The organism is Actinomadura sp. NBRC 104412 (assembly GCF_030269515.1).
Taxonomy (GTDB): Bacteria; Actinomycetota; Actinomycetes; order Streptosporangiales; family Streptosporangiaceae; genus Spirillospora.
In genome coordinates, this window is sequence record NZ_BSTM01000008.1 from 229,256 (window position 1) to 284,585 (window position 55,330).

55 protein-coding genes (2 of these 55 cut by a window edge) are annotated in these 55,330 nt (G+C 73.3%); 31 read left to right on the forward strand and 24 right to left on the reverse strand.

What is annotated here, in order from left to right; all coding sequences use genetic code 11:
• The 8 genes in view from QSK21_RS13170 to QSK21_RS13205 are tightly spaced (at most 4 nt apart) and all read right to left on the reverse strand, a layout consistent with a single transcriptional unit that may run on beyond the window.
• On the reverse strand, positions 1 to 511 hold the 5' portion of the coding sequence (locus tag QSK21_RS13170) for an SDR family oxidoreductase (protein ID WP_285695917.1). It extends 188 nt beyond the left edge of the window; only the first 511 of its 699 coding nucleotides appear in the window; it begins with the start codon at positions 509 to 511; the stop codon falls past the left edge of the window.
• Positions 508 to 1,965 carry a PfkB family carbohydrate kinase gene (locus QSK21_RS13175; RefSeq protein ID WP_285695918.1) on the reverse strand — a complete coding sequence of 486 codons (1,458 nt, stop codon included), beginning with the start codon at positions 1,963 to 1,965 and terminating at the stop codon, positions 508 to 510. The genes QSK21_RS13170 and QSK21_RS13175 overlap by 4 nt, the downstream gene beginning before the upstream one ends.
• Positions 1,952 to 2,593 (reverse strand): D-sedoheptulose-7-phosphate isomerase, encoded by a 642-nt coding sequence (locus QSK21_RS13180; protein WP_285695919.1) that lies wholly within the window; start codon positions 2,591 to 2,593, stop codon positions 1,952 to 1,954. The genes QSK21_RS13175 and QSK21_RS13180 overlap by 14 nt, the downstream gene beginning before the upstream one ends.
• Positions 2,590 to 3,840, reverse strand: coding sequence for a glycosyltransferase (locus QSK21_RS13185; RefSeq protein ID WP_285695920.1), 1,251 nt, complete (start codon positions 3,838 to 3,840; stop codon positions 2,590 to 2,592). The genes QSK21_RS13180 and QSK21_RS13185 overlap by 4 nt, the downstream gene beginning before the upstream one ends.
• A 4-nt stretch (positions 3,841 to 3,844) precedes the next feature.
• The gene (locus QSK21_RS13190; protein ID WP_285695922.1) at positions 3,845 to 4,843 is read right to left on the reverse strand and encodes a glycosyltransferase; all 999 of its coding nucleotides are present in this window, start codon (positions 4,841 to 4,843) and stop codon (positions 3,845 to 3,847) included.
• On the reverse strand, positions 4,840 to 5,850 hold the full coding sequence (locus QSK21_RS13195; protein ID WP_285695923.1) for a glycosyltransferase family 9 protein: 1,011 nt from the start codon (positions 5,848 to 5,850) through the stop codon (positions 4,840 to 4,842). The genes QSK21_RS13190 and QSK21_RS13195 overlap by 4 nt, the downstream gene beginning before the upstream one ends.
• Entirely contained in the window at positions 5,847 to 7,499 is a 1,653-nt protein-coding gene (locus QSK21_RS13200; RefSeq protein ID WP_285695924.1) for an HAD-IIIA family hydrolase, read from the reverse strand. Before QSK21_RS13200 ends, QSK21_RS13195 begins: the two co-directional genes overlap by 4 nt.
• Positions 7,496 to 9,151, reverse strand: a complete 1,656-nt coding sequence (locus QSK21_RS13205; RefSeq protein WP_285695925.1) for a carbamoyltransferase family protein — start codon at positions 9,149 to 9,151, stop codon at positions 7,496 to 7,498. Before QSK21_RS13205 ends, QSK21_RS13200 begins: the two co-directional genes overlap by 4 nt.
• A 406-nt stretch (positions 9,152 to 9,557) precedes the next feature.
• Between QSK21_RS13205 and QSK21_RS13210 the strand changes: the two genes are divergently transcribed.
• Entirely contained in the window at positions 9,558 to 10,445 is an 888-nt protein-coding gene (locus QSK21_RS13210) for a glycosyltransferase family 2 protein (RefSeq protein ID WP_285695926.1), read from the forward strand.
• 42 nt (positions 10,446 to 10,487) lie between these two features.
• Positions 10,488 to 11,336 (forward strand): glycosyltransferase family 2 protein, encoded by an 849-nt coding sequence (locus QSK21_RS13215; protein ID WP_285695927.1) that lies wholly within the window; start codon positions 10,488 to 10,490, stop codon positions 11,334 to 11,336.
• Here the strand turns inward: QSK21_RS13215 and QSK21_RS13220 are convergent, their stop codons facing one another.
• The 3 genes from QSK21_RS13220 to QSK21_RS13230 form a co-directional block, all read right to left on the reverse strand.
• Positions 11,337 to 11,852 (reverse strand): NUDIX hydrolase, encoded by a 516-nt coding sequence (locus QSK21_RS13220; protein WP_285695928.1) that lies wholly within the window; start codon positions 11,850 to 11,852, stop codon positions 11,337 to 11,339.
• The gene (locus QSK21_RS13225) at positions 11,849 to 12,289 is read right to left on the reverse strand and encodes an SRPBCC family protein (RefSeq protein ID WP_285695929.1); all 441 of its coding nucleotides are present in this window, start codon (positions 12,287 to 12,289) and stop codon (positions 11,849 to 11,851) included. Before QSK21_RS13225 ends, QSK21_RS13220 begins: the two co-directional genes overlap by 4 nt.
• 75 nt (positions 12,290 to 12,364) lie before the next feature.
• Complete coding sequence (locus tag QSK21_RS13230) at positions 12,365 to 15,007, reverse strand: M14 family zinc carboxypeptidase (RefSeq protein WP_285695930.1); 2,643 nt, start codon at positions 15,005 to 15,007, stop codon at positions 12,365 to 12,367.
• Positions 15,008 to 15,231: 224 nt separating this feature from the next.
• Here QSK21_RS13230 and QSK21_RS13235 point away from each other — a divergent pair, with 224 nt between their 5' ends.
• The 12 genes from QSK21_RS13235 to QSK21_RS13290 all read left to right on the forward strand — a co-directional run bounded on the left by QSK21_RS13235 (position 15,232) and on the right by QSK21_RS13290 (position 26,603).
• On the forward strand, positions 15,232 to 15,612 hold the full coding sequence (locus tag QSK21_RS13235) for a hypothetical protein (RefSeq protein WP_285695931.1): 381 nt from the start codon (positions 15,232 to 15,234) through the stop codon (positions 15,610 to 15,612).
• A gap of 96 nt (positions 15,613 to 15,708) precedes the next feature.
• Positions 15,709 to 16,383 (forward strand): DUF6766 family protein, encoded by a 675-nt coding sequence (locus tag QSK21_RS13240; RefSeq protein ID WP_285695932.1) that lies wholly within the window; start codon positions 15,709 to 15,711, stop codon positions 16,381 to 16,383.
• Positions 16,384 to 16,454: 71 nt separating this feature from the next.
• On the forward strand, positions 16,455 to 17,297 hold the full coding sequence (locus QSK21_RS13245) for an SAM-dependent methyltransferase (protein WP_285695933.1): 843 nt from the start codon (positions 16,455 to 16,457) through the stop codon (positions 17,295 to 17,297).
• 153 nt (positions 17,298 to 17,450) lie between these two features.
• Positions 17,451 to 18,185, forward strand: a complete 735-nt coding sequence (locus tag QSK21_RS13250; RefSeq protein WP_285695935.1) for a DUF5753 domain-containing protein — start codon at positions 17,451 to 17,453, stop codon at positions 18,183 to 18,185.
• 80 nt (positions 18,186 to 18,265) lie between these two features.
• Positions 18,266 to 19,678: a cytochrome P450 family protein gene (locus QSK21_RS13255; RefSeq protein ID WP_285695937.1), complete on the forward strand. Its 1,413-nt coding sequence runs from the start codon at positions 18,266 to 18,268 to the stop codon at positions 19,676 to 19,678.
• A 61-nt stretch (positions 19,679 to 19,739) separates the two neighbouring features.
• Positions 19,740 to 20,231, forward strand: coding sequence for a VOC family protein (locus QSK21_RS13260; RefSeq protein ID WP_285695939.1), 492 nt, complete (start codon positions 19,740 to 19,742; stop codon positions 20,229 to 20,231).
• A 113-nt stretch (positions 20,232 to 20,344) separates the two neighbouring features.
• Complete coding sequence (gene fusA / locus QSK21_RS13265; RefSeq protein ID WP_285695940.1) at positions 20,345 to 22,492, forward strand: elongation factor G; 2,148 nt, start codon at positions 20,345 to 20,347, stop codon at positions 22,490 to 22,492.
• A 236-nt stretch (positions 22,493 to 22,728) separates the two neighbouring features.
• Positions 22,729 to 23,919: an ATP-binding protein gene (locus QSK21_RS13270; protein WP_285695942.1), complete on the forward strand. Its 1,191-nt coding sequence runs from the start codon at positions 22,729 to 22,731 to the stop codon at positions 23,917 to 23,919.
• On the forward strand, positions 23,916 to 24,353 hold the full coding sequence (locus QSK21_RS13275) for a roadblock/LC7 domain-containing protein (RefSeq protein WP_285695943.1): 438 nt from the start codon (positions 23,916 to 23,918) through the stop codon (positions 24,351 to 24,353). The genes QSK21_RS13270 and QSK21_RS13275 overlap by 4 nt, the downstream gene beginning before the upstream one ends.
• Positions 24,350 to 24,691, forward strand: coding sequence for a DUF742 domain-containing protein (locus tag QSK21_RS13280; RefSeq protein WP_285695944.1), 342 nt, complete (start codon positions 24,350 to 24,352; stop codon positions 24,689 to 24,691). The genes QSK21_RS13275 and QSK21_RS13280 overlap by 4 nt, the downstream gene beginning before the upstream one ends.
• Positions 24,669 to 25,295 (forward strand): GTP-binding protein, encoded by a 627-nt coding sequence (locus tag QSK21_RS13285; protein ID WP_285695945.1) that lies wholly within the window; start codon positions 24,669 to 24,671, stop codon positions 25,293 to 25,295. Before QSK21_RS13280 ends, QSK21_RS13285 begins: the two co-directional genes overlap by 23 nt.
• Positions 25,296 to 25,349: 54 nt before the next feature.
• Positions 25,350 to 26,603, forward strand: coding sequence for a styrene monooxygenase/indole monooxygenase family protein (locus tag QSK21_RS13290; protein WP_285695946.1), 1,254 nt, complete (start codon positions 25,350 to 25,352; stop codon positions 26,601 to 26,603).
• Positions 26,604 to 26,607: 4 nt separating this feature from the next.
• Here the strand turns inward: QSK21_RS13290 and QSK21_RS13295 are convergent, their stop codons facing one another.
• Positions 26,608 to 27,297 carry a sulfotransferase family protein gene (locus QSK21_RS13295; RefSeq protein WP_285695947.1) on the reverse strand — a complete coding sequence of 230 codons (690 nt, stop codon included), beginning with the start codon at positions 27,295 to 27,297 and terminating at the stop codon, positions 26,608 to 26,610.
• Positions 27,298 to 27,440: 143 nt separating this feature from the next.
• On the opposite strand from QSK21_RS13295, the gene QSK21_RS13300 reads away from it, so the two are divergent.
• The 8 genes from QSK21_RS13300 (at position 27,441) to QSK21_RS13335 (ending at position 36,298) form a co-directional block, all read left to right on the forward strand.
• Positions 27,441 to 29,048: a class I adenylate-forming enzyme family protein gene (locus QSK21_RS13300; protein WP_285695948.1), complete on the forward strand. Its 1,608-nt coding sequence runs from the start codon at positions 27,441 to 27,443 to the stop codon at positions 29,046 to 29,048.
• Between the two features lie 68 nt (positions 29,049 to 29,116).
• Entirely contained in the window at positions 29,117 to 30,700 is a 1,584-nt protein-coding gene (locus QSK21_RS13305) for an NAD(P)-binding domain-containing protein (protein ID WP_285695950.1), read from the forward strand.
• On the forward strand, positions 30,700 to 31,776 hold the full coding sequence (locus QSK21_RS13310; protein ID WP_285695951.1) for an alpha-hydroxy acid oxidase: 1,077 nt from the start codon (positions 30,700 to 30,702) through the stop codon (positions 31,774 to 31,776). The genes QSK21_RS13305 and QSK21_RS13310 overlap by 1 nt, the downstream gene beginning before the upstream one ends.
• Positions 31,770 to 33,128 carry a cytochrome P450 gene (locus tag QSK21_RS13315; RefSeq protein WP_285695952.1) on the forward strand — a complete coding sequence of 453 codons (1,359 nt, stop codon included), beginning with the start codon at positions 31,770 to 31,772 and terminating at the stop codon, positions 33,126 to 33,128. Before QSK21_RS13310 ends, QSK21_RS13315 begins: the two co-directional genes overlap by 7 nt.
• A gap of 18 nt (positions 33,129 to 33,146) precedes the next feature.
• Entirely contained in the window at positions 33,147 to 33,506 is a 360-nt protein-coding gene (locus QSK21_RS13320; protein WP_285695953.1) for a cation:proton antiporter domain-containing protein, read from the forward strand.
• A 16-nt stretch (positions 33,507 to 33,522) separates the two neighbouring features.
• Positions 33,523 to 34,506 carry a cation:proton antiporter gene (locus QSK21_RS13325; protein ID WP_285695954.1) on the forward strand — a complete coding sequence of 328 codons (984 nt, stop codon included), beginning with the start codon at positions 33,523 to 33,525 and terminating at the stop codon, positions 34,504 to 34,506.
• 105 nt (positions 34,507 to 34,611) lie between these two features.
• Positions 34,612 to 35,301 carry a response regulator transcription factor gene (locus tag QSK21_RS13330; RefSeq protein WP_285695955.1) on the forward strand — a complete coding sequence of 230 codons (690 nt, stop codon included), beginning with the start codon at positions 34,612 to 34,614 and terminating at the stop codon, positions 35,299 to 35,301.
• 34 nt (positions 35,302 to 35,335) lie between these two features.
• Positions 35,336 to 36,298 carry a sensor histidine kinase gene (locus tag QSK21_RS13335; protein ID WP_285695956.1) on the forward strand — a complete coding sequence of 321 codons (963 nt, stop codon included), beginning with the start codon at positions 35,336 to 35,338 and terminating at the stop codon, positions 36,296 to 36,298.
• A 194-nt stretch (positions 36,299 to 36,492) separates the two neighbouring features.
• On the opposite strand, the gene QSK21_RS13340 is transcribed toward QSK21_RS13335, so the two are convergent.
• The 4 genes from QSK21_RS13340 to QSK21_RS13355 form a co-directional block, all read right to left on the reverse strand.
• Entirely contained in the window at positions 36,493 to 37,455 is a 963-nt protein-coding gene (locus QSK21_RS13340; RefSeq protein WP_285695957.1) for an NAD(P)-dependent alcohol dehydrogenase, read from the reverse strand.
• The gene (locus QSK21_RS13345) at positions 37,452 to 37,685 is read right to left on the reverse strand and encodes a helix-turn-helix transcriptional regulator (RefSeq protein ID WP_502871556.1); all 234 of its coding nucleotides are present in this window, start codon (positions 37,683 to 37,685) and stop codon (positions 37,452 to 37,454) included. The genes QSK21_RS13340 and QSK21_RS13345 overlap by 4 nt, the downstream gene beginning before the upstream one ends.
• Entirely contained in the window at positions 37,679 to 38,107 is a 429-nt protein-coding gene (locus QSK21_RS13350; protein WP_285695958.1) for a hypothetical protein, read from the reverse strand. Before QSK21_RS13350 ends, QSK21_RS13345 begins: the two co-directional genes overlap by 7 nt.
• 122 nt (positions 38,108 to 38,229) lie before the next feature.
• The gene (locus QSK21_RS13355; RefSeq protein WP_285695959.1) at positions 38,230 to 39,387 is read right to left on the reverse strand and encodes an epoxide hydrolase family protein; all 1,158 of its coding nucleotides are present in this window, start codon (positions 39,385 to 39,387) and stop codon (positions 38,230 to 38,232) included.
• A 62-nt stretch (positions 39,388 to 39,449) separates the two neighbouring features.
• On the opposite strand from QSK21_RS13355, the gene QSK21_RS13360 reads away from it, so the two are divergent.
• A complete protein-coding gene (locus QSK21_RS13360; protein ID WP_285695960.1) occupies positions 39,450 to 40,445 on the forward strand; it encodes a helix-turn-helix transcriptional regulator in 996 nt (331 codons plus the stop codon).
• Here the strand turns inward: QSK21_RS13360 and QSK21_RS13365 are convergent.
• Entirely contained in the window at positions 40,406 to 41,071 is a 666-nt protein-coding gene (locus QSK21_RS13365; protein WP_285695961.1) for a response regulator, read from the reverse strand. The two genes, QSK21_RS13360 and QSK21_RS13365, sit on opposite strands and share 40 nt — an antisense overlap.
• Entirely contained in the window at positions 41,068 to 42,270 is a 1,203-nt protein-coding gene (locus tag QSK21_RS13370; protein WP_285695963.1) for a sensor histidine kinase, read from the reverse strand. The genes QSK21_RS13365 and QSK21_RS13370 overlap by 4 nt, the downstream gene beginning before the upstream one ends.
• A 144-nt stretch (positions 42,271 to 42,414) precedes the next feature.
• Between QSK21_RS13370 and QSK21_RS13375 the strand changes: the two genes are divergently transcribed.
• From QSK21_RS13375 to QSK21_RS13395, 5 genes are all read left to right on the forward strand, one after another.
• On the forward strand, positions 42,415 to 43,356 hold the full coding sequence (locus QSK21_RS13375; RefSeq protein WP_285695964.1) for an ABC transporter ATP-binding protein: 942 nt from the start codon (positions 42,415 to 42,417) through the stop codon (positions 43,354 to 43,356).
• Positions 43,353 to 44,807 (forward strand): ABC transporter permease subunit, encoded by a 1,455-nt coding sequence (locus tag QSK21_RS13380; protein ID WP_285695965.1) that lies wholly within the window; start codon positions 43,353 to 43,355, stop codon positions 44,805 to 44,807. Before QSK21_RS13375 ends, QSK21_RS13380 begins: the two co-directional genes overlap by 4 nt.
• Positions 44,808 to 44,815: 8 nt before the next feature.
• Complete coding sequence (locus tag QSK21_RS13385) at positions 44,816 to 45,607, forward strand: ABC transporter permease (protein ID WP_285695966.1); 792 nt, start codon at positions 44,816 to 44,818, stop codon at positions 45,605 to 45,607.
• A 74-nt stretch (positions 45,608 to 45,681) separates the two neighbouring features.
• A complete protein-coding gene (locus tag QSK21_RS13390) occupies positions 45,682 to 48,537 on the forward strand; it encodes an AfsR/SARP family transcriptional regulator (RefSeq protein ID WP_285695968.1) in 2,856 nt (951 codons plus the stop codon).
• A 39-nt stretch (positions 48,538 to 48,576) separates the two neighbouring features.
• Positions 48,577 to 49,677 carry an FAD-dependent monooxygenase gene (locus QSK21_RS13395; protein ID WP_285695969.1) on the forward strand — a complete coding sequence of 367 codons (1,101 nt, stop codon included), beginning with the start codon at positions 48,577 to 48,579 and terminating at the stop codon, positions 49,675 to 49,677.
• Here the strand turns inward: QSK21_RS13395 and QSK21_RS13400 are convergent.
• Both QSK21_RS13400 and QSK21_RS13405 read right to left on the reverse strand, forming a co-directional pair.
• A complete protein-coding gene (locus QSK21_RS13400; protein WP_285695970.1) occupies positions 49,674 to 49,973 on the reverse strand; it encodes a hypothetical protein in 300 nt (99 codons plus the stop codon). The two genes, QSK21_RS13395 and QSK21_RS13400, sit on opposite strands and share 4 nt — an antisense overlap.
• Positions 49,974 to 49,977: 4 nt before the next feature.
• A complete protein-coding gene (locus tag QSK21_RS13405; protein WP_285695972.1) occupies positions 49,978 to 50,181 on the reverse strand; it encodes a hypothetical protein in 204 nt (67 codons plus the stop codon).
• A 108-nt stretch (positions 50,182 to 50,289) separates the two neighbouring features.
• On the opposite strand from QSK21_RS13405, the gene QSK21_RS13410 reads away from it, so the two are divergent.
• Positions 50,290 to 51,909: a phytoene desaturase family protein gene (locus tag QSK21_RS13410; protein WP_285695973.1), complete on the forward strand. Its 1,620-nt coding sequence runs from the start codon at positions 50,290 to 50,292 to the stop codon at positions 51,907 to 51,909.
• 4 nt (positions 51,910 to 51,913) lie between these two features.
• Here the strand turns inward: QSK21_RS13410 and QSK21_RS13415 are convergent, their stop codons facing one another.
• Positions 51,914 to 52,447, reverse strand: a complete 534-nt coding sequence (locus QSK21_RS13415; RefSeq protein WP_285695975.1) for a hypothetical protein — start codon at positions 52,445 to 52,447, stop codon at positions 51,914 to 51,916.
• A 34-nt stretch (positions 52,448 to 52,481) separates the two neighbouring features.
• On the reverse strand, positions 52,482 to 52,841 hold the full coding sequence (locus tag QSK21_RS13420; protein WP_285695977.1) for a hypothetical protein: 360 nt from the start codon (positions 52,839 to 52,841) through the stop codon (positions 52,482 to 52,484).
• A gap of 21 nt (positions 52,842 to 52,862) precedes the next feature.
• On the opposite strand from QSK21_RS13420, the gene QSK21_RS13425 reads away from it, so the two are divergent.
• Complete coding sequence (locus QSK21_RS13425) at positions 52,863 to 53,249, forward strand: RNA-binding S4 domain-containing protein (RefSeq protein ID WP_285695978.1); 387 nt, start codon at positions 52,863 to 52,865, stop codon at positions 53,247 to 53,249.
• Between the two features lie 83 nt (positions 53,250 to 53,332).
• Here QSK21_RS13425 and QSK21_RS13430 read toward each other — a convergent pair whose 3' ends face one another.
• Both QSK21_RS13430 and QSK21_RS13435 read right to left on the reverse strand, forming a co-directional pair.
• On the reverse strand, positions 53,333 to 53,998 hold the full coding sequence (locus QSK21_RS13430; RefSeq protein WP_285695979.1) for an ATP-dependent Clp protease proteolytic subunit: 666 nt from the start codon (positions 53,996 to 53,998) through the stop codon (positions 53,333 to 53,335).
• Positions 53,995 to 54,279, reverse strand: a complete 285-nt coding sequence (locus tag QSK21_RS13435; RefSeq protein ID WP_285695981.1) for a helix-turn-helix domain-containing protein — start codon at positions 54,277 to 54,279, stop codon at positions 53,995 to 53,997. The genes QSK21_RS13430 and QSK21_RS13435 overlap by 4 nt, the downstream gene beginning before the upstream one ends.
• 98 nt (positions 54,280 to 54,377) lie before the next feature.
• On the opposite strand from QSK21_RS13435, the gene QSK21_RS13440 reads away from it, so the two are divergent.
• Positions 54,378 to 55,330, forward strand: partial view of an ROK family transcriptional regulator gene (locus QSK21_RS13440; RefSeq protein ID WP_285695983.1) — the 5' portion only. The gene runs 355 nt beyond the window's last position; the window shows 953 of its 1,308 coding nt (coding positions 1–953); the start codon lies at positions 54,378 to 54,380; the stop codon falls past the right edge of the window.

The window sequence follows — 55,330 nt, forward strand, 5'->3', positions numbered from 1 at the left end:
GCGTCGTGACGCCGATGTGCCCGGCCAGTTCGGCGGCCAGCGCGCGGCTGAACCCGACCACGCCGAACTTGGACGCGCAGTACGCGGTCGCGTCGCTCAGCGCCCTCAGCCCCAGCGTGGACGCGCAGGTGACGATGCGGCCGTTCGGCGCGTGCTCCAGGTAGGGAAGGGCGGCCCGCACGACCGCGGCGGTGCCGAGCAGGTTGACCTGCACGACCCGGTCCCAGTCCTCGGCCGGGACGTCGCCCAGCCGGCCGCAGGAGTCGATCCCGGCGGCGGTGACCACCGCGTCCAGGCCGCCCGCCTCCCGGGCCAGGCCGTGCACGGCCCGCTCGGCGGTCTGCCGGTCGGCCAGGTCGGCCTGCATGTGCGGGATGTCGCCGTTGTGGGTGCCGTCCTCGTTCTTGGGCGGATGCCGGTCGACGATCAGCGGCGTGCCGCCGTCGTCGGCGACCCGCCGGGCGATGGCCGCGCCCAAGCCGGAGGCACCCCCGGTGATGAGCACCTTCATGATGATTCCTCCTTGAGCATGCGGGTGGTGGACCGTCCCTCCATGAACGGCAGCAGCACGATCTCGCCGCCGTTGGCGCGGACGGTGCCGGCCTCGGGCAGGGCGGCGCCCGAATAGTCGGCGCCCTTGACCCAGATGTCGGGCCGCAGCCGGTCCAGCAGCGGCTCGGGGGTGTCCTCGTCGAACACCAGCGTGGCGTCCACGTCCGTGAGGGCGCGCAGCACCCGCACCCGGTCCTCCGCCGGGGTGACCGGACGTCCCGGGCCCTTGCGGCGGCGCACCGAGCGGTCGGAGTTGACGCAGACGATCAGGCAGTCGCCCAGGCGCCGTGCCTGCTGGAACAGGGCGACGTGCCCGGCGTGCAGCAGGTCGAAGCAGCCGCCGGTGGCGACCACGGTGCCGCCCGTGCGGCGGGTGCGCTCCACCACGTCCCAGGCGTCGGCGACCTCGCTGGGCGGGCGCATCTCCGGCGAGCCGGTGTCGGCCAGCCGCGACGCCACCGCCCCGGCCGCGCCCCCGTGCACGAACGCGGACGCCCGGCGCACGCCTTCGCCGACCGCCTCGGCCAGACCGCCGCCGTCGGCCAGGACCTCGGTGGCGCGTGCGGCGAAGCTGTCGCCCGCTCCGCAGCAGTCCGGCGTGCCGTACGGCGGGACCGACTCGGCCGGAGCCAGGTAGGGGGTGCACGTCCCATCGCAGAGCAGCGCGCCGTCCGACCCGAGGGTGACCGCGACCGCCTCCAGGCCCCACGCCTCGGCCAGGTGCCGGGCGCGGCGGGTGGAGGGGGCCAGGCCGGTGCCCGTGATCTCGGCGCCGTGGGCGGCGGCGAGCCTGGCCGCCTCGTCCTCGTTGGGCGTCATCAGCCGGGTGCCGTGGACGGGCGGCTCGCCCCGGGGATGCGGGTCCCACACCACCGGGACCCGTCCCGCCAGGCCCTCCAGCAGGCTGCGGATCGCGGCGTGGCCGGTGACGCCGCGGCCGTAGTCGGAGACCAGCACCGCCCCCGCACGGGACAGGGCCGCGGTGACGCTCGGGCCGATCGGCCCGTCCTGGGCCCTGCCGTCCCCGACGTCCAGCCGGGCGACGGACCGTCCCTCGGCCTGGATCCGCAGCTTGCAGGGCGTGCCGCCGTGCAGGTGGAAGGCGGCCACCTCCAGGTGCGGCTCCAGCAGCGCGCGCAGGCGGTGACCGGGCTCGTCGTCGGCGAGCGCCGTCACCAGCACCACCTCCCGGCCCTCGGCCGCCGCCAGCAGCGCCGCCAGGCCCGCCCCGCCCGGACGGGGCCGCTCGTCGGCATGGTCGATCACCGGGACGGGCGCGTCCGGGCACAGCCGGGACGCGGCGCCCACGATGTCGATGTCCAGGAGCACGTCGCCGACCACGACCAGGGGCCCGTCCGAGCGGCCCCCCGGCGCGGCGCCCCGGACGCGCCGGGCGCCCTCACCGGCGGTCATCCGGCGCTCCCAGGCTCTGGTCGATCACCCCGCACAGGAGGTGGATCGCGGCCAGGTGGATCTCCTGCACGGTCGAGGTGCTGTGGGCGTCCACCGCGATGGCGTCGTCGCACGCCTCGATGAGCGGGTTGGGACCCGGGCCGGTGATCGCCCACGCGGTCAGCCCGAGCCGCCGCGCGATACGCGCCGCCGCGATCACGTTCGGGCTCCGCCCGCTGGTGGACAGGCAGATCAGCACGTCGCCCGGACGGCCGTGCGCGCGCACCTGCCGGGCGAAGGCGTCCGCCGCGCCGTAGTCGTTGCCGATCGCGGTGACCGTGGAGCTGTCGCCGTGCAGCGGGATCGCCGCCAGCGGAGGCCGCTCGTCCTCGTACCGGCCGACCAGCTCGGCGGTCAGATGCTGTGCCTCGGCGGCGCTGCCCCCGTTCCCGCACGCCAGCAGCCGTCCCCCGGAGCCGAGGACCTGGCCCAGGCGGCGTCCCCACGCCGTGATGACCGGGGCCTGGGCGCGGAACCTCAGCGCCGCGTCCGCCAGCGCCTCCAGACGGTCCTCGCGGGCGACCGCGCCGGTGCCCGCCGTGGGCGTGGTGGTGGGAGCCGCGGTCACCCCGCCCCGCTGCGGGGTCATGCCGCCACCTCGTTCCTGGCCGCGGCCTGTTCGTAGACGGCCAGCGTCTCCTGGGCGATGCGCGCCCAGGAGTAGCGGGAACGCGCCCGGTCCGCGGCGGCGAAGCCCATGGCGGTGGCGCGGGTCCCGTCGGCGAGCAGGCTCCGGATCCGCCGGGCCGCCTCGCCGGGCCGGCGCGGCGGCACCCACACGCCGGTGACGCCGTTGACGATGCTGTCCAGGTGCCCGCCGACGCCGGTGGCGACCACCGGCCTGCCGCAGGCCATCGCCTCCAGCGGCACCATGCCGAACGGCTCGTACCAGGGCAGCGTCACGACCAGGTCGGCCGAGCGCAGCAGCGCGGGCACCTGGTCGCGGGCGACCCGCCCCAGGAACGAGACGCGGCCGTGCACCCCGATCTCCCGCGCGACCTGCCGCAGCCGCCCCACCTCCTCGTCGTCGTCCAGGTCCGCGAAGGGCGGACCGCCCGCCACGACCAGTTCCGCGCCGGGGATCTGGGCCAGCGCCTCGATGGCGGTGTCCACGCCCTTGCGCTCCACCAGCCGCGACAGCGCCACCAGCCGCGTCTGCGGCCAGCCGGGGGCCTCCAGCTCGGCCGCGCCGGACCGGTCCACGGGACCGTCCGGGCAGAAGCGCTCCAGGTCCACCCCGCACGGGACGACCCTGATGCGCTCGCGCGGCACGCCCATCCGCAGCAGTTCCCTGGTCTCGTCCGTGCAGGTCGCGATAACGGCCTGGACGGTGCGGCCGATCGCGGGCTCCAGCCGGAGCCGTTCGATCGGGCTGGTGTCCTTGCCGCCCTGGTGGCGGCGCTTCACCGAGCCCAGCGCGTGGAAGGTCTGCACCACCGGGATACGCCCGCCCAGCGCGTCGGCGGCCCGCAGCGCCGCGAGCCCGCTCATCCAGAAGTGCGCGTGCGCCACGTACGGCGGCGACTGTGCCCAGCGCTTCTCCAGATAGCGCCCGAAGTCGGGCATCAAGTGGAGCAGCTCGTCCTTCGGCAGGGCCGTGGCGGGTCCCACCGGGACGTGCTCCACCGTGACCCCCGGGGCCAGCCTCACCCGGTCGGGCAGGTCGGGCGAGTCCCGGCGGGTGTAGACGGTGACATGGTGCCCCTGGCGGCCCATCTCGGTCGCGAGGTCGGCCACGAACACGTTCTGGCCGCCGCCGTCCGGGCCCCCGAGCCCCGTCCGGATGGCGAGCGGGCTCGCGTGCTCGGAGACCATGGCTATCTGCTTCGGGTTCATCGGGTCACCTCTCGGTCAGCTGCCAGAGCATGTGCCGCCAGTCCCGCAGGAAACGCGGCAGCCCGTAGCGTTCGCTCGCGAACGCCCGCGCCTCCTTCCCCATCCGCCGGGCGTGCGGGGCGTCGGCGGCGAGGGACCGCGCCGCCTCGGCGAGGGTGTCGACACGCGTCGACAGCACCCCGGCCTCGGGGGGTACGGCCTCGACCGCCTCGGTGGTCGCCAGCGCCACCACGGGGAGGCCGAGCATCATCGCCTCGATCAGCGCGAGACCGAGCGAGGTCCATCGGTACGGGTGGACGTAGACGCGGCGCCGGGCCAGTTCCTCGTGCATCCGCGCCTGCGGAAGGTCCTCGTACGTCCACAGCGACTCGTGCGGGATGCCGAGCTTGCGCGGCACGCCGCTGACGTTCATGCCGAACAGGTCCAGGGGGACGGAGGCGGCCAGCGCGGGGAGCATGTCGGTGCCCGCCACCCGGCCGCGGCGCAGCGGGTCGTTGATGACCACCGCGGCGCGCGGCATGTCGCCGTGGAACCGGTAGCCGGGATCGACGACACCGTGCTCGATCACCGTCGTCGGAGCGTTGCCGCAGTTCCAGAAGAGCTGGTTGAAGTGGGTGACGTGCACGATCGGGATGTCGGTGCGGTCGTGCAGGAAGTGCCGGCTGTCGGGGACGACCTCCTCGGGCAGGCTCGCGTCCGCGGGGGTGCGGCGCGGCGTGTCGTGCTCGACGTACACGGCCGGGACGTCCTGGCCGGGTGTCCGGCCGAGCCACCGCTCGCACAGCTCGATCTCGTGCGGGCGTTGCAGGACGACCGCGTCGACGCGCTCCTCGCGCAGCCGGTCGTGCGGGACCTCGATCGCCCGGTCCGGCCACGCGTAGGTGTCCGGGCGGCCCTTGCCGTCCGGTCCGCGCCCGGGGACGACGGGGACGAGCGTCGTCTGCGGCCCGTACACGAAGGAGGTGGCCCAGGAGCCGTGCACCTGCCAGAGCAGCACCCTCATTCTCTGATCACCTCCTGGACGGCGTCCACGACGCGCTCCGCGGTGACGGAGGACAGGCAAGGATGCCCGGGGATGGGGCACACCCGCGCCCGGGTGTCCTTGCAAGGGGCGTCCTGGTCGCCCAGCAGGATGTGACGCACCCCGTACGGCGCCCAGCGCGCCGCGGGCACAGTCGGCGCGAACAACGACACGACCGGGGTGCCGACGGCGGCGGCCAGGTGCGCCGGGCCGGTGTTGCCGGCGACGACGGCCCGGGCCTCGGCCAGGATGCCCGCCAGCTCCTCAAGGGACGTGCGCCCGCCCAGGTCGAGCCCGCAGTCACCGGCGACGCGGGCGGTGAGGTCCTTCTCGTCGCGGTGACCGGTGACCACGACGCGGTATCCGGCGGCGTCCAGCAGCCGCACCGCCTCGGCGCAGCGCTCGGGCGGCCACGCCCGCGCCGGGACGGACGTGCCCGGGTGGACGACCACGTACCCGGGGCCGCCGGTGAACGGCCACACCTCGGGCAGCGGCCCGCGGATCCGCAGCCGGGTGTCGGCGGGGGCGGGGAAACCGGCGTCGGCGGCCAGCGCCAGCATCCGCTCGGTCTCCGGGACGTCGGTGTCGGGACGGTGCCGCAGGTCCAGCAGCGAGCCCGGATAGTCCTCGCTGATCCCGCCGATCCACGGGACCCCCGCCAGCCGCAGTTGCAGCGCCAGCGGCAGCGGCGACTGGTGGAACGAGGTGAAGATCAGCGCGCGGTCGAAGCGGCCCGCGCGCAACCGGCGCGCCAGGACGTCCAGCATGGCGGCCAGCAGGGCGCCGTCCGCCGGGACGGGCTCGGGGTCGATCCAGGGGGCGCGCCACTCGATGACGTCGTCGACGCCGGGCAGCAGGTCGGCGGCGGCCCGCCCGCGCGGCCCGCACAGCAGGGTGACCCGCTCGGCGACGTCCGCGACCGCCCGGACCGCCGGGCCGGACAGCAGGACGTCGCCCAGGTTGTCCAGGCGCGCGACGAGGACCCTCATCGCACCCCCCGCTCGGCGGGGACGCGCTCCCGTTTCCGCCCGCCGCGGTCGTCGCCGAGGACCAGGTCGACGGCGCTGTTCAGGTCGGGCGCCACCTCGCTCGCGGCGGCGATCTCCTCCAGCCGCGTCCTGCCGGTGGGGACGAGGATGCCCCGGGCGCCCGCCGCCACGGCCGCCTCCACGTCCCCGCCGATGTCGCCGATGACGACGCAGTCGGAGGGGAGCACGCCCAGGCGCCCGGCGGCACGTTCCACCAGCGCCGGCAGCGGCTTGCGGCAGTCGCAGTCGTCGTCGCGGTCGTGCGGGCAGATCTCCCACACGTCGATGGGGCCGACCAGCTCCTCCACGCGCGCGTTGACGCGGCGCACGTCGTCGGCGGTGATGTAGCCCTTGGCCACGCCCGACTGGTTGGACACCACGCCGATGCGCACTCCCTGCCGCCTCAGGCGCTCCAGTGCCTCGGCGGCGCCGGGCATGGGCTCGACGGTCGTGGGATCCCCGTTGTACGGGACGTCCCGGATCAGCGTGTCGTCCCGATCGAACAGCACCACCTGGCGCGACGGCCACGGCCCCGCCCCGCGGTGCTCGACCAGCCCGCGCAGCCGGTACAGGACGGCGGCCGGCGGGATGACCAGGCTGGTCACCAGCATCTTGACGACCTCACCCGGCCAAGGCGCTCCGAGCCGCGTCGCCCGGAAGCGACCCCCCAAGCCCTCCAAGAGATCCGTCCGGCACCGCTCACTGAGCTCCGCCGGCGCCCTGTCCCAGATCCTGGGGATGCGCGCCGCGACGAACTCGGCGCTCAGTCCCGCCCAGGCCGCGCCCGCGGCCAGGGCGGTGCGGCGTGCTCCGGCCGCGAAAGCGGCCACGGCCAGCAGGCCCGCGCCCGTGGTGGCCACGTGACGGGGGAAGCGGCCGGACCCCTCGCCCGCTCGTTCCCTCCAGCCGCGGCCGTGCAGGCGCCGCATCAGCACGTCGTCGGCGTTGCCCGCCTGCGCCCTGACCGAGACCCAGAACCCCGCCGGGCGGACGGGATGGGTCACCCGCCGCGTGCCGCGCACCAGCCGGTGATCATTGTCCATGACGCGCAGCGCGAGGTCGGCGTCCTCGCGGTAGGCGTGCTGGAACCGCTCGTCGAAGCCCCCGCATTCGGCGAGCACGTCCCGGCGGTACGCCATGTCCGCGGTGATCCACAGCGCCGACTCCAGCCCGGCGGTGTTGCGCTCCCAGTCGGTCGCGGCGCGGGAGGCGGGGAGCGGCACGGTGACGATCCCCTGGCAGCCGCCGGCCTCGGACGCCGTTGTCTCGAGGTCGGCGGCCAGATCGCGGGCCCATCCGGGCGAGAGGACCACGTCGTCGTCCAGGAACACCACCCACTCGGTGGTCGTCGTGCGCCAGCCCGCGTTGCGCGCGGCGGCCGGTCCGCGCCCGCCGGACCTGATCACCCTCACCAGGTCGCCGGTCCCGTCCACGGACGGGGGCAGGGGCAGCGGGGCGCCGGGGCGCGGCCGGTCGTCCACGATCACGATCGCCTCGGGCGCGGGAGCGTCCGGCCCGCCGAGCCGGCCGAGCAGCGCGTCCAGCAGCATGCGCAGGCTGGGCCGTCCCGTGGTCGGGACGACGATGCTGTACGAGACGCGGGACGTCACCTGGCGAACACCTCCGCGCGCCGGACGACGTAGGGCCCGATGGCGAGCAGGTCCACGGGCGCGGAGCCGAAGCACTCCAGCACGTCGCGCGGGTCGTCCACCATGGGCCTCCCCGCGGTGTTGAGGCTGGTGTTGACGACGACCGGCAGGCCCGTGCGGGCCTCGAACGCCTTCAGCAGGCCCGCGACCAGCGGCTCGGCCTGGTTGTCGACCGTCTGGATCCGCGCGGTCCCGTCCACGTGCACGACGGCCGGGATCCGGTCGCGCCACTCGGGACTCACCCGATGGACGAACAGCATGTACGGGCTGGGCAGCGGCCCCTCGAAGATCTCGGCGGCCCGGTCGAGGGCGACCATCGGCGCGATCGGGCGGAACTGCTCGCGGCCCTTGACCGCGTTGAGCCGTTCCAGGTTGGCGGCGTTGCCGGGATGGGCGAGCAGCGAGCGATGCCCCAGCGCGCGCGGGCCGAACTCGGCGCGCCCCTGGAACCAGGCGACGATCTGGTCGCGGGCCAGCGCGTCGGCGACGGTCCCGGCCAGGTCGGCGGGCCGCTCGTACGGGACACGGGCGGTCTCCAGCCGGGCGGCCAGTTCCTCGTCCGTCCACCGCCGTCCCAGGTCGGCGCCGGGCATCGCGGCGGGCCGCTCACCGGCCGCCCAGGCCAGGTGCAGCGCGGCGCCCAGGGCGGTGCCCGCGTCGCCCGCGGCGGGCTGCACCCAGATCTCCTTGTACGGTCCTTCCTCGGCCAGCCTGGAGTTGGCCACGCAGTTCAGCGCGACCCCGCCCGCCAGCGTCAGCCGGTCCGAGCCGCCGCGGCGGTGCGTCCACAAGGCCAGTTCCAGCAGGACCTCCTCCAGCCGGGCCTGAGCGCTCGCTGCGAGATCGGCGTGGTCGGCGGTCCACCGGTCCTCGCCGTCGGCGGGGGAGCGGGCCTTGGCCAGCGCCGTCCAGTCGATCGGCGCCACCGCGAATCCGCCGTCGCCGGTCGTGCGGATCCGTTCCCTCATTTCCTTGAGGAAGCGGGGTTCTCCGTACGAGGCGAGCGCCATCACTTTGTACTCGTCGCTGGACCGGAGGAAACCAAGATGCTCGGTCAATTCTTCGTACATGAGGCCCAGCGAGTGCGGCAGGCATTGCGCGGCGAACGTGGTGAAACCGCCGTCGCGGTCGTCGTACGTTCCGGCGAGGTGCGAATGGGCCTCACCGCGCCCGTCGATGACAAGGACGTCGCCGCGCCCGGGATCGGGCGCGGCGAGCGCGGTCGAGGCGGCATGAGCCAGATGGTGCGGGACGAAACGGACAATGCCGGGATCGAGGCCGGGCAAAGCCGTGGCAAGGAAATACGGGGCGCGTGTCGCGTATCGGGTGCGCAATTCCTCCCAGTGCCCGTCGTGACCGCACATACCGGGTTCCGCGAGCGCGGGATCGTAGGAGTAGGCGACGGCGTCCAGGTCGCCCGGTTCCAGCCCGGCCTCGTCCAGGCACCAGCGCGCCGCGCGTTCGGGCAGCTCCCAGGCCGAGAACGGGACGGGACGCTTGCCGTGCTTGCGCCGGCTGAACCGCTCCTCCTCCGCGGCGCCCACGATCCGGCCGTCCACGATGAGCGCGGCGGAGGGGTCGTGGAATATGGCGTTGATTCCCAGGATGCGCATTGGGCAGGCTCCGATCGGCAGGTCGGCACGCAGGGTTGCGGCGGCCGTTGCTCGGCACCGTCTGTTGATGTGCTTTCGGGGTGTCGGCCCCTTCGGTACGGGCTCGAAGCTCAGCCCGTATGCGGAAAGCGGATGCCCGCGTCCTTGGCATCTGCTTCGACATCTGCTCTGACGTCTGCTTGGACTTCGGCTTCGATCAGAAGCTCGCTAAAATATGGACCTAGCACTCGGTTTCAGATTTTTACTAGTGTCTGCGCCTAATCACCCATAAGTCATTCACTTCTGGACCTCACCGGCTAGAAGCGGAGCAAACTGGAGAACCCAGACAAATTTTCTGTGATCTGAGTCACAGCGGCGCGCCGCCGGACGGGCGGTAGGCCCCGCCTCACCGGGGTAGGGCGCCGCCATGCGCTGCACCGTCGCAGTGATCAGCCGCGACCGGCGGCGGTCGCTGCTGGACGTCCTGTCCCGGCTGGCCGAACTGCCGGGGCGGCCGCCGGTCATCGTGGTCGACAACGCCTCGACCGACGGCACCGCCGACGCCGTCGCCGAGCGGTTCCCGCAGGTCCGGCTGATCCGCGCGGACGACAACCTGGGCGCGGTCGGGCGCAACGCCGCCCTCGACCACGTCCGCACGCCCTACGTGGCCTTCTGCGACGACGACACCTGGTGGGAGCCGGGCGCGCTGGACCGCGCCGCCGACCTGCTGGACGCCCATCCGCGCCTGGCCGTCGTGACCGGGCGCATCCTCGTCGAGCCCGGCGGACGGGAGGACCCGATCGTCCCCGAGCTGCGCGACTCGCCGATGCCGGGCCCCCGCTGGCTGCCCGGCCCCGCGCTCGGCTCGTTCCTGGCGGGCGCCTCGATGCTGCGCGCCGAGGCGTTCCGCGAGGCCGGCGGGTTCTCGCCGCGCCTGTGGCTCGGCGGGGAGGAGGAACTGCTCAGCGCCGACCTGCTCGCCCTCGGCTGGCACCTCTGCTACGCCGAGGACGTCGTCGTCCACCACCGGCCCTCGCGGCTGCGCGAACCGCACCGGCGCCGGATGGACGGCGTCCGCAACGCCCTGTGGACCACCTGGCTGCGCAGGCCGCTGCCCAGCGCGGTGCGGCGCACCGGCGGGCTGCTGCGCCGCGTGCCCCGCGACCGGGTCACGGCCGCCGCGCTGCTCCGGGCGGCACGGGGCGTCCCGTGGGTGATCCGCGAGCGCCGTCCGGTGCCGCCCGCGGTCGAGGCCCGCCTGCGGACCCTGGACGAGCCCCAGCGGCGCTCCCGCGCCCGCCGCTACGTCAGCTAGACGGCTGGACGGCCAGACCCGCGAGTCCCGGAGGACACCGCCATGGAGGACGACGTCACCGTCGTGGTCATGACCCGTGACCGGGCCGGCGAGCTGCGCCACAGCCTGACCCGGCACGAGGCGCCGGTGATCGTGGTGGACAACGGCTCCACGGACGACACCGCGGACGTGGCGCGGCAGGCCGGGGCGCGGCTGATCCGGCTCCCGGAGAACCGGGGCGCCGCCGCCCGCAACATCGGCGTCCGCGAGGCCGACACGCCCTATGTCGCCTTCGCCGACGACGACTCCTGGTGGGCGCCCGGAGCGTTGCGCCGCGCCGCCCGCACCATGGACGCCTACCCGCGGACCGCCCTGGTGACGGCGCGGGTGCTGGTCGGCGAGGACGAGCGGCTCGAACCGGTGTCGGAGGAGATGGCCCGCTCGCCGCTCGGGCAGCCCGAGCACCTGCCGGGACGCGCCGTGCTCGGCTTCCTGGCCTGCGCCGCGCTGGTCCGCCGGGACGCGTTCCTGGACGCCGGCGGCTTCTCCGGCACGCTGCACTTCGGCGGCGAGGAGGAACTGCTGGCGCTCGACCTGGCCTCCGCCGGCTGGGGCCTGGCCTACCTGCCCGAGCTGGTCGTCCACCACCATCCGTCATCGCAACGGCCCGACCCCGCGCTCAGGCTGCGCAGGCAGCTCCGCAACCGGCTGCTCACCGCGTGGCTGCGCCGCCCGCTGCCCGCGTTCGGCAAGGAGGTGCTCGCGGCGCTCGCGACACCGGACGGCAGGGGCGCTCTCGCCGACGCCGCCCGCACCTGGCCGAGCGTCGCCCGCGACCGCCGCCGTCTGCCGCCCGAGGTCGAACGCGCCCGCGCCGCACTAGACGGGGGCTGGCCGGGGACTGGCCGGTGACTAGTGGTGCCAGGGAAGCTCGACCGGCTCCGCGGGGACGCGCCCGGCCAGGAGCTCCCTCAGGAGCGGGACGAGCCCCAGCGGGTAGACGAGGTCCTGCGTGGTGGCCAGCTCGTCCACCGTCCACCAGCGGTGACCGGTGAGCTGCGAGCGTTCGAAGTCCTCCTGGCCGGCGGTGTCGACCTCGTGCGCGTGCGTGCGATACAGGAAGAAGTCGTCCCGCAGCGTCCCGCGGATCCAGCCGAGATCGGCGTAGCCGGACGTGACCGCGACCGGGGCGCCCAGCTCCGCCGGTTCGACCGCGAGGCCGGTCTCCTCGCGCAGCTCGCGCGCCGCCGCCTCGGCCAGCCCCTCGCCCTTGCCGACGCCGCCGCCCGGCGTGAGCCAGCAGTGGTCGACCCCGGGCGTGTGCCGCTCGGCGAACCGGAACAGCAGCAGCCGGTCCTCACCGTCCAGGAGCAGCACCCGCGCCGAGCGGCGCTTGTACCCCTCCCCGCGAAGGAAGCGAAGGCTCACCCTGTCAGCTCGGAGTCGAGCTTGACCAGTTGCTCGTCGTAGATGCGCCGGAGGCCGCGCGGCGCGAACGTCCGCTCGAAGAAGCCGCCGACGCCGCTCGCGCCGTTCCACGTGGTCGTCACCCGAACCCGCGCGCCCTCGCCCGCGGGGGAGACCGACCAGGTCGTGACCATCGAGGAGTTGGTGTCCCGCTCCACCAGCGTGCGCTCCTCGGGAACGGTCACCGTCATCAGGCAGTCGCGCACCCGCTTGCTGGTCGCGGCCAGCTTCCAGTGCACGACGGTGCCCTCGCCCTGGCCGCCCTCGCGGACCTCGTACTCGCTGAAATGCCCGGTCAGGATCCTCGACCGGGTGCCCTGGTAATCGCTCAGCGCCTCGAACGCCCTGTCCGCTCCTGCGCCGACGGTCTTCTCTGCGGTAGCCGTGACCTGACCCATGCGCCCCATCCTTCCAGACACGCGCACGGCGCCCCGTCCCAAGACACGGGACGGGGCGCCGTGGGTGTGCCGTGCTCAGCCGAGGGCGTCCGGGCGGCCCTCCTTCGACGGGCCGTGGTAGATCGAGTTGATCACGATGGGCCAGCTCACCCGCGGCCAGGAGCGGAAGGTGATCTCGCTGCCGGCCAGGGTCGCGTGGCCCTTGCCGACATCGAAGCTCACCACGTTGGCCAGGCCGCCCAGCGCCTCGGTCCCGTGGGCGTACCCGCTGGCGAGCAGGTCGCCGTCACCGGGGTAGGTGGACGCGACCGTAGCCTCGCCCGTGACGCGGTAGGCGGCGTCCTGGTTGAACCAGACCGGCCAGTTCTCCGGCATGCCCCACGCGGCCGGGACGTCCGGCTTGTAGGAGGCGCGCAGCAGCGCGCCGGGCGCGCTGAACCTGGACCGGTCGGTGGGCGTGGCGTTCTGCACCGGCAGGTTCAGGAGCTGCCGCGCGGTCTCCGAGCCGCTGCCGATCGCGACGAGGTTGCCGCCGCCGGACACGAACTCGCCCAGCTTGGTCCAGCCCTCCTCGCCGACGCCGCGCGCCCACGCGAACTGCGGCGGGTTCTTGGCCGGGTCGAGCCCGTTGACGATGGTGTTCCGGGACACGCCGTCCGCCAGCACGATCGTGTCGTACTTCCCGCGCAGGTCGGTGTAGTCGTCGGCGCCCACGACCTTGTAGTTGACGCCGTACTGGTCGAACATCCACGTCATCCAGCCGCCGGGCATGTTGTTGGCGCCGCGGATCAGCCCGACGCGGGTGCCCGGCTTGAGGGTGAAGCCGTCCACCTTCGGCATCGTGTCCGTGCCGTACACCGGGATGCCGGTGCCGGCCGCGACCGACTGGAGCGCCTGGCGCGCGGCGTGCGTGGGCGGGACGACGACGGTGCCGGGCGCGAACGTCCGTCCCGCCGCCGTGAACTTCTCACCGGAGCGGAACACCGGCACGCCGGCCTTCTGCAGCCGGGCCAGCACGTGCGCCACACCGTACGACTCGGGCGCCACCAGGTACGCGCCGCGCGGGTTCGCCGGCATCGTCACCGGCTGCGGCACGACCTTCGTCACCTTCTGCAGCGAGGCCGTGAACGGCTTGTCGATCGGCTCGACGTCGACGCCCAGCAGCATCCCCAGATTGTCGGTGGTCTCGCTGTACGGCATGATCAGCGGGCAGTCCGCGCACTTGCGCGCCGACTGCTCGGGGTAGTCGTCGGCCTGGAGCAACTGGTGGATCCAGCGGCCCAGCGGCTGCCGGGTGCGCAGCACGTACGAGCCCGCCGGGTAGGTCTTGCCGCCCGCGGTGAACGCCTTCCTGGCCTGCTGGATGTCCACCAGGCCGAACTCGAAGACCTTCAGCATCTCGTACACGGCGAAGGGGTCGCGCTGCCCGGCCGGGATCACGTACGCCTCGGGCGTGCCCGGCTGGATGTCCGGCAGCGCCGTGGCGTTCCTCGTCGTCCGGTACAGGTTGTTGTACAGCCACGACTCGTGGTTGTCCGCGATGTACTTCATGCCCGCGTAGGCCGCCGTTTTGGCGTAGTCGACGATCTGCTCCAGCGTCCAGGTGTCGCTGTCGTAGGGCAGGAAGTTCCGCATCGACTTGGTCTGCGAGCCCAGCGGCCTGCCGTCGGAGCTCTTGAACGGCAGTGCCAGGTCCCGCGCGGAGGCGATCTCGGTCAGGAACAGCGAGGTGCCGATGAAGGAGTTGTAGCCTGACACGTCGGCGTTCCAGAAGATGCCGTAGGCGTCGTCGGTCTGGACGCCTTTCTTGTCGCCCGCCACGAGGTCGCGCACCACCGACTGGCCGAGGGAGTTGGCCGACTGGATCGTGATGGGGTCGACTCCGTTGCCGAGCGGCTCGTCGAAGGGCGGCGCCCAGATCCGCGGGTTGCCGGTCCCCGCCTGGTGCATGTAGTGCCCGGCGACCGGGCGGTAGGTCTGTTCGAGCCGTACCCGCGTCCGTGTCTCACGCTGGGTGAACATGAACCAGTCGCGGTTGTTGTCGTGCCCGACGTACTTGTGGTACAGGTCCGGGTACACGCGGTTGTACGGGGTGCCCTCGGTCTTGTTGAAGTGGTCCACGACCATGTGCTGCCCGTCGGGGTTCCCCGACGGGATCACCATCAGCACCACGTTGTCCAGCACGTTGTCGGTGTAGGCCGACTTCTCGGTGGCGAAGCGGTGCACGATGTCCACGAGGGCCTGGGTGTTGCCGACCTCGGTGGAGTGGAGCGTGCCCTCGACCAGGTAGACGGGCTTGGAACGCTCCGAGAGCCGCCGCGCCTCCGACTCGGAGATGCCGGGCGTGGCCAGGCGCTGGTTGTCCTTGACGATCCGGCCCAGGTCGCGCAGGTTCCGCGGTGAGCTGATGAACAGGACCGGGTAGTCGTTGTTCAGGGTCGTCTTGTCCACGACCTTGTAGTCGACCCGGTCCGAGCGGTCGCCGATCAGGCGGAAGTACTGCTTGATCCGGTCGAAGCCGGCGAGCCTGCCGGTCGTCCCCATGGCGAAGCCGAAGAAGTCTTTGGGCGCTGGAATGGTCGAGCCATGTGCCGTGCGCGTGACCGCGCTGCCCACGCCGACCGCGTCGGAGTGCAGTGGCACTGCGACGAGGGCGGCGGAGGTCAGCGCGGCGGCCAGCACGCGGGTGGTACGCCCGACCGAGGGGCGTCGGAGCATTCGATCTCCAGTTGTGCAAGGAGTGGGGGGTGATGGATCGAAGGACGCTGGGCGACCGCCGGCCGGTACGGTCGAGCCCAGAGTGGATCATGAAGTGCCGCGAGTCAATGCCGTGATCACCAATTTCCGCGCGGTGCCGTGCCGGCGGCGGTCGCGCCGTGTTCCCCTTTCGCGTCGCCGGGTAAGGCGTGGGCATGTGTTGTGGGCGTTCGCGGTTGGTCGTGATGGCCCTCCCCGTGGTGGTCGTGTGCGCGGGCCTGTGCGCGGGGTGCGGTACGGGATCCGAGAAGGACGGCGTGCGCGCTGCGGCGAACGCTTTGTTCCGGGACGTGCGCAACGGCGACGGCCACGCGGCGTGCACCCGCCTCGTACCACGGGCCGCGAGCACACTGGAGACGGGCGATACGCGCTGCGAGCAGCAGATCCTACGGCTCGGGCTGAAGGGCGGGCCGCTCGGCCCCGTGGAGGTGTGGGCGGACCAGGCCCGCGTCCGCGCCGGCACCGACACCGTGTTCCTCACACGCTGGGGGAGCGGCTGGCGCGTCACCGCGGTCGGCTGCGAGCCGCGCGACGACCGCCCGTACGACTGTGACGTCTCGACCTAGGAGGGCGGGCCGGCCTATGAGAATGGTCTTCGCCCTGACCCTGACGATCATCGTGACCGGGCTGGCGTACTTCGCCGCGATCGGGCTGCTGCACCGATGAGGACCTTCCTCCGGGAGAACGCGCTGACGCTGTTCTTCCTGGTCGCGCTGGCCGGTGCGCTGGCCGGGCAGGCGTTCTCCGGTCTCGCGCTGTTCAACGAGCAGCAGGTCGCGCAGGGGGCGCCTCCGGTCGGCATGGCCGACTACCTGACCGGCTCGCGGTTCGCGGTGGACGTGACCGAGAACTGGCAGTCGGAGTACCTCCAGTTCTTCCTCTTCATCTATGTGACCGTCTGGCTCACGCAGCGCGGCTCGCCCGAGTCCAAGGAACCGGGCAAGGAGGGCAGGGAGAGCGCGAGGATGCAGAAGGTGGACGAGTACGCCGGGCCGGAGTCGCCCAGACCGGCGCGCGCCACCGGTCTGCGCGGCGTGCTGTTCGCCAACTCGCTCGGCCTCGTCATGGCGGCGGTGTTCTTCGGCTCCTGGACGGTGCACTCCGTCACCGGCTGGGTCGCCTACAACGCCGACCGGCTCGCGCAGCAGGAGGACACCGTCTCCTGGTTCGGGTACCTCGGCCGGCCGGACTTCTGGAACCGGACGATGCAGAACTGGCAGTCGGAGTTCCTGGCCGTGGCGTCCATGGTGGTGCTGTCGATCTACCTGCGGCAACGCGGGTCGCCCGAGTCCAAGCCGGTCGGCGCCCAGCACAGGAGCACGGGTATTGAAGGGTGACACGGGCGTCCAGGACGTTATGGTCGTCATCACGGATCGCGTACGAGCGGTGGCGCAAACGTGGCGGCCGCGTGACGAGCAGGCGTGGCGAGTACGGAGGTGGGGGCATGCCGGCGGGCGAGTGGGCACCGACGGGCGTCGACCTCGCGACGCCCAACACGGCGCGGATCTACGACTATCTGCTCGGCGGCAAGGACAACTACGAGGCCGACCGGCGGGTGGCAGAGCGGCTGCTGGAGATCATTCCCCAGGCGAGGACGGCCGCGCGGCAGAACCACCTGTTCATCGGGAGGGCGGTGCGGTACCTGGCGGGGCTGGGCGTCCGCCAGTTCGTCGACATCGGCTCCAAGCTGCCGGCGAGCGGCAACGCGCACGAGGTCGCGGCCGCGGTGGCGCCCGGCGCCCGGGTGGTGTTCGCCGACTCCGATCCGGTGGTGCTCGCGCATGCGCGGGCGTTGCTGACCGGCAATGTCGACACGCTGGTGGAACGGTCGGACCCGTCGCGCCCGGATGCGGTGCTGGACGAGCCGCGGGTGCGCGGGCTGCTCGACCTCGAGCGTCCCACGGCGGTGATCCTCGACCGGGTGCTGCACTTCATCAAGGACGAGGCGGAGGCCGTGGCGGCCGTTGCGCGGCTGGCCAGGGCGCTGCCGAACGGGTTCGTGGTCTTCACCCACATCACGCAGGAGCCCGCGCCGGAGTCCAGCGAGGACGTCGGCCGCGTGTTCCAGCCCAGCACCGCGCATTTCTGGGGGCGGTCCCGCGCGGAGATCGAGCGCATCGTCGCCCCGCTGGACCTGGTGGAGCCGGGCCTGACCTACACCTCGGAGTGGCGCGGCGATCCGTCTGAGGAGCAGGTCGACAAGCACGAGCACACCTACACGCTCGCGGGCGTCGGGCGCACCCGTTCCTGAGCCCGTCCCGGGTCGTGGCGGGACGCGGATCACGGGCGTCCGGTACATCGGAGACTGGCCGCAATGTGCCGAGTGCCCGATCCTTCGGCCCGCGATGGAATCATGTCGGGGACGCGAATCTTGGCGACCATGACGATCGGGCGGGTCAGTGTGATGTCTGAGAACGGCCGCGATCGAGTCCCGCACGCCTATATCGACGACCTGAGCAGGGCCGGCGGCATCTGGCCGACCTCCGGCACCGGTGGGACGGGCGGAGCGGGCCGAGCGGATGGAGCGGGCGGTGCGGGGAGCGGCACCTGGTGGCATGCCTACCGAGATGTGGTGCCCAGGTGGTTCGAGACGTATCTGGAGGTGGAGCCGTCCGCGAGCCTCGTCCGCGTCTACGAGCCCGAGTACGTCCCGGGGCTGCTGCAGACCGAGGACTACGCGCGCGCGACGATCGCGGCCTGGCACGGTGGCGACCCGCCGGAGCGCATCGAGCGCCGTGTCGAGCTGCGCATGCTCCGCCAGCGGATCGTGTACCGCCGCCCGGATCCGCTGCGGTTGTGGGCGGTCGTGGACGAGCGCGCCCTGCGGGCCGACGTCTGCGACGCGGCGACGATGCGCGGCCAGATCGAGCACCTGCTGAAGATGTCCGCGGCACCCTATGTGACGCTCCAGGTCCGGCCCGCCACGGCGGACGCGGCCCCCGACCCGGTGTGCCTGCTGCGCGTCCCGGACCGTGCGCAGCCCGACGTGATCTATCTGGAACGACCGGCCGACGCCCTGTACCCGGATGAACCAGGCGTAATCCGGCACTACCTGACCGTGCTGAACGGCCTTATGGACGAGGCGCCGCCGCCCGAGGCGAGCGCCGGAATTCTTCACCGGCTGCTCGACACCCTTTAGCACATCCGCAATTTCCGTTTATGTCACACCGGATCTCGCTACAGTGCTGATCCCGATATGCCGAGGGGGAGGGGTGAGGCATGGACGCCTACCGGCGTACCTTGGGGGCCGCGAGCCACGGGGAGTCCCTGGAGACCGTGGCCCTGGAGCCGTTGATGACCCGGGACTACGACACGCGGCCCGCCCTGGTGTTCGAGCGGCTGCGGGCCAGGTACGGGCCGGTCGCGCCGGTGGAGGTGCTCGGCGTGCCGGTGTGGCTCGTCCTCGGGTATTCGCAGGTACTGGAGGTCCTGCGCAACCACCGGGGCATCTGGAGCAAGCGGCTGACCGACTGGCGCGCGTGGGCCGACGGCCGCGTTCCCGCCGACTGGCCGCTGCGTCCCGCCTTCGAGGTCAACCACGTCATCTTCCAGGAAGGTGAGCGCCTGCGCGCGCTGCGCGCCGCGTATGCCGAGGCGCTGACGCCGTTCCAGGACGCCTCCCACCCGCAGGCGCGGAGGCTGCGCGCCGCCGCCACCCGCTACGCCGACGAGCTGATCGACGTGATGACCGAAGGTGGCCCCACCGGCTTCGCCGACCTGTGCGCCCAGTACGCGAGGCCGCTGCCGCTGATGGTGGTCGACCGGCTGCTGGGCTTCGAGGGCGAGGCCGGCGACGGCGTGCTCATGGACATGTGGCGGGTGCTGGACGCCGGGCCCGACTCCACCGCGGCGCTCGACCGCCTGCTGGCCGCGCTGGCCGAGCTGGGCGCGGAGAAGATGGCCAGGCCCGGCGACGACCTTCCCTCCCTCATGCTGGCCGCGTATCCCGGCTTCACGATCGACGAGCTGTCCCGCGAGCTGATGATGCTGGTGGGCGTGATCGGCGACTACATCGGCATCCTCATCGGCAACACGATGGCCGAGGTGATCGGCGGCGGGCCCCGGGTCAGGGCGGCGCTGTCGGTCGGCATGATCCGGGAGACGATCAACCGGGTGGCGATCACCAACCCGCCGATGCACAACCTGAGCTTCCGCTGCCCGTCGGTGGACACCCGGCTGGGCGAGTTCACGATCAGCGCGGGCGAGCCGGTGATGCTCTCGGTCGCCGCCGCGCACGCCGACCCCGCGTTCGCCGGCGGCCTCGACTCCGACGCGCTCTACAGCACGCGCGCGCACCTGGCCTGGGGCGCGGGCGCACACGAGTGCCTGGGACGCGAGCTGGCCACGACCGTCGTCACCATCGCGATCAGCCGGCTGTTCGAGCGGTGCTCCGCGCTCACCCTGACCCTGCCCGCCGACCAGCTTCCCTGGCGCCCGTCCCCGCTGATCCGCGGCCTGCGCTCGCTGCCCGTCCGGTACGAGCTGGCCGATTCCGGCCCGGGACCGGTCTCCCCGGCGCACACCTCCACGCAGGCGGACGCTCAGGCCCAGTCCACCGAGCAGGACCCGGGACCGGAACCGGTGCGGTCCGTGCTGCGCCGCTTCCTGAGGAGCCTGCGCCGCGAGCGCTGATCCCGGTCGCGCGTCCGTCCGCGGGGCTATCGTGGACGTCCCGGCACGATGGGGGGCACCCATGATCGACCTTGCCGCGATCGCGGCCGAGCGCGACCGCCTGCGGCGGCGGTACCTCACCGAGCCCGCCGAACGCGCGCCCAGCTCGGCGCGCGGGCTGCACCACATGGCCCTGGTGTCCGGCGACGTCGAGCGGACGATCCGGTTCTACCAGGAGCTGCTGGAGTTCCCGCTGACCGAGATCTTCGAGAACCGCGACTACCCGGGCTCCAACCACTTCTTCTTCGACGTCGGCAACGGCAACCTGCTGGCCTTCTTCGACTTCCCGGGGCTCGACCTCGGCCCGTACGCGGAGGTCCTGGGCGGGCTGCACCACATCGCGATCTCCGTGGCGCCCGCCCAGTGGGAGCGGCTGCGCGGCAAGCTCGACGCGGCCGGCGTCCCCTACCAGGTGGAGAGCGAGGTCTCGCTGTACTTCCGCGACCCCGACGGCGCCCGGCTCGAACTGCTGGCCGACCCGCTGGGCGAGATGTACGGGGAGCGCGTGGGCTGAGCCGCGGCCTTGTCCGCGATGCCCGGAAAAACCTTTGGTGCCGTTCGACCCCGCACGGATACCGTTCGCCCTGATCAGAACGAATCCGCAGCGAGCGCCGAAGGAGGATCGTCATGGTCGCCACCCGTCTGGGACTGGCCGCCGTCCGCAACATCGGGGTCATGGCCCACATCGACGCGGGCAAGACCACCACCACGGAGCGGATCCTCTACTACACCGGCGTCTCGTACCGGATCGGTGAGGTGCACGACGGCGCCGCGGTCATGGACTACCTCAAGCAGGAGCGCGAGCGCGGCATCACGATCACCGCCGCCGCGACGACCTGCCATTGGACGGTGGACGGCGCCGATCACGCCATCACGCTCATCGACACCCCGGGCCACGTCGACTTCACCGTCGAGGTGGAACGCTGCCTGCGGGTGCTCGACGGCGCGGTGACCGTGTTCGACGGCGTCGCCGGGGTGGAGCCGCAGTCGGAGACGGTGTGGCGGCAGGCCGACCGGTACGGCGTGCCGCGGATCTGCTTCGTCAACAAGCTGGACCGCGCGGGCGCCGACTTCGCCGGCTGCGTCCGGATGATCGCCGACCGGCTGGGCGCGGTGCCGCTGGTCGTCCAGCTTCCCATCGGTTCCGAGGCCGGCTTCACCGGCGTCGTCGACCTGGTCGGGATGCGCGCGCTGGTCTGGCCGGGCGAGGCCGGGCCGGGCGCGGCGTACGACGTGGTCCCCGTCCCGGCCGAGATGGCGGACGAGGCCGCGCGCATGCGCGCCGCGCTGCTGGACACGCTCGCCGAGCACGACGAGCGGTTCATGGAGCTGTACCTGGGCGGCGGCGAGCCGACCGAGGAGCGGGTGCACGAAGCGATCCGCGCGCTCACCATCGCCTCCGGCGCGTCCGGCGACGTCACGATCACACCGGTGCTGTGCGGCACGGCGTTCCGGAACAAGGGCGTGCAGCCGCTGCTGGACGCGATCGTGCGGTATCTGCCGTCGCCTCTGGACGCGGGGGAGGTCGAAGGCGAGCCCGCCGGTCCGGGGGCGCGTGCGGGCGCGGTCGTGCGGCGCGGACCGTCGGACGACCAGCCGCTGGCGGCGCTGGCCTTCAAGATCGTGACCGATCCGCATCTGGGCCGGCTCGCCTTCGTCCGGATCTACTCCGGACGGCTGGAGACGGGCGGCACGGTGCTGAACCCGGTCAAGGGCGTCCGGGAGCGGATCGGCAAGATCTACCGGGTGCACGCCGCGTCCCGGGAGGAGATCGGCGCGGCGGGCGCGGGCGACATCGTCGCCGTGATGGGCCTGAAGAGGACCGTCACCGGCGAGACGCTGTGCGCCGCGTCCGACCCGGTGGTCCTGGAGCCGATGGACTTCCCGGCGCCGGTCATCGAGGTCGCGGTCGAGCCCAGGTCGCGGCGCGACCAGGACCGGCTCGCCACCGCCATCCAGCGGCTGGCCGAGGAGGACCCGTCGTTCCGCGTGCACACCTCCGAGGAGACCGGCCAGACCGTCATCGGCGGCATGGGCGAGCTCCACCTGGAGGTGCTGATCGACCGGATGAAGGAGGAGCACCGGGTCGAGGCCGCGGTCGGCCGTCCGAGGGTCGCCTACCGGGAGACCATCAGGCGGGCGGTCCCGGCGGCCGAGGTCCTGTTCCGCAAGCAGAACGGAGGCAAGGGGCACTACGCCAAGGTGCGCATCGCGGTCGAGCCGATCGAACCGGACGATCCGGCCGGGGGAGGCGCCGCGTACGAGTTCGTCAACCGGGTCACCGGCGGCCGGATCCCGAAGGACTTCATCCCTTCGGTGGACGCGGGCTGCCAGGAGGCGATGCAGTCCGGCGTCCTGGCCGGGTACGAGCTGACGGGCGTGCGCGTCATCCTGCTCGACGGCGACTTCCACACCGAGGACTCCTCGGAGTGGGCGTTCCGCACCGCCGGCGCCATGGCCTTCAAGGAGGCCGTGTCGCAGGCGTCGCCGGTGCTGCTCGAACCGGTGATGGCCGTCGAGGTGATCACTCCGGCCGAGCACATGGGCGAGGTCATCGGCGATGTGAACGCGCGCCGGGGCCAGGTCCGGGCGCTCGGGGAACGGTCGGGGGCAAGGACGATCGACGCATTCGTGCCATTGTCGGAAATGTTCGGATATATAGGTTCGCTGCGAAGCGCGACCTCCGGCCGTGGCTCCTACACGATGCGGTTCCATTCCTACGCCGAGGTCCCGGACGCCGTGGCCGCCAAGGTGATCCGGGCGGCCGGAGGCTGACGTGCGGCCCCATCCCGGCCCCGCGCGGGGCCGGGATGGGGCCGCCCCCGAAAAAGGGATAAAGCACGCGATATCGCTTAAACCCCGTGGATTTTCCGACCTGGATTGCCCGTGCGGGGTCCCTCTGCCACCCTGTTGCGTGCCTCACCCCGTATCGGGAAGGACCCGCGATTCATGGATCGGGCTCCCCGCGGCCGGGACGTTCCGTGGTGCGCGAGCGGTGGTGGTGACCCGTCGTGAGATGGTTCAAGAGGTCCACCCCCGCGGCGCCCCCGGCGTGGTCCCCGCCCGCCGCCCAGGCCGTACCCTCGCAAGCCCTTCTGCCCCCGCAAGCCCTGCCTCCCCCGCACCCCCCACCGGGGGACGACCCGGCGGCCTGGCCGGTCGTCTGCGAGCAGTTCGCGCAGCAGGTGCTGCTGCTGGCCGAGCACGTCCGCCCCGCGATGGACAAGCTGGAGGCCGAGGAGGACGACCCCGAACGGCTCCGGCTGCTCTACGAGGTCGACCATGCCGTCACCCGGATGCGCCGGGCCGCCCGTGACCTGCGCGTGCTCGGCGGTGCCGGCGCCGAGGAACTGGACGGCCGCACCACCTCGCTGGTGGACGTTTTCCGCATGGCCGAGTCCTCGATCGAGCGCTACACCCAGGTCGTCATCGGCAAGGTCGTCCACCTCGCCGTCGTGGCGTACGCGTCCGACGACGTGGCGTCCCTGGTCGTGGCGCTCCTCGACAACGCCACCCGTTACTCGCCGTCCACCGTGACGGCCAGCGCCCACCTGCTCGACAACGGCGCGGTGATGCTGCGCATCGAGGACGCGGGCATCGGCATGGATCCCGAGCGCGTGCGCGCCATCAACGCGCTGCTCGCGGGTCCCGTCCCGCCGGTCGACGCCGACACCGGGCGGCACACCGGCTTTCCCGTCGTCCACCGGCTGGCGCGCAAGCACGGCATCGGCGTCCAACTGGCCTGCCGCCCGTCCGTCGGCGGCGCGGACACCGGGACGATCGCGATGGTGGTCATACCGCCCGCGCTGCTGTGCGAGATCCCCGCCGAGCCGTCCGATCACGGGGCCGTGCGCCCGGCCGGCGCGGACGACCGCTCGCTGGCGCACCTGACCATGGCGCATCGAGCCGAGCGCCCCTCGCACCGGCCGCTGGAGCCCGTACCGTCCCGGCCGTCCGGCGATGGGGGCGAACTGCCGCGCAGGGAGAGCATGAGCCTGCGCCGCGCCGAGGGCGGGGAACCGCCCGCCCCGGACGCCGGGACGGAACGCGACCCGGTGGAGGCGGCCCGGTCGTTCGCCGCGGACCTGGAGGCGTTCACGGAGGGCGAGCGCGAGGCGCGCGAGGGCGGCGACATCGCCGAACCCGCCGCCGACACCCCCGAGGAAGACCGAGAAGGCCCGGAAGGACGATCCGCATCATGACCGTCAACGCCGAGCGCGGGCGCCCACGCCGCCCGGAGGACTTCGGCTGGCTGCTCAACGACTTCGCGTCCGGCACGCCGGGGGTGGCGCACGCGCTGCTGGTGTCCTCGGACGGGCTGGCGCTGGTCGGCTCCGGCTCGATGCCCGCCGACTTCGCCGACCCGATGGCGGCGATGACCAGCGGGATGATCAGCCTGGGCAACAGCATCGCCCGCAGGGTCGGCGAGAGCGGCTGCGAGCAGGTGATGCTGAAGTTCCCCTCGGGGCACTTCCTGTTCATGAGCATCGGCAGCCTGGCCGGGCTCGCCGTGCTGGTCAACGAGGGCGCGAACCTGGGCGCCGTCGCGTACCGAATGACCCAGCTCGTGCAGAGCGTCGGGCACGTCCTGACCCCGCAGATGCGCGACGACCTGCGCAGGATGGCAGCATCATGAGCGTCCACCCTTGGGTGCGGCCGTACGTGCTGACCGGCGGGCGCACCAGTGGTCGCCGCCAGTTGCTGGTGCACACGCTGGTCTCGGGACGCGAGTACGACCCGGCGTTCGCGTCCCGGCTTCTGCCCGAGGCCAAGGCGCTGTACGACAGGGTCCACACCGTGAGCGAGTCGGTGGCGGAGCTGTCCGCCCACTGCGGGGTGTCGCTGGGCGTCACCCGGGTGCTGCTGAGCGATCTGGCCGCGGGCGACCGGATCGAGATCGGCCCGGAGACCACCTCCCCGTACGACCCGCGCCTTCTGGAGAGAGTGATCGATGGTCTACGGCAGCTCGCCTGACCCCCGGACGGGGCCCCTCCCGCCGCGGTCGGTGGAATCGGCGAAGATCGTGGTCGCCGGTGGCTTCGGCGTGGGCAAGACGACGTTGGTCGGCGCGATCTCGGAGATCCCCCCGGTCAACACCGAGGCGTGGATGACGCAGGCCGCTCGCACGATCGACCCGCTGGGCGAGGCCGACGGCAAGACCACCACCACCGTGGCGATGGACTTCGGCCGGATCACGCTGGCGCCCGACCTGGTGCTGTACCTGTTCGGGACGCCCGGCCAGCCGCGCTTCTGGCCGTTGTGGGACGACCTGTGCCGTGGCGCGAGCGGCGCGGTGGTGCTGGTGGACACGCGGCGCCTGGACGTGTCCTTCCCCGCCGTGAACTACTTCGAGAACGACTCCGACGTCCCGTTCATCGTGGCCGTCAACCTGTTCGACGGAATCAGCACGCATCCGCTGCCGGCCGTGCGGGAGGCGCTGCGGCTGCCGCCCGAGATTCCGCTGACCAGTTGCGACGCCCGCGACCGCGGCTCGGTGGCGCGGGTGCTGACCGAGGCGCTGGCGCACACGATGCGCGCCACCGCGGGCCCGCGTCCGGGCGCGCTCACCACCCCCTGACCCCGACCCGGCCCCCCGCCGCCCCCGCCGGTGGGCCGCCGCAAGGAGGAAGCGTTGCGCAGGATCCTGATCGTCGGCGCCGGACAGGCCGGCCTCCAGCTCGCGCTGAGCCTGCAATCCGAGGGCTACGAGGTGACGGTGATGTCCGCCCGTACCCCCGAGGAGATCCGCACCGGCCGGATCATGTCCACCCAGTGCATCTTCTGGCCGCAGCTCCGCATCGAGCGTGAACGCGGGCTCAATCAGTGGGAGGACCAGGCGCCGCGCATCGTCGGGCAGCGCTCGGTGGTCGCCGGCCCGCCCGGGCAGAAGGCGCTGGACTTCATCGGGCGGTGGGACGACTACGCCCAGTCGGTCGACCAGCGGGTCAAGATGTCGGGCTGGCTCGAACTGTTCGAGTCGCGCGGCGGCACCGTGGTCTACCACGGCGTGATGACCTCCGACCTGGAGGGCCTGGCGGCGTTGTACGACCTCACCCTCATCGCCGCGGGCAAGGGGGAGCTGGTCGAGCTGTTCGACCGCGACGCGTCCCGCTCGCCCTACGACCGTCCGCAGCGCCACCTGTCGTGCATCTACGTGCACGGCATGCGACCCCGCCCGGACTATCCCGAGCCGCACGTGCGCATCAACGTCACGCCCGGGGTGGGCGAGCTGTTCTACATGCCGGGCCTCACCAATTCCGGCCCGTGCGACATCCTGCTGTGGGAGGCGGTGCCGGGCGGGCCGTTCGACTGCTGGTCCGACCACCCGACCCCGGAGGACCACCTGACCCGCACGCTGGACATGATGCGCCAGTACGCGCCCTGGGAGTACGAGCTGACCGTCGGGGCCGAGCCCACCGACGCCCGCTGCGTCCTGTACGGAGGCTACGCGCCGACCGTGCGGCACCCGGTCGCGCGCCTGTCGGACTCGGCCGCGGTGCTGGGCATGGGGGACGTGGTCGTGGCGAACGACCCGGTGACCGGCCAGGGCGCCAACAACGCGGTGCGCTGCGCGGAGACCTACTTCCGCGCGATCGTCGAGCACGGCGACCGGCCGTTCGACACCGACTGGATGCGGCGGACCTTCGACGCCTACTGGGAGTACGCGCGCCACCCGACGAACTTCACGAACCTCATGCTGGGCCCGCCACCCGACCACCTGCTGAAGATTCTGGGAACGGCCAACGAGGTCGAGGAGGTGGCCTACCGGTTCGCCCATGGCTTCGCCAATCCTCCGGACCTGGAGAACTGGCTGATGGACGCGGACAAGGCCGAGGCGTACCTCGCCTCGTTCACCCCCGCCGCCCAGGAGTCCGAGCGGCCCTGACGGCTCAGCGGCCGCGCAGGATCAGGCGCGCCAGCCTGCGCGGCCGCTTGCGCCGGAACGCTGCGCGCTCGTTGTCCTGCGGGAACGGCGCGTCCGGCACGGGGACGCCCAGGAAGGCGCACAGCGGCTCCCAGCCGTCCCGCACGTCGAACACCAGCAGCCGCTCGGGCGGGAGCGCCGCCCGCACCTCGGCGAGGTGGCGTTCGAAGACCTTGACGCAGTGCTCGCGGTCGTCGATCTTCCCGTCGAAGATCCGGTCCATCACGGTCGCCCTGGCCATCCGCGGGTAGAGGGCGAAGTCGGGGGAGCGCCACTCCACCAGCTTGCGGATCACCCGGCGGCGCGGGGGCAGCGGGCGGCGCTCGGCCAGCGCGCTGGCGAAGATCGTCTCGCTGACGCTGTCGAACCAGCGCCGCGGGTCGCGCACGGTCAGGACGACCTTGGCCTCGGGGTAGTGCCCGGCCAGCTCCCGCCAGTACGCGGCGGACGGCCAGTCCACCGCCGACTGGAAGCCGTCGAACACCGCGTCCCAGTCCGGGACGCCGCCCTCGCCGATGAGGAGCCACTGGCGCACCCGGTACGGCTGCTCGATGACCGCTCGCATGTGGTAGCAGGGGCCGAAGCCCAGCATCTCCAGCGCCGCTTTCAGCGACGCCGTCCCCGTCCGCCCGAAGCCCGCACCGATGACCTTCACGACTGCGCTCCCACGGGTTAGATCCGGCTCTGATCCGGCTCTGATATGCGTCGCCTACCGTCGCGGAGAGACGACATGCAGGTCCTACGCCCGAAGCCCGCCGCCGTCAACCGTCCCGTCCGGACGCGAGGGAGGAGCCGAAGATGGGGGTCTTTCCGCAGGCGCTGCTCGACGCGCTCCGGGACGCACCCGGCACCCCGGTGTTCGAGCACGGAGGGCGGACGGTCTCGCGCGGCGAACTGCTGGAGCTGATCCGGCGGCTGACCGGGGCGATGCGCGGTGCCGGGCTCGGGCCCGGCCGCGGCCTCGCCATCCGTACGGACGTGTCGCCGGAGGCGTTCGCGGCGCACATGGCCGCGCACGCGCTGGGGTGCCGAGTGGTGGGTATCCGGAGCGGAGCGCCGGCGGAGTGGAGGGGGTCGGGTCGGATGGTTTCGCCGGGGGGTGTGGGGGGTCGTCCCTCCACCGTGATCCGTCCCGGATATCCGGAAGCCCAGCTCGCGCACGTGCTCGGCATGGGGGCGGACGCCGTGCTCCTGGACGCCGCGGCCGCGACACCGGAGATGCTGCGCGCCGCCGGGTCCATCCCGTTGCTGTCGCTCGGCCCGTGCCGGGGCGCGGTGGACCTGCTCGCCGTTCCCGATGACGGCCGTCCCCTGACGGTCACGGCCCGCCCGGACGACGTGGCCGCGCTGACCTTCACCAGCGGCAGCACGGGACGTCCCAAGGGCTGCGCGATCACCTACCGGGCGCTCAGCGAGCACTGGGCGTGGCAGCCGGACGCCTGGGGGCCGACGGCGGCCGAGCTGGCCCGCGGGTTCGAGCGCTACCTGCTGTTCGGGACGCTGGCCAGCATGGTCGTCCTGGAGTTCCTGGCCCCGTGCGTGCTCGGCGGCGGTACGGCGGTGATCCCGCAGGATGACGCGCAGCCGATGTTCCCTTACGCGATCGAGCGTCACGGCATCACGGGATCGATCATCACCGTGCCCCGGCTGACCCGGATGCTGGACATCCTGCGGCGCGAGCCCGTCGACGTGAGCTCGTTGCGCGCGCTGATGGTGTCCGGTTCGCCGCTCAGCCCGAGCCGCCTGGCCGCGGCGGTGGGGCTGCTCGGCCCGGTGGTCTACCACGGGTACGGGCAGACCGAGGCGGGGAACATCGCGATGGTCACCCCGCGCGACATCGCCGAACGCCCGTCCCAGGCGCTGGCGTCGGTCGGCCGCCCGCACCCGGGCGTCCAGATCAGCATCCGGAACGAGCAGGGCGGCGCGGTGCCGGCGGGCACGACCGGAGAGATCCACGTGCGCAGCCCGTACATCATGGCGGGGTACTGGGGGGAGAGCGAGGAGACGCGCGACACGCTCAAGGACGGGTGGCTGAACACCCGCGACCTCGGCCACCTGGACCCGGACGGCTTCCTGTACCTGACCGGGCGCACCCGTGACGTGATCATGGTGAACGCGATGGTGGTGTACGCCGGTCCGATCGAGCGGGTGCTGGCCGAGCATCCGGACGTGGAGGAGGCGTACGTGGTCGGGGCGCCGGACGACGAGGTCGGGGAGGCCGTGCACGCGTTCGTCGTCCCGGCGCCGGGACGCGAGCCCGACGGGAACGCGCTGAGGGAGCTGGTCGCCGCCCGCCTCGGCGCCGACAGCGTGCCGAGGACGGTCACCGTGGTGCCCGGCGTTCCCGTCACCGACGGCGGCAAGCCCGACAAGCGCGCGCTGCTCGGCTTGCACGGGGCGCTCTGATCCTTCTCTGAGATTGGGCTCCGACACTGCTGTTGTCCGTTCAACCACATCGCTTCCCGGAGGCGGCCGTGCCGGACGACACCCGTGCGACCCTCGACGACCTGGTCATCGGCGCCGGCCCCGCGGGGCTGCAACTCGGCCACTTCCTGGCCGCGGCGGGACGGGACCACGTGATCCTGGAGGCGGGGCCCGCGCCCGGCATGTTCTTCCGCACCTTCCCCCGGCACCGCAGGCTGATCTCGATCAACAAGCGGTACACCGGGTGGGACGACCCCGAGCTGAACCTGCGGATGGACTGGAACTCGCTGCTGTCCGACGACCCGGACCTGCTGTTCACCCGTTACAGCGAACGGTACTTCCCCGACGCCGCCGACATGGTGCGCTACCTGGCGGACTTCGCCGACGCCTGCGGGGCCAACGTGGTGTACGGGTCCCGCGTCGTCTCCGTGACCAGGGACGGTGAGCGCGGCCCCTTCCGGGTGACCGACGAGCGGGGCCGCTCGTACTCGGCCCGGCGGGTGATCGTCGCGACCGGCGTGACCCGTCCCAACGTCCCGCCCATCCCGGGCGTGGAGACCGCCGAACTGTACGGGACCGCCTCCACCGACCCCGCCGACTACGTGAACAAGCGGGTGCTCATCATCGGCAAGGGCAACTCGGCGTTCGAGACCGCCGACAACCTGATCGAGACCGCCGCGGTGATCCATGTCGCCGGGCCGCACTCGGTGCGGATGGCCTGGCGCACGCATTTCGTGGGGCACCTGCGGGCGGTGAACAACGGCCTGCTGGACACCTACCAGCTCAAGTCGCAGAACGCCCTGCTGGACGGGGACGTCCGGCGCATCGAGCGGCAGGCCGATGGCACGTACCGGGTGACGGTGGCCTTCGCCCGCGCCGACGAGGTCACCAAGGACATCCCCTACGACCGGGTGATCGTCTGCACCGGCTTCCGGTTCGACGCCTCGATCTTCGCCCCGGAATGCCGGCCCGCGCTGACGATCGCGGACAGGTTCCCGGCGCTGACCCCCGCCTACGAGTCGGTGAACGTCCCGGACCTGTACTTCGCCGGGACGCTGACGCAGTCCCGCGACTTCAAGCGCGGCACGAGCGGGTTCATCCACGGGTTCCGGTACGGGGTGCGGGCGCTGCACCGCGTCCTGGAGTCCCGGTACCACGGCGAGCCGTGGCCGTCGCGGGCGCTGCCCGCCGACCCGGAGGCGCTGGCCGAGGCCGTGCTGAAGCGGGTGAACCGCTCGTCGGCGCTGTGGCAGCAGTTCGCGCTGATGGCGGACGCCATCGTGCTCGACGGCCGGAACGGCGCCCGTTACCTGGAGGAAGTGCCGGTCGACTTCACCGAGCCCCTGGAACCCGTCGGGACCGGCGGCCATTTCACGATCACGCTGGAGTACGGTCCCGACCACGACAAGGTCGACCCGTTCGACGTGTCGGTCGGCCGCATCAGGCAGAACGACCCTTCCCGCGCGGACGAGGGCCACTACCTGCACCCGGTGGTGCGGCACCACCGCGCCGGGGAACCGCCCGCGGTGCATCACGTCACCGAGAACCTGGAGAACGAGTGGACCTCCCGGGAGGTGCATTTCGAGCCGCTCCGCGCGTTCTTCGCCCGCCGCACCGCGCCCGCCACGGTCTGATGCGCCCGGCCACGGTGGCCGGGGCGCGGCTCCCGTCCACGCTGCGCGAGTTCGAGGCGCTCGCCCGTGACCGCCTCGAACCGGCGCACTACGACTACTTCGCGGGCGGGGCCGGCGACGAGGTCACCCTGCGCGCCAACGAGGACGCGTTCGGGCGTCTCGCGCTGCTGCCCAGGGTGCTGCGCGGCCACGCCGGGAACCCGGGGATCGAGGTGTCCCTCCTCGGTGGCCGCGCGTCCCCGCCGGTGCTGGTGGCGCCGACCGCGTTCCACCGGCTCGCCGATCCGGACGGCGAGCGCGCCACCGCCGGGGCCGCCGCCGCCACCGGCACCATCATGATCGTGAGCATGGCCGCCACGGTCGCGATCGAGGACGTCGCCGCGGCGGCGCCGGGGGCGCGCCTGTGGTTCCAGCTCTATGTCCAGCCGGACGCGGCGTTCACCGAGTCGATCGTGCGTCGCGCCGAGGCGGCCGGGTGCGAGGCCCTGGTCGTCACGGTGGACTCGCCCGCACGCGGCGTGCACGGACGGGACGTGCGGCACGGCTTCGACGACCTGCCCGAGGGGCTGTGCTGCGAGAACCTGCGGGACGGCACCGGACGGGTCAGGCCCATCGAGACGTCCCCGGAGATCTCCTGGGAGCATCTCGACCGGCTGCGGCGGATCACGGCGCTGCCGATCGTCCTGAAGGGGATCCTGCATCCGGCGGACGCGCGACTCGCGGTCGCGCACGGCGCCGCGGCGGTGCTGGTGTCCAACCACGGCGGGCGCCAGCTCGACACCGTCCCGGCCACGGTGGAGATGCTGCCGGAGATCGTGGCGGCCGTGGACGGGGCCGTCCCCGTGCTGCTCGACGGCGGGATCCGGCGCGGCACCGACGTGGTCAAGGCCCTGGCGCTGGGAGCGTCGGCGGTCGGCGTCGGCCGTCCGGTGATCTGGGGGCTGGCGGCGGCGGGCGAGCGCGGCGTCGCCCACGTGCTCGGCCTGCTGCACGCGGAGATCGCGCACGCGCTCACCCTGCTGGGCTGCGCGTCCGTCGCCGACCTCGATCCGGGCATGGTGCGGCGGGCATGCTGATCGTGACGGTGCTCGCCCTGGCCGCGCTGGGGGTGAGCCTGCCCTGGTGGCTGCCCGGACGGGTGGTGGCGCTACGGGTATGGGTCTTCGCGCGGGTCAACGGCAACGAGGCGATCCCGGTGCCCGGCGACCTGGTGGGCGTCGACCGGTTCAAGGAGGTCTACTCGCATCCGGCGGCCGGTGGCCGCAGCGACGGCGCGGCCCTGTCGGACCTGTTCTGGTACTGGCTGTCGCCCGGCCCCGAGGTCCACCAGGAACACCTGGAAGCGGGGGAGCGGTACGAGGCGGTCGCACGCGCCACACGCGCCTTCCTCGCCGTGCCCCGCGCCGAGGCCGAGGAGCTGACCCGCCGCTGCGTCGCCCGCGAGCTGACCGGCAAGCTGCCCGAGGAGCCCGGCGAGCGCACATGGGTACGGCTGCGCGACCTGATGATGCCGGTGTGGGCCGCGTTCTACTACGAGGTCGTCTTCGGTGAGCCCTGCCCGCCCGCGGCCCGCGACCTCATCGTCGGAAACGCCGACGACGTGGTCACCGCCCTCAAATGCTGCGGGCTCCGCCACATGGACCGGCGCCACCGCCTGACCCGCTACCTGCTCGGGCGGCTCCCCGACGTCCGCCACCCCCTGCCCGAGTGCCTGTCACCGCAGGAGCAAGCGTACTACCTGCAAGGGACCTTCTTCAACACCGCCGTCGTGCAGATGTCGGAGGCCATGGCGCATCTGCTGATGGTCTTCGCGCAGCATCCCCGCGTCCAGGACAGGGCGCGCGAAGGGGACGCCCGCTACCTCGACCGCGTGCTCGCCGAGACGCAGCGTCTCTACCCGCTGTTCGGCATCGCGCACCGCATCACCACCGACGTCATCGAACTCGACCCCGGCACCAAGATTCCGTCGGGTTCGGTGCTGTGCTTCAACTACCCCGAGTACCACCGTTCCGGCCACGCCGACCCAGACCGGTTCGACCCGGACCGCTGGGCGCGGCCCGGCGCGGCCAGGAACGCCCATCACATCCCGTTCGGCGTCGCCGCCAACCGGCCCTGCCCGGCCTGGCGGCTCGCGCCCCTCACGATGCGGGTGGCGGCGCTGGAGATCCTGCGCCGCTGCGAACTGGCCACCGCCGCCTCGCACACCCGTTCCCTGCCCAACCGGGGCCCGTGCCTGCTGACCGGGCGCGGCGTCCCGTCCAGCACGGCGGTGCCGCTGCTGTTCATGCGGGTCCGGGACCGATGGGAGGACGTCGGGCGCAGCCTCGTCCAGCTCGCGCTCGGCACCTACATGGTCTGGGACGCGCGGCGGCTGCGCCTGTGCCAACGCCATTTCGCGTCCGTGAGAGCGGACCGCCCGCTCATGTGAGAACGCAGGTGAAACGGCATGCCCACCTGGTCCGAGGTCGCCGCGACCGCCCACGCCACCACCACCCTGGCCGCGCCCCCGTCCGATCCCAACCTCCAGCTCATGCTCAGGGTGTTCCCGGCCCTCGTCGTGATCCTGGCCGTCGCGTGGGCCTGCGGGCGTCTCGCGCTGATGGTGATGCAGCCGAGGGTGCTCGGCGAAATGGTCGCGGGCGTCCTGCTCGGCCCGACGCTGTTCGGCGCCCTGTTCCCCGACGCGCAGGCGGCGCTGTTCCCGCAGGAGGTCAGGCCCGTCCTGTACGTGCTGAGCACGATCGGGCTGACGCTCTACATGTTCCTGGTCGGCGCCGGGCTCGACCACAGCGCGCTCGCCGGGTGAGGCCCGCCGGGCGTCGGTGCTGGCCGTCTCCGGGATCCTGCCCTCGCTGCTCCTCGGCTTCGTCGTCGGCCTGGCCTTCTGGGGCACGGTGTCGCGTCCCGACATCCCGCGCTGGCAGTTCGCGCTGTTCCTCGGCGGCGCGCTGTCGCTGACCGCGTTCCCCATGCTGGCCAGGATCCTGTACGAGCGGGGCCTGGAGAACACCAAGCTGGGACGGCTGTCGCTCATGGCCGCGTCCATCGACGACGCCGCGGCCTGGTGCCTGCTCGCCCTGCTGACCGCGCTGCACCTGGGCTCGGGCGTGGACGGCGCGCTGCGCACCATCGTCCTGTCGGCGGTGTTCGCGGCGGTCATGCTGACGCTGGTGAAGCGGGCGCTGCGGCCGCTGGGCCGGGAGTTCGCGCGTACGGGCGTCCTGGGGCCCAACGCGATGTACGTCGTGGTGCTCGTGCCGCTCACGGCGGGCTGGCTGACCGACTGGATCGGCATCTACTCGGTGTTCGGCGGCTTCGTCGCCGGCCTGGTGATGCCGCGCGATGCGAAGTTCCGTGAGGCGCTGCACGGCCGGATGATGGCGGTCGTCAGCACGCTGCTGCTGCCGGTGTTCTTCACCTTCTCCGGGCTCAACACCGACCTGCAGGGCATCGCGGGCGGCACCATGCTGCTCGCCTTCGCCGCGATCATGCTGGCCGGCTTCATCGGGAAGTACCTCGGCTGCGCGCTGGCCATGCGCGGGCTCGGCTTCGACCGGCGCGAGTCGTACGCGGTCGGCGGGCTGATGAACGCGCGCGGCCTGATGATCCTGATCTTCATCAACATCGGGCTGGCGCAGGGCATGATCACGCAGCAGCTGTTCGCCATGCTGGTGCTGGTCGCCGTGATCACCACGGCCGGGGCGCTGCCGCTCTACCGGCTGGCCCTGCCCGAGCGGTACGAGCGCGAGCGGGCGGAGGAGGCGGCCCGCCGGGCGGCCGCGCAGGAAATGGAGACCGTCGGCTGAAGGGTGCAAGACGTACCAGGTGGCGGACCGGTTCAAGACCACCCGGAATTGTCCACAATTGCCCGAACGGTAGCGATGCCCGGTCGGCGGTGCCACCGTGAGACCGTGGCCGCGTCACCGCCAGCGCTCGACCAGCCCTCCCGCCGGCTCCTGATCATCGAGGACGATCGCGAACTGGCCGGGATGCTGCGCGGACTGTTCGCCGAGCAGGGTTACGCGGTCGACCTGGCCGAGGAGGGGCAGCGCGGCCTGCACCTGGCCCTGACCCGAGACTACGACGCGATGATCGTCGACCGGGCGCTTCCCGTCCTTGACGGCGTCGAGCTGCTGCGCCGGCTGCGCGGCCGCGCGGTCACCGCCCCGGCGCTGGTCCTGACGGCATTCGACGAGGTGGCCGACCGGGTCACCGCGCTGGACGCGGGCGCCGACGACTACCTGGTCAAGCCGTTCGCGGTGGAGGAACTGCTGGCCAGGGTCCGCGCGCTGCACCGCCGCCACCTCGACCGGGCCTCGCTGCTGCCGCTGGGCGACGCCTGGTTCGACGCCGAGGCCCGGGTGGTGCGGCTGCCGTCCGGCGAGGACGTCCCCCTGTCCGGGCGGGAGTGCCGGCTGCTGCGCACCCTCGCGACCCGCCCCCGGCACGTGCACACCCGTGCCGCGCTGCGCCGGGGCGTCTTCGAGGACGCCCGCACCGAGTCGATCGTCGACACCTACGTCTACTACCTCCGCAACAAGCTGGGCGCGGGCGTCGTCCGCACCGTGCGCGGCGTCGGCTACCGCGTGGGCGAACTGTGAACGAGCACGACCTGCCGTCCCCGGAACGGCGCCTGTGCTGGCCCGGGTCCGGCGCACGATCGCCCTGCAGATCACCGGAGCGGCCTGCCTGGCCATCGCCCTGACCGCGATCCTGCTGCACACCGTCGTCGGCGGCGACCTCGACCGGCTGCTGCGCGCGACCGTCCTCGCCGAGCTGGCGGGTTGCCCGGCCGCGCTGGCGGTCGGCCGTTCGGTCGCGCGGCGGGCCGTGGCCCCGCTGTCCGATGCGCTGGAACGGCGGCGGCGCCTGGTGGCGGAGGCGAGCCACGAGTTGCGCGCGCCGCTGACCCGGCTGCACGTCCGCGCGCAACTGCTCTCCCAGCGGCTCCGGCAGGGCGCGCTTGTCCCCGGGGACGTGCCCGAGGAGATGGACCGGCTCGTCGCCGGCACCGGGCGGCTCAGCGAGGTGGTCGAGGACGTGCTGCGCTCGGAACAGCTCGCCGGGCGGCGCCGTCCCGCCGTCCCCGTCGACCTGGCCGCCCTCGCCGAGGAACAGGCCGAGGCCGAGTCGGCCCGCGCTCGCGCGTGCGGTGTGGCCGTCGAGGTCAGCAGGCTCGACAGGGGCGACCACATGGTGTGCGGCGCGGCGCCCGCCCTTCGCCGGGTGATCTCCGCCCTCCTCGACAACGCCCTATGCCATACGCGAACGGGCGGGCACATCCGGGTGACCCTGTGCCGGGGGCCCGGCGGGACGGTCGAGCTGTCCGTCCGCGACGACGGCACCGGTCTCGACCCCGCGACCGCCGAACGGCTCTTCGCCCGGCACATCGGCGAGGGCTCGGGGCTCGGCCTGGCCCTCGTCCGCGAGATCATGGAGGCCCACGGCGGCACCGTCACCGCGACCGGACGCCCCGGAGCGGGAGCGGCGTTCACCGTCCGGCTCCCCGCCCTGCCCGGCCCGCGCCGCGTCATCCCCTGGACCCCGCCCTCCACCCCGTCCCGGAGCGGCAGCCCCGCCAACCCCCGACTCCGGTAGGTGCCGCCGCCCGCTCGACCCGCCCTGGCCTGTGCCGCGTGAACGCGAAACCCCGCGCCCCGGTCCTCCTCCTCATCATCATGGTCGATCATCATGGTCGCCGCCATCGGGCTGCTGTCCGCGCTGCTGATCTTCGACCGGGCACGTCCGCTGGGCATGGGGGACGGGCGCGATCCCTGCCTTCGGTGGCGGGATCAGATCGTGAGGACCAGTTTTCCCCTTGGGTGGCCTGTTTCCAGGTGGTGGAGGGCGGTGGCGGCCTCGGCCAGGGGGTAGGTGCGGTCGATGACCGGTTTGAGGGCGCCTTTTCCGGCCAGTTCGGTGAGGGTGAGCAGGTCGTCCTTGCGGACCAGGGTCAGGAGGCTGCGGAGCCTCTGGCGGATGAACGGGGTGAGGAGGAGGGCGCGGAACTGGCGCTCCAACCCGCCCAGGACGGCGCCGCCGTCCTCGCCGCCCGCCATGATAAGGACGCCGTTGGGGGCCAGGGCGCGGCGGAGGTGGTTGAGGGGGCGGTTGCCCGCGATGTCGAGGATGATGTCGTAACGCTCAGAGGTGTCCGTAAGATCCTGCTTGGTGTAGTCGATGATCTGCGAGGCGCCCAGGGAGCGGAGCAGGTCGTCCTTGCCGGGGCCGCAGACGCCGGTGACCTCCAGGCCGTCGGCGGCGGCGAGCTGGACCGCGAAGGTGCCGATGCCGCCGGACGCGCCGATGATCAGGATCTTCTGGCCGGGACGGGCCTTCGCCTTGCCGCGGAGGGCTTGGATGGCCACGGCGCCGGAGATGGGCGAAGCGGCGGCCTCCTCGAAGGTGAGGCCGTGCGGTTTGGGGGCGAGCCTGCGCTCCTTGACGCACACGTACTCGGCGAAGGCGCCGGGGGACGAGCCGAAGACCTCGTCGCCGGGTGCGAACGCGGTCACCTTCGAACCCGTTCGCTCCACGGTTCCCGCCAGGTCGGTGCCCTGGATCTTCTGGCGGGGGCCGCGGAGTCCGGCGATGAGGCGGAACAGGTACGGGCGGCCCGTCGAGACGTGCCAGACGCCCCAGTCGACGGCGGCCGCGTGGACCCGGACGAGCACCTCGTCGTCGCGTGGCGCGGGACGGTCGAGATCGCGAAGTTCCAGGGCGCCGCCGTAGACGTCCTGGACGATGGCTTTCATGGTGGGTCTCCCTTGTTCGTGGGGTACTGGAACACCTCGTCGAGCGTGGCGCCGAGCGCGTGCGCGATCTGGAACGCCATCTCCAGGGACGGCGAATAGCGGCCCTGCTCGATCGCGATGATGGTCTGGCGGGTCACGCCGACGCGGTCGGCGAGTTCGGCCTGGGTCATCCGTCCCCGCGCGAACCGCAGCGCCCTGATGGAGTTGGTGACCCTGGTGGGCCTCACCACCGGGGGACGCCCCGCCGGTAGGCGGCGATCTTGGAGATGGACTCGGTGATCGCCGACAGCGCGAACGCCAGGTAGAGCGCGTTCGCGATCCAGAAGTGGTCGGCCTCGGCCAGCGCGAGCAGCAGGGCGGCGACGGCGCCGAGGACGACGAACGAGTGCCCGACGTGCTCGCCGAACACCCCGATCTCCCGGTCCCGCTCGTCCCGCCGGCCGTCGTCGCGCGGCGCGGCCATCCTGACCGCGACGTGCAGCGCGATCGTCGTGCCGACCGCGGTCCCGGCCGTCCACAGCAGCGCCGCCGCGTACGGGACGTCGGCGGCGGGGGCGTCCAGCAGCCGCGGGAGGACGAGGGTGAGGTAGAACGCGTAGGCGCCGGCGGCCACGACCGCCAGGATCCACGCGCGTTTCTCTTCGAGCGCCATGCCGGAAATGTAAAACAAACCAGACATCATGTCTAGTGTTCTTTACATCGCGGGGTCCGGGCCGCCGCACCGCCGCCGGGCCGCCGACGGAGTCGACGGCCCGGCGGCCGGGGTGTCGGTCGTCAGCGGAAGCGGCGGAAGAAGCCGCGGATGTCGTCGAGAAGCAGGTCGGGGGCGTCGTGCGCGGCCCAGTGGCCGCCGCGGTCGTACTCGTTCCAGGACACGATGTTCTTGTGGTCGCGTTCGGCGAAGCGGCGCAGCGGGCGGAAGTCGTTGGCGAACGAGGCCAGCCCGATCGGGAACGTGGTCGGCTCCTCCGGCTTCGGCGCGCGGGCCTCCTCGTAGTAGTACCGGGCCGACGAGGCGGCGGTGTTGGTCAGCCAGTAGATGGTGGCGATGGTGAGGATCACGTCCGGGTCCGGGATGCCGGCCAGTAGCTGCCCGATCCAGGCGAGCTGGCCGGCGGGGGAGTCGGCCAGCGCGTGCGCGAGGGTCTGCGGCTGGGCCTGCTGCGCCTTGTCGTGGACGGAGTGGCCGACGAACTGCTGGAGGAACTCCAGGTACTTCATCTCGTCCGGGGTCAGCCCCTCGAACTCGGACGGGTCCCCGGACGGGAACGAGAAGATCTGGTTGACGTGCACGCCGGTGACCCGGTCGGGGTGGCGGCGGCCGATCTGCGGGCTGATGACGGCGCCGCCGTCGTTGCCGTGCGCGCCGAACTTCTCGTAGCCGAGACGGCTCATCAGCTCGGCCCAGGCGTCGGCCATGCGGGCGGCGTTCCAGCCCTTGGTGCGGGTGGGCCCGGAGAATCCGAAGCCGGGGATGTCCGGGATCACGACGTGGAAGGCGTCCTCCGGGTCGCCGCCGTGCGCGGCGGGGTCGGTGAGCGGGCCGATCATGTCCAGGTACTCGACGAAGGTGTTGGGCCAGCCGTGGGTGAGGATCAGCGGGGTCGCGCCCGGCTCCTGCGACCGCACGTGCAGGAAGTGGATCGTCTGCCCGTCGATTTCGGTGGTGAACTGCGGGTAGGCGTTGATCCTGGCCTCCCACGCGCGCCAGTCGTAGCCGTCGCGCCACCGCGCCACCAGGTCCCGGACGAACGAGACCGGCACCCCGTACTCCCAGCCCGGCTGGATCGGGCCCTTCTGGACGCCGTCGGTGACCTCGTCCTCGGGCAGCTCGTCGGCCCAGCGGGTGCGGGCGAGACGGTCGGCCAGATCGTCCAGATCGGCCTGCGGGATCTCGATGCGGAACGGCTTGATCTGCGTCGATGCGCTCATGGTGCTCACGCTAGGAGGCCATTAGGAACAGTACGTTCCTAATGGCGCGCCATACTCGAAGAATGTTGGAGACTTCGAGCCGGCTGTTGCGGCTGCTTTCCCTGCTCCAGAACCCCCGCGAGTGGACGGGCACGGAACTGGCCGAACGCCTGGGCGTGAGCACCCGGACCGTCCGCAACGACGTGGAGCGGCTGCGTACCCTCGGCTACCCCGTGCACGGGACCCGCGGTTCGGCAGGCGGATACAGACTCGGGGCGGGTGCGCGCCTGCCACCGCTCCTGCTGGACGACGAAGAGGCGGTGGCCGTCGCCGTCGGCCTGCGCACCGCGGCCGGCGGGACGATCGCCGGTGTGGAGGAGACCTCCCAGCGCGCGCTGGCCAAGCTGGAACAGGTGCTTCCCGACAGGTTGCGGCGCAGGGTCAACGCACTCCAGACCTACACCGTCCGGGTGCCGGCGACCTCGCCCGTCCCGCAGGTGGACGCCGAGACGCTCGCCGTGCTGACCTTCGCGTGCCGCGACCACGAGCGGCTGCGCTTCGACTACCGAGGCCACGACGGCACCGAGAGCCGCCGCGTCGTCGAGCCGTACCGGCTGGTCAACTGGGGGCGCCGCTGGTACCTGGTCGCCTGGGACACCGGCCGCTCGGATTGGCGGACCTTCCGTGTCGACCGGATCGTCCCGTGCCTTCCCACCGGCCCCCGGTTCACCCCGGCCGAGCCGCCCGAGGACGCGATCGAGCGTGTCATGCGCGGTGTCTCGTCGGCGGCCTGGCGGCACCGTGCCAGCGTCACCGTGCACGCTCCGGCGGAGCAGATCATCGACCACATCAACCCCGCGGTCGGGACGGTGGAGGCGATCGACGAGCACACCTGCGTTCTGCACACCGGAGCCGACACCCTGGACAGCCTGGCCGTCCATCTCGGGCTGCTGGGCACGCCCTTCACCGTCACCGAACCGCCCGAACTGGTCGACCTCCTCCGCGAACTCTCCGACCGCTACCGGGACGCCGTCCCGGCTCACCTGCCGCCGCGAGGGACGACGAGCCCGGACTCGTAGGCGTGCACGACCGCCTGGGTGCGGTCGCGCAGCCCGAGCTTGGCCAGCAGCCGGCTGACATGGGTCTTCACCGTCTCCTCGGTGACCACCAGCCGGTCGGCGATCTCGATGTTGGACAGGCCGTCGGCCAGCAGCCGCAGCACCTCGGCCTCGCGGGGCGTCAGCACGTCCAGCGGCGCGGGACGGCGGACGGGCCGGAGCCTGGCGAACTCGGTGATGAGCCGGCGTGTCACCGTGGGCGCGAGCAGCGCCTGCCCCGCGTCGACCACCCGGACCGCCTCGAACAGCCGCTCGGCGTTCATCTCCTTGAGGAGGAACCCGCTGGCGCCGGCGGCCAGCGCGTCGTAGACGTGCTCGTCGAGGTCGAAGGTGGTCAGCATGATGACGCGGGGCCGGTCGCCGTCGCTCTCGGCCACGATCCTGCGGGTGGCCTCGATGCCGTCCATCACCGGCATCCGCACGTCCATCAGCACGATGTCGGGGCGCTCGGCGCGGCACAGCCGCAGCGCCTCGGCGCCGTCGGGCGCGTCGCCGACCACGGTGAAGTCGTCCTGCGTGCCGAGCAGCGCGGCGAACCCGGCGCGCACCACGTCCTGGTCGTCGGCCACGACGATGCGGATGCTCATGGCGGCGGCCCCTCCATCGGCAGGTCGGCCTCGACGACCAGGCCGCCCGCGGGGGTGGAGCCGATCGTCAGGGTGCCGTTGACCATCGCGGCGCGTTCCCGCATGCCGGTCAGCCCGTGCCCGCCCGCGTCCCCGCCCGCCGCCTGGAGGCCGGGGCCGTTGTCGCGGACGCGCAGCCGCAGCCGGTCGGCGGCGTAGTCCAGCTCGACGTCCACGGCCGCGCCCGGCGCGTGCCGGCGGGCGTTGGTGAGCGCCTCCTGGACGATGCGGTACGCGGTGAGCTCCAGCCCGGGGTCGAGCCGCGCCACCCTGCCCCGGACGATCAGCCGGGTGCTGGTGCCGGCGGAGTCCCTGGCCTCGTCGACCAGCTCGATGAGCTGTTGCAGTCCCGGCTGGGGCCGCCGGTCGTCCTCCCCGGCGTCGGCCCTCAGCACGCCCAGCACCCGCCGCATCTCGGCCAGCGCCGACCGTGCCGTGTCGCCGATCTCCAGCAGCCGCTTCTCGCCCTCGGCGGGCATGCCGGGAGTGGCCAGCCGTGCCGTCTCCGCCTGCACCGCGATCATCGAGATGTGGTGCGCCACCACGTCGTGCAGCTCCCGCGCGATGCGTGCCCGCTCGCCCCGCGCCACGTGCTCGACCAGGGTGTCGGCCATTGCCCGGCGGGACGCGTCGCGCCGAGCGGTCTGGCGGCGTGCCCGTACCGCGGCGCCGGTGAGCAGCGCGGCACCGGTCACCACCAGCATCGGCACCAGCAGCGCGCGGTCTCCCGGCGCGGCGAGCACGGCGAAGGCGGCGAACGGCAACGCCACGGGCAGCGCGTGCAGCGGCGGGCGGAGCAGCCCGAGCAGCAGGAGCGCCGCGCCTTGCGCCACCAGCCCGGTGACCACAGGCCGGTGGTCGCTGACGAGTGCAAGCAAGCCTCCGGCCGTGACCGCCATCGCCGCGCCCAGGGGGTGAGTGCGGACGAGGGACAGCGGCAGCGTCGTGCCGAGGGCGGGCAGCAGGACCGCGGAGGCGTCCGGGGTGTGACCCACCCTCGCCGTCTCGTCCGGCAGCCGCGCCGTCACCTCGACCATCGCGGCCAGCGCCAGCAGCGCCGCGGCGGTCAGGGGGAGGCCGGGAGTGCCGAGTGCGTCCCGCGCGCAAGCCTTCCACCGTCCCGGCAGAACGTGTGCCCAGGGCGCGTACGTGCGGTTCACGTAGGTATTGTCCGCGCGCTGCGCGGCCTCTGCGTCACTCGTAGGAGGGACGTACCCAAGTCGTAGGTCACCCTTGTCAGGGGTCGCGGGGACGGCTCGGCGGCGTGATGACCCGGACGCCGCGGATCCGTAGCGTCCAGAGGCATGGAAGCGAGCATCGAGCTGCGCGGGCTGCGCAAACGCTACGGCCGGACGGTCGCGGTGGACGGGCTGTCGTTCACCGTCGCGCCGGGCCAGGTGACCGGCTTCGTCGGCCCCAACGGGGCGGGCAAGTCGACGACGATGCGGATGATCCTCGGACTGGACGCGCCCGATGAGGGGACCGCGCTGGTGAACGGCAGGCCCTACCGCACCCTGCGCGCCCCGCTGCGCCAGGTGGGCGCCCTGCTGGACGCGGGCGCCCTCCACCCCGGCCGGCGCGCCCGCGACCACCTGCTCTGGATGGCGCACTACAGCGGCATACCCCGGCGCCGGGTGGACGAGGTGCTGGACGAGGTCGGCCTTTCCTCGGTGGCGCGCCGCCGCACCGGCGGGTTCTCGCTGGGCATGCGGCAGCGGCTCGGCATCGCGGGCGCCCTGCTGGGCGACCCGCCGGTGCTGATGTTCGACGAGCCCATCAACGGCCTGGACATCGAGGGCATCCAGTGGATCAGGGGGCTGCTGCGCCGGCTGGCCGCCGAGGGCAGGGCCGTGCTGGTGTCCAGCCACCTGATGAGCGAGCTCCAGGACAGCGCCGACCATCTGGTCGTGATCGGCCGGGGCCGCCTGGTCGCCGACACCAGCGTGCGGGAGCTGCTGGCCACCGCGTCCGGCGACCGGGTCAGGCTCCGCACCCCGCACCGGTCCGAGGCGATGACCGTGCTGGCCAACGCGGGCGCGACCGTGGCGGTCATCGGCGCGGACGAGCTGACCGTCACCGGCCCCACCGCCGAGCGCATCGCCGCGCTGCTCACCGAGGCGGGGCTGGGCTTCACCGAGCTGACCCCGCACCGCGCCTCACTCGAAGAGGCGTACATGGAGCTCACCCGCGAATCGGTCGAGTACAGCGCAGGCGACCGCGTCGCCGACGCCGGGGAGCCGTCATGACCACGGCGCTCGGCGAGGAGAGGCCCGCGGAGACAGAGCCGCCCGCACGGGACGGCTTCGGGCATGTGCTGCGCGCCGAGTGGACCAAGTTCCGGTCGGTGCGCAGCACCGCCTGGTGCCTGCTGCTCACGGTCGTGCTGACCACGCTGCTGTCGATGCTGGGCGCGGCGGGCAGCAGCACCAACGTCAACGAGACCCCCCGCTACCAGGACCGGTTCCATTTCGTCCACCGGCCGCTCACCGGCGACGGCGTCCTCACCGCGCGGGTGACGGGGCTGCGCGCCATCGACCCCTGGGCCAGGGCGGGCCTGCTGATCAAGCGGGACACCCGGCCGGGGTCGCCGTACGCGGCGATCATGGTGACCAGGGACCACGGCGTGCGGATGCAGACCGGCTTCAGCACGGAGCTGTCCGGCGGGACGGCCGGGGCGCCGCGCTGGCTGCGGCTCGTCCGCTCCGGCTCCTCGATCACCGGGCAGCACTCGGCCGACGGCCGGACCTGGGCCACGGTGGGGACGGTCTCGGTGCCCGCGCTGCCGTCCCGCGCCGAGTCCGGTCTGTTCGTCACCTCGCCGAGCGACCGGATGGAACGGCGGGGCACCTCGACCGGAACGGTGTGGGTCCCCGGCGTGGCCACGTTCACCGAGGTGAGCGCGACGGCGGGGAACCGTCCCCAGACGGGCTCCTGGAAGAGCACGGACGTGGGAGGCCCCGCCCAGAACGTGGACGGCACGATCGTCCGCGGCGGCTCGGCCCAGGCCGGGACGGGCTTCACCGTGCGCGGGACGGGTGACCTGCGCGCGCTGCGGCCGGGCGAGGGCGGCGACGACGACATCGTCGCCAACTCCCTCGCGGGCGTCTACATCGGCCTCATCGCGGTCGTCGCGCTCGGCGTGCTGTTCGCGACGTCCGAGTACAAGACGGGCCTGGTCCGCACGACGTTCGCGGCGAGCCCGCGGCGGGGACGGGTGCTGGCGGCCAAGGGCATCGTGCTCGCGGGGGCGGTCTTCGCCGCCGGTCTGGTCGCGTCGCTCGCCGCGTTCCTGCTGTCGCAGCCGTTGCTGCGGAGCAGGGGGTACGAGCCGCCCGGCTACCCGCATCCGTCGCCGACGGACGGGCCGGTGCTGCGGGCCGTCGCGGGCACCGCGCTCTTCCTGGCGCTGATGGCGCTGATCGCCCTCGGGGCCGGTACGATCCTGCGCCGCTCGGCCGGTGCGATCGCGCTGATCCTCGGGCTGATCCTGGTCCCGGCGATCGCGTCGGGCCTGGTGCCGATCGAGACGGGCCGGTGGGTGACCAGGGTGACCCCGCTGGCCGGGCTCGCCGTCCAGCGGACCAGGGAACGGTTCGACACCGCCATCGACCCGCTGCCCGGCGTCGCCGTCCTGTGCGCGTACGTCGTGGTCGTCCTGGCGGCGGCGCTGTGGTCGCTGCGGCGCCGGGACGTGTGAGGCCCGCGATGGCACGCGCGGTGCTCATGGAGTGGACCAAGCTGCGCACCGTGCGCAGCACCGGCTGGCTGGTCCTGGCGGCCGTGGTCTGCACGGCCGGGGCGGGCGCGCTGGTGTCGTGGTCGGCCGATGTCCGCAACTGCCCGGCGGACGAGCCGGGTTGTGTGCAGGACGTCGTCCGGCTGAGCCTGGCCGGGGTGTACCTCGGCCAGGTCGCCGTCGTGGTGCTGGGGGTGCTGGCCATGTCCGGCGAGTACGGGGCCGGGCTGGTACGCACGACGCTGGCCACCTGCCCGCGCCGCCGGCATGTCTTCGCCGCCAAGGCCGCCGTGGTCAGCGCGCTGGTGCTCGGCGCCGGGCTGCTGGGCGTCCTCGGCTCGCTGCTCGCGGCGCGCGCCCTCCTTCCCGGGCACGGCTTCGTCCCGTCCGCCGGATATCCGCCGCTGTCGCCCGCCGACGAGCCGACCCTCCGCGCGTACCTCGGGACCGTCCTGTACCTGTGGCTGGTGGCGCTGCTCGGCCTGGGCGTGGCGGCGGCCGTCCGGCACACCCCGGGCGCCCTCACCGCCGTGCTCGCCCTGCTGTTCACCCCGGCGACCGTCGTCACGCTCATGAACGACCCGCGGTGGCGGGAGTGGAGCGAGAAGCTGGCCCCCATGACGGCCGGTCTCAAGGTCCAGGTCACCGTGGGCCTGGACGCGCAGCCGATCGGCCCCTGGGCGGGCCTGGCCGTACTGGCCGGTTACGCCGGGGTCGCGCTGGCGCTCGGTGTCACGGCCTTCGCGGTCCGCGACGCATGATCGCCGCCCTGGCGGGCGGGTAGCATGAGCGGCACATCGGCCAGGGCGGGCTCCGCGCGACGGGGAGGGGCCCAGTGGAGTTCCGGATCCTGGGCGGCCTGGAGGTCGTCCACGCGGGGGCCTCGCTCGCGCTGGGCGGCCCTCGCCACCGCAGGCTGCTGGCCGTTCTGCTGCTCAACGCCGGTGCGACGGTCTCCAAAGGACGGCTGGTCGAGGCGTTGTGGGGCGACGACCCTCCCAAGAGCGCCCCGGAAATGCTGTACGTGCGGGTGTGCGAGCTGAGGGCGGCTCTGCGCGCGGGGCGTCCCGAGCCGCACGCGGGCCTGCTGAACCGCGACGGCGGCTACGTCCTGCGGGCGGGCGCCGACGAGCTGGACTTCCGCAGGTTCGAGCGGCTCGCCGCAGAGGGGACGGGTGCGCTCGCCGAGGAGGACCACGTCCGAGCCGCGGCGCTGCTCGGCGACGCCCTGGCGCTGTGGCGGGGACCGGCGCTGGCCGAGTTCGCCGACCAGCCGTTCGCGCGTGCCGAGGCGGCCCGGCTCGACGCGCTGAGACTGCGCGTCCTGGAAAGCCGGCTGGAGGCCGACCTGGCACTGGGACGGCACGGCGACCTGGTGGGCGAACTGAAGTCACTGGTCGGCGAGCACCCGCTCCATGAACGGTTCTGGTGCCAGTACCTGCTCGCCCTGTACCGGACGGGCCGCCAGGGCGAGGCGCTGGCCGCCTTCCACACCGCGCGCCGTCGTCTCCAGGACGAGCTCGGCATCGAGCCGGGCGCGGACCTGCGCCGCGTCCACGCCGCGATCCTGCGGCAGGACGCCTCCCTCAACGCGCACGCCGCCGTACCGGGGAACCTGCCCGCGCGGCTCGCCGGTTTCATCGGCAGGCATCGTGACATCGCCGAGGTCCGCGCGCTGGTCCGCGAGAACCGGCTGGTCACGCTGACCGGCGTCGGAGGCGTGGGGAAGACCCGTCTCGCCGTCGAGGCGGCGGCGGGCCTCCAGGCGGAGTTCCCCGGCGGGGTGTGGCTGGTGGACCTGGCCGCCGTGACCCGGCCCGGCCTGGTGGTGCCCGCCGTCGCCGCCGCGCTGGGCGTCCGGGAGCACCCGCGGCGGCCGCTCGCCGACGTGCTCGCCGCCCATCTGCGGTCCGCCGCGACGCTGATCGTCCTGGACAACTGCGAGCACCTGGTCGAGGAGGCCGCGGAGGCCGCGGGCCGCCTCCTGGGCGCGTGCCCCGGGCTGCGGATCCTGGCCACGGGCCGGGAACGGCTCGGGCTGGCGGGCGAGGTGCTGCGGCCGGTCGAGGGCCTGGACGTGCCGCCGCCGGACGATCGGGACCCGGAGTCGGTCGGCCGCGCGGAGGCCGTCCGGCTGCTGCTGGCGCGGGCGGCTGCGGTACGGCCCGGGTTCGCGCTGACCGGCGCCACGGCCGCGCCCATCGCCGAGATCTGCCGGCGGCTCGACGGGCTGCCGCTGGCGATCGAGCTGGTCGCGTCCAGCGCCAACGCCTTCGGCCCGGCGCAGCTCGCCGAGCGCCTGGACGACAGGTTCCGGCTGCCGACCCGCGGCGACCGGGCCGGGCCACGGCGGCACCGGACGCTGCGGGCCGTGGTGGACTGGGGCTACGACCTGCTGGACGAGGCCGAACGCCGGCTGTTCGACCGGCTGTCGGTGTTCGTCGGCGGCTTCACCCTCGACGCGGCCGAGGCGGTCTGCGGCGGATCGGCCGACGGCGGGGGGACGGCCGCGCGGCTGGCGCGCCTGGTCGACACCTCGATGGTCGCCGCCGACCACGGCGACGAGGGCACGCCGCGCTACCGGATGCTGGAGACGCTGCGCGCCTACGGCACCGAACGGCTCGCGCAGTCCGGCGACGCGGACGCGGTGCGCGACCGGCATGCCGCCTACGTCCTGTCCATGGTCGGCTCGGCGCGGGCGGCGCTGCGCGACGCACGGCAGGCCGAGTGGGGGCGGCGCCTGGAGGACGAGCGCGGCAACATCAGGGCCGCGCTGGACTGGTCGATCGGGACCGGCGACGCCCGCACCGCGACGCGGCTCGTCGGCGCCCTCTACAAGTGGTGGGACCAGCAGGGCCACTACCGCGAGGGCGGTGACTGGTGCGAACGGGTGCTGGCCATGAAGGGCAGGGCGTCCCCGGCGGACACCGCGCGCGCCCTGAACGCGGCGGCGGCGTTCGCCGCCATCCGGGGTGATCTGCCGCGCGCCGTCGCGGCCTCCGAGCGGGCCGCCGCGCTCAGCAGGCGGGCCGGCTATCCCGCCGGGCTGGCCGATGCGCTGCTCCAGCTCGGTGTCACCGCCATCAACGCGGGCGAGGCCGAACGCGCGGCGCCGCCGCTGGAGGAGGCGCTCGGCAACGCCCGCGCCGCCGGCAACCGGTGGCTGGAAGGCAGGGTGCTGGTGTTCCTGGCGCTGGCCGCGCTGTCCACCGGCGAGGCCGCGGGCGCCGTACGGCGGCTCGCCGACGCCGAGGCGGTGCTGCGGCCGGTCGGCGACACCGAGGGCCTGGCCTGGGCGCGGACCCTGCACGCCATGGCCGCCTGGCACACCGGCGATCAGGCCATGGCGGCGCGCCTGCTCGGGGACGGCGCGCGCGGCTTCCAGGACCTCGGCCATCTGTGGGGCCTGTCCATCTGCGTGCTGCTGGCCGGGCTGCTGGCCGGGGCGCGCGGCGACCACGGCACGGCCGTCACGCGGCTCGCCGGGTGCGAGGCGCTGCTCGACCGCATCGGCGTCGCGCCGACCCCGCTCGCCCAGGAGTGGCGGGAGGCGGCGGACGCCATGGCCAGGGACGCGCTGGACGTCCCCTCCTACGAGCGGGCCAGGCGGCAGGGCCGGGCGATGACGGCGGCGGCCGCGGCATGGCACAGCCTCTGCGAGAGTAAGGATTCCGGAAGGTCCCCGTCCTAGCGTCGTGTGGCCAGACGGCCACAGGACCATCGAGGGGGCATGACCATGACGGGACCGCGGGTGCTGATCGTCGGCGCGGGGATCGCCGGGCTGGCGGCCGGGCGGGCGCTGGCGCGGCACGGGATCGTCGCCGACATCGTGGAACGCGTGGGGGAGTGGCGCGCCGAGGGGACCGGCATGTACCTGCCCGCCAACGCCGTCCGCGCACTGGACGAGCTGGGCCTGGCCGACGCCGTGGAGGAACGCGGGGCCCGGGTGCGGCGGCAGCGCGTCGTCGACCACCGCGGCCGTTCCATCGCCGGGATGGACGTGGACGACATCTGGGGTTCGGGCCGATGCCTCGCCGTCCACCGCGCCGACCTGCACCGGATCCTGCTGGACGCGACCAGGGACCTGCCCGTGCGGCTCGGTGCCGTCCTCACGGGACTGGCGGGCGACGACCAGGTGAAGGCCACGTTCTCCGACGGGTCGGCGGGCGTGTACGACCTGGTGATCGGGGCGGACGGCGTGCACTCGTCGGTCCGCGGGCTCGTCTTCGGCGCCCGCGCGGCACGTCCCGTCGGGCAGGTGTGCTGGCGTTTCGTCGCCGAGGGCTTCCCCGGCATCCGCGACTGGACGCTCTACACCGGCCCCGGCCGCGCCTTCCTCACGGTCGGGATCGGCGGCGACCGGGTCTACTGCTACGCCGACCTCATGGGCGAAAGCCTCGACCCGTCGCTCAACGAGAACTGGCGGGCGAGGTTCCGCGACTTCGCCGACCCGATCCCCGCCCTGCTCGACCAGGGCGGCGACGCGCTGCCCGGCCTGATCGAGGAGGTGTCGCCGCCGGTGTGGTCGGCGGGCCGCGTCGTCCTCATCGGGGACGCCGCGCACGCCAGCTCGCCCAACCTCGCCCAGGGCGCCGCGATGGCGGTGGAGGACGCGCTGGTCCTCGCCGACCTGATCAGCAACCGTCCCGTCGACGAGGCGCTGACCGCCTACCGCGAGCGGCGCTCGCCGCGCGTCTCCTGGGTCCAGGACCAGACGCACCACCGCGACAAGCTCCGCAAACTGCACCCGGCCGTCCGCAAGCTCAGCCTGCGGCTGGCCGCCTCGAAGTTCTTCGTCGCCCCGTACCGTCCGCTGCGCGAGCGGCCCTAGCGTTCGGGCGGGCCGGGCTCGGAGCCGAACACCGTGTCGTCCAGGTCGTCATCGGGCGGCGTGTCCGGCGGCGGCCGTCCCTCCGTACGGCCGAAGTCCGCACCGGCGTGCGGCCCCCCACCGCCGCTGGTGCCCGTGCCGCCCACGATCCCGGCCGTGTCGGCGTCGGCGTCCTCGCGCGACACCTTCCGGGGCGCGCGCACCCCGGGCCGCCGGCCGCGGAACCGCGGATCGTCCGGATGCCGGGCCAGCTCATCGGCGAGCTCGCGGGCGTGCCTGTCGTCCCTTTCCGTCACGACCTCACTCTCCCGTGAGGTCGTCGCGGTTCCGCCCGGACTCCTCCAGCGCGTCCTCCAGCGCGGCGCCGACCGCGGGCCGGTCGTCGGGCTGGTGCCGCGGCTCGGCGTCCGCGCGCCGGTCCGGATCGCCGCCGGGCCGCATCACGGTCTGGTCGGTCTTCCCGGTCTTCGGAGCGTTCTCCTCGGGCCTGCTCATCTCCGTCATCCCCCTCGTCCTGGTCGTAGGGGACGGCTACCCGGCGGTGATCGGGTCTAACGGATGCCGCGCAGATCATGCGGCGGTGCAGCCGTGCCGCTCTGGTAGATGTGGGGCATGAGCGATGCCGTCGTGGTCGGCGCGGGACCCAACGGGCTCGTCGCGGCCAACCTGCTGGCCGACGCGGGCTGGGCGGTGGAGGTGCTGGAGGCCCAGCCCGAACCCGGCGGGGGAGTGCGCAGCGACCGCGGCGTGCGCCCGGACTTCGTCAGCGACGTGTGCAGCTCGTTCTACCCGCTCGGGGTGGGATCGCCCGTGATGCGGTCCCTGGGGCTGGAGCGGCACGGGCTGCGCTGGCGGCACGCCCCCGCCGTGCTCGCCCATCCGCTGCCGGACGGGCGGTGCGCCGTCCTGGAACGGGACGTCCGGCGCACCGCCGAGGGGCTGGAGCGGTTCGGCGCCGGTGACGGCGAGGCGTGGACGCGGCTCTACGGGAAATGGGAAGAGCTGGGGGGACCGCTGCTGGACGCCCTGCTCGGCCCGTTCCCGCCGGTCCGCGCGGGCGCCACCCTGGCGGCCAGGGCGGGACCGGCGGAGCTGCTGCGGCTGCTGCGCTTCCTGCTGCTGCCCGTCCGCCGCCTCGGCGAGGAGGAGTTCACCGGACCCGGCGGGCCGCTGCTGCTGGCGGGCTCGGCGATGCACGCCGACCTGTTCCCCGAGTCGTCCGGCGGCACCGCCTTCGCGTGGCTGCTGGCGATGCTCGGCCAGAGCCACGGCTGGCCGGTGCCCGAAGGAGGCGCCGCCGAGCTGACGGTGGCGCTCGTACGCAGGCTGGAGTCGCGCGGCGGGCGGGTGCGGTGCGGCACGCCGGTGACGTCGGTGGTCGTCCGGGACGGGCGGGCGCTCGGCGTCCGCACCGCCTCCGGGGAGGCGGTCCGCGCCACCAGGGCCGTGCTCGCCGACGTCCCGGCCCCGGCCCTGTACGGCGGGCTGGTCGGCTGGGAGCATCTGCCGGGCACGCTGCGGGACGACATGCGCCGCTTCACCTGGGACCACGCCACCTTCAAGGTCGACTGGGCGCTGTCGGGGCCGGTCCCGTGGGCCGCCTCCGAGGCCGCGCGGTCGGGCGTGGTGCACCTGGCCTCCGGGATCGACGCCATGACCGCCTACAACGCCCAGCTCGCCACCGGCGGCGTGCCCGCCGACCCGTTCCTGCTGGTGGGGCAGATGACCACCGCGGACCCGTCCCGGTCGCCGTCCGGCACGGAGTCGGCCTGGGCGTACACCCACGTGCCCCAGCGCGTCACCGGGGACGCGGGGGACGACGGGATCACCGGGGCCTGGGACGAGCGCGACCAGACGGCCATGGCCGACCGGATCGAGAGCGTCGTCGAACGCTTCGCGCCCGGCTTCCGGGACCGGATCCTCGGCCGCCGCGTCCTCGCGCCGCCCACGTTCCAGGAGCACAACGCCAGCCTTGTGAACGGGGCCCTGAACGGCGGCACGAGCGTCCTCCACCAGCAGTTGGTGTTCCGGCCCGTTCCCGGCACGGGACGTCCGGAGACGCCGGTGGCCCGGCTGTACCTGGCGTCCGCGTCCGCGCATCCCGGCGGCGGTGTGCACGGCGCGTGCGGCGCCAACGCCGCCCGCGCGGCCCTCCGCGCCTCCGGCCCGCTGGGACGGCTCGTGGCCGGGCCCGCCCTCTCCGGCCTGCAACGCCTGCTGGCCGGGGGGTGAGCGCTCAGGGACGCACGCCCGCCTGGTCGGGGACGACCTTGGGCAGGGCGCGCAGCCAGCCGTCCAGGTCGGACGGCCACCAGCGGCCCGCCGTCAGATGCGACAGCACGTCCCGTACCGCCGAGGTGGACGCCGGCGCGGGCACCACGCGCGCGGGCGCGGCCCCCGCCAGGACGCCGAGCCACCAGTGACGCAGCGTCTCCGGCATCTCCTCGGGATCCAGGACGACGTAGTAGTCGGGCAGCAGCGCCCGCTCGGCGCGCAGGTCGGCCAGCGCCGACTCGATCGCCACCTCCAGCCCGCCCGGCGGCGCGGCCCGGTCGAAGAAGTCCACCCAGGCGTCCCGGACCCCGGCCAGCGGGTCGCCGTCGTGCACGACGTAGGTCGAGGACGAGTGGGCCGCCAGCGCGCTGAGATCGGCGGGATCGCGCTCCCCGGCCACGACGGCGCGCACGTTGTGCAGGCCCCCGAGACCGGCCACGACCTTGTCCGCCCCCTGCCCCGCCACCACGACCACAGTGCTGCTCAGCCGCCGCATGCTCAGGAGTCTACGTCGCGGACGCCCCGGACGATCACTGCTGCCGCGGGCCGTAGGCCGTCAGGAAACGGTCCCGGAACACGCTCATCGGCCAGACCGGCGCCGCCGGTCCGGGCCGCAGCCCGTCCTGCCAGCCCCACACGGAGATCCGGTCCAGGACGGACCGGTCGCGGGCGACGATGCTGATCGGCACGTCCCGGCCCGCGCCGTGCCCGGTGACGACCGGCAGCGGCTGGTGATCGCCCAGGAGGATCAGCACCAGCCGGTCGTCGCCGTACCGCTCCACGTAGGAGATCAGCGTCTCCAGCGAATAGGCGCTGGACCGCGCGTAACCCTCCTTCCTGCCAATCCCTCGGCACTGCGAGGTACGTGGAGGGAGCGAGCCCGCGTTCAAAACGTCGATTAGGGTGGCGCCATGGCGGGTGAGCGAGACAGCGCACGGGTGGACGTGTGGATCTGGTCGGTACGGCTGGCCAAGACCCGCTCGATGGCGTCCACCGCCTGCCGTGGCGGCCATGTCAGGGTCAACGGGAGGCCGGTCAAGCCCTCGCATGCGGTGAGCGTCGGCGACGAGATCCGGATCCGCCGCGAGGGCCACGAGCGCATCGTGATCGTCTCCCGGGTCATCAGCAAGCGGGTGGGCGCTCCCGTGGCCGCCGAGTGCTATGTCGACAAGAGCCCGCCGCCCCCGCCGCGCGAGCAGCGCGCCCCGGTGGCCGTCCGCCCCCGTGGCGCCGGCCGCCCGACCAAGCGCGAGCGCCGGAGCATCGAACGGCTGCTCGGCCGGATGCCCCGCCGCTGACCTGGTCCGCCTTCGCCGACGCGATCCGTACCGGCGCGGAACGGCCGGCCCGGGTCGGCCGGAAGACGCAGGACGCCGGTCCGCTAGGCCAGGCCGGGCGGGGCGGTGCCGGTGATGTCGTGGACGAAGCCGTACGCGCGGGCCTGCTCGGCCCCGAGGACACGGCCGCGCCGGGCGTCGTCGCGGATCTCCTCGGCCGGCCGCCCGGTGAGCCGTGCCAGCCGGTCGTAGAAGACCTCGACCTGGCGGCGGTGCTGCTCCTCGAACAGCGCCATCTCCGCCGCCGTCCCGTCGAACCGCTCGGCCGGCTCGACCATGCGGATCATCGCGTTCGGGGTGATCTCCCGCCGCCGGGCCCCGGCGAGCACGAGCAGCGCCGCGCCGCCCAGCCGTCCCACGACGAGGGCGTGGACGGGGCAGGTCAGCACGTCCATCGTGTCGAGGACGGAGAAGGCCGCCTCAAGCCCGGCGCTCTCCAGCCGCAGGTGCAGGGTGATCGGCCGTCCCTCGCCCAGCGCGTCCAGCGTCATGAGCCGCGAGCACAGTTCGGCGGCCCGCTCGCCGTCCAGGTGCCCGTGCGCCATGACCACGCGCATCTCGACCAGCCGGTCCGTCTCGAAGGCCAGGATCCGGGACGGCGGCAGCGGATCCCGGCGCGGCGGATCGGGCTCCGGCTCCCACGGCCGGAACCCGGGGATGAGCGGGTCGTGGCGGCGCGGTCCGGGACGGTCGGGGTACGGGAAGCTCATGGGTCCACCCTCCAGCCGATCGTGCGGTCGATGGCGGCGGCGTACCGTTCGAGCGTCGAGGCGCGCACGTCGCCGTGGCCGGCCTCCAGCCGGGCCACGGCGGACTGCGAGGTGCCCATCCGGGCGGCCACCTCGGTCTGCGACAGTCCGCTCGCCTTCCGGAGCTCGACCAGCTCGGCGATCATCCGCTGCCGCCGTTCCCGCATCCGGGCGCGGTGGCGCAGCGCCATCTCCCGGAACCCCGGCAGGATCGGGAGATCGTCGTCGGGCCCCTCGCTCATGCCTTTCACGATATCTCGAATATGAGATAACCGCCATGGCGGCGTTGCCGCCCCGCTCTCGTTGGATAACTTGGCGGCATCGGTTGTGAGGAGGAGCGATGTCGTCTTCTCTCCTTGCGGGCACCACCATCACCGCGCGGCAGGTGCGGGAGGCGGCGCGGGGCGGCAGGCTCGGCGTCCTGCTGCGGGAGGTGCACCGGAAGGGCGCCGTGTCGCGCGCCGAGCTCGCCGGCCGGATGGCGGTGAACCGGAGCACGGTCATGGCGCTGACCGCGAAGCTCGCGGCGGCCGGCCTGGTGCGCGAGGAGAGCTCGGTGGCGACGGGACGGGCGGGCCGCCCCTCGCTGATGGTGCGCGCCGAGAGCGACCTGGTGTACGTGCTGGCCTTCGATGTCGCGGTGGACCGCCTGGTCGCCGCCAGGGTCGGGCTGGGCGGCCGGGTGCAGCAGCGGCTGGAGGCGGTGCGCCGCCGCCGGTACCCCGATCTCGACGAGGTGGTCCGCGTCCTGTCCGGGTTCGGCACGGCGCTGGTGGACGCGGCTCCGCCCGAGGCCCGGTGCGTGGGCGTCGGCGCGTCCTTCTGCGGCCTGGTCAGGGCCGCCGACGGGATGGTGCGGCTGGCGCCGAACATGGGGTGGACCGACCTCGACTTCGGCCCCGCCCTGGGACGCGGGCTGGGGCTCGGGCTGCCCGTGGCCGTGGGCAACGAGGCCCATCTGGGCGCGCTGGCCGAGTACGAGCGCGGCGCGGGCGTCGCCAGCCGGAACCTGGTCTACCTGCACGGCGATGTCGGCGTGGGCGGCGGCATCATCGTCGGCGGCCGGCTGCTGGACGGCGACGACGGCTACGGCGCCGAGCTCGGGCACATGATCGTCAACCCGGTGGACGGGCGTCCCTGCAACTGCGGCTCGCGCGGCTGCCTGGAGGCGGAGGTCGGCGAGAGCGCGCTGCTGGAGGCGGCCGGGCGCGCGGGCGGGCCGGTCGGCCGGGACGGGGTGCGGGCGGTCGTGGACGCTGCCGCGAGCGGCGACGAGGCCGCCCGGCGGGCGCT

What these genes read in the sequence shown, in the direction of transcription:
- QSK21_RS13215 (WP_285695927.1), top strand. Translation starts at nt 10,488, where the DNA reads ATGGAGGACGACGTCACCGTCGTGGTCATGACCCGTGACCGGGCCGGC.
- QSK21_RS13255 (WP_285695937.1), top strand. Translation starts at nt 18,266, where the DNA reads ATGGACGCCTACCGGCGTACCTTGGGGGCCGCGAGCCACGGGGAGTCC.
- QSK21_RS13180 (WP_285695919.1), bottom strand. Translation starts at nt 2,593, where the DNA reads ATGACCCCGCAGCGGGGCGGGGTGACCGCGGCTCCCACCACCACGCCC.
- QSK21_RS13340 (WP_285695957.1), bottom strand. Translation starts at nt 37,455, where the DNA reads ATGAAAGCCATCGTCCAGGACGTCTACGGCGGCGCCCTGGAACTTCGC.
- QSK21_RS13315 (WP_285695952.1), top strand. Translation starts at nt 31,770, where the DNA reads ATGCTGATCGTGACGGTGCTCGCCCTGGCCGCGCTGGGGGTGAGCCTG.
- QSK21_RS13310 (WP_285695951.1), top strand. Translation starts at nt 30,700, where the DNA reads ATGCGCCCGGCCACGGTGGCCGGGGCGCGGCTCCCGTCCACGCTGCGC.
- QSK21_RS13230 (WP_285695930.1), bottom strand. Translation starts at nt 15,007, where the DNA reads ATGCTCCGACGCCCCTCGGTCGGGCGTACCACCCGCGTGCTGGCCGCC.
- QSK21_RS13405 (WP_285695972.1), bottom strand. Translation starts at nt 50,181, where the DNA reads ATGACGGAGATGAGCAGGCCCGAGGAGAACGCTCCGAAGACCGGGAAG.
- fusA (WP_285695940.1), top strand. Translation starts at nt 20,345, where the DNA reads ATGGTCGCCACCCGTCTGGGACTGGCCGCCGTCCGCAACATCGGGGTC.
- QSK21_RS13320 (WP_285695953.1), top strand. Translation starts at nt 33,147, where the DNA reads ATGCCCACCTGGTCCGAGGTCGCCGCGACCGCCCACGCCACCACCACC.
- QSK21_RS13395 (WP_285695969.1), top strand. Translation starts at nt 48,577, where the DNA reads ATGACCATGACGGGACCGCGGGTGCTGATCGTCGGCGCGGGGATCGCC.
- QSK21_RS13430 (WP_285695979.1), bottom strand. Translation starts at nt 53,998, where the DNA reads ATGAGCTTCCCGTACCCCGACCGTCCCGGACCGCGCCGCCACGACCCG.
- QSK21_RS13300 (WP_285695948.1), top strand. Translation starts at nt 27,441, where the DNA reads ATGGGGGTCTTTCCGCAGGCGCTGCTCGACGCGCTCCGGGACGCACCC.
- QSK21_RS13195 (WP_285695923.1), bottom strand. Translation starts at nt 5,850, where the DNA reads ATGAGGGTCCTCGTCGCGCGCCTGGACAACCTGGGCGACGTCCTGCTG.
- QSK21_RS13285 (WP_285695945.1), top strand. Translation starts at nt 24,669, where the DNA reads ATGGTCTACGGCAGCTCGCCTGACCCCCGGACGGGGCCCCTCCCGCCG.
- QSK21_RS13415 (WP_285695975.1), bottom strand. Translation starts at nt 52,447, where the DNA reads ATGCGGCGGCTGAGCAGCACTGTGGTCGTGGTGGCGGGGCAGGGGGCG.
- QSK21_RS13360 (WP_285695960.1), top strand. Translation starts at nt 39,450, where the DNA reads ATGTTGGAGACTTCGAGCCGGCTGTTGCGGCTGCTTTCCCTGCTCCAG.
- QSK21_RS13380 (WP_285695965.1), top strand. Translation starts at nt 43,353, where the DNA reads ATGACCACGGCGCTCGGCGAGGAGAGGCCCGCGGAGACAGAGCCGCCC.
- QSK21_RS13350 (WP_285695958.1), bottom strand. Translation starts at nt 38,107, where the DNA reads ATGGCGCTCGAAGAGAAACGCGCGTGGATCCTGGCGGTCGTGGCCGCC.
- QSK21_RS13275 (WP_285695943.1), top strand. Translation starts at nt 23,916, where the DNA reads ATGACCGTCAACGCCGAGCGCGGGCGCCCACGCCGCCCGGAGGACTTC.
- QSK21_RS13185 (WP_285695920.1), bottom strand. Translation starts at nt 3,840, where the DNA reads ATGAACCCGAAGCAGATAGCCATGGTCTCCGAGCACGCGAGCCCGCTC.
- QSK21_RS13280 (WP_285695944.1), top strand. Translation starts at nt 24,350, where the DNA reads ATGAGCGTCCACCCTTGGGTGCGGCCGTACGTGCTGACCGGCGGGCGC.
- QSK21_RS13175 (WP_285695918.1), bottom strand. Translation starts at nt 1,965, where the DNA reads ATGACCGCCGGTGAGGGCGCCCGGCGCGTCCGGGGCGCCGCGCCGGGG.
- QSK21_RS13250 (WP_285695935.1), top strand. Translation starts at nt 17,451, where the DNA reads ATGTCTGAGAACGGCCGCGATCGAGTCCCGCACGCCTATATCGACGAC.
- QSK21_RS13375 (WP_285695964.1), top strand. Translation starts at nt 42,415, where the DNA reads ATGGAAGCGAGCATCGAGCTGCGCGGGCTGCGCAAACGCTACGGCCGG.
- QSK21_RS13205 (WP_285695925.1), bottom strand. Translation starts at nt 9,151, where the DNA reads ATGCGCATCCTGGGAATCAACGCCATATTCCACGACCCCTCCGCCGCG.
- QSK21_RS13355 (WP_285695959.1), bottom strand. Translation starts at nt 39,387, where the DNA reads ATGAGCGCATCGACGCAGATCAAGCCGTTCCGCATCGAGATCCCGCAG.
- QSK21_RS13385 (WP_285695966.1), top strand. Translation starts at nt 44,816, where the DNA reads ATGGCACGCGCGGTGCTCATGGAGTGGACCAAGCTGCGCACCGTGCGC.
- QSK21_RS13425 (WP_285695978.1), top strand. Translation starts at nt 52,863, where the DNA reads ATGGCGGGTGAGCGAGACAGCGCACGGGTGGACGTGTGGATCTGGTCG.
- QSK21_RS13365 (WP_285695961.1), bottom strand. Translation starts at nt 41,071, where the DNA reads ATGAGCATCCGCATCGTCGTGGCCGACGACCAGGACGTGGTGCGCGCC.
- QSK21_RS13225 (WP_285695929.1), bottom strand. Translation starts at nt 12,289, where the DNA reads ATGGGTCAGGTCACGGCTACCGCAGAGAAGACCGTCGGCGCAGGAGCG.
- QSK21_RS13410 (WP_285695973.1), top strand. Translation starts at nt 50,290, where the DNA reads ATGAGCGATGCCGTCGTGGTCGGCGCGGGACCCAACGGGCTCGTCGCG.
- QSK21_RS13190 (WP_285695922.1), bottom strand. Translation starts at nt 4,843, where the DNA reads ATGAGGGTGCTGCTCTGGCAGGTGCACGGCTCCTGGGCCACCTCCTTC.
- QSK21_RS13435 (WP_285695981.1), bottom strand. Translation starts at nt 54,279, where the DNA reads ATGAGCGAGGGGCCCGACGACGATCTCCCGATCCTGCCGGGGTTCCGG.
- QSK21_RS13210 (WP_285695926.1), top strand. Translation starts at nt 9,558, where the DNA reads ATGCGCTGCACCGTCGCAGTGATCAGCCGCGACCGGCGGCGGTCGCTG.
- QSK21_RS13260 (WP_285695939.1), top strand. Translation starts at nt 19,740, where the DNA reads ATGATCGACCTTGCCGCGATCGCGGCCGAGCGCGACCGCCTGCGGCGG.
- QSK21_RS13240 (WP_285695932.1), top strand. Translation starts at nt 15,709, where the DNA reads ATGAGGACCTTCCTCCGGGAGAACGCGCTGACGCTGTTCTTCCTGGTC.
- QSK21_RS13235 (WP_285695931.1), top strand. Translation starts at nt 15,232, where the DNA reads ATGGCCCTCCCCGTGGTGGTCGTGTGCGCGGGCCTGTGCGCGGGGTGC.